Genomic DNA, 51,925 nt, shown 5'->3' with positions numbered 1-51,925 from the left:
CTCCAGGAACGCCGCCTCTGGTGGGCTGAAGGCAACCGCTGGGTGAAGCTGCGGGTCGCCACCCGCACCCTGCGCACCATCCAGAAAAAGGGCCTCGATGCCTACGCTCGCGAACTGGGCGTCAACCTGGCCAAACTCTGAAAATCCCTCAGAGCTCCGTCGTTGTGAATCGCCGCCAACTCCTCGAGGGAGCGCTCGTTCACGTCGCCGCCGCTCTGGTGGTTCCCGCAGTTATAGCTCCCCTCCTGGGCCGGCCCGGAAAGGCTGACGCCCTCGGAGGAACCCTGCCTGCGCTCGACCAGCCCGCGCCGGATTTTCTGTTGCCTGGATTCGGCCCCGGCCTGGATGACTCCGGCACTCTGGGGCTTCACGACTTCGAGGGCCGTTGGCTGGCGCTTTACTTCTATCCCAAGGACTTCACCAGCGGCTGCACCCTGGAGGCCAGTGGATTTCAGCGGAACCTCCAGCAGTTTCATCAACTCGGTGCCGAGGTGGTGGGCATCAGCGCTGATGATGTCGCCGAGCACGCCTCCTTCTGCGACAGCGAAGGACTGGTCTTTCCCCTGCTCTCCGATCCCGGCGGGACCGTGAGTCAGCGCTATGGATCCTGGCTGGCACCGTTCTCCCAGCGGCACACCTTTCTGATCGACCCTGACGGGGTGCTGCGGGCCCGCTGGGTGGCGGTGCGCCCCCTGGGTCACAGCCACGAGGTGCTCGAGGAGCTCAACCGTCTGCAGGCCTGAGCCGCGGCAGGTTTGTGCTTGCCGACAGCGTTGTTGACGTCGGTCCGATCAGCGCCGATGGTGAGCAGGCCTGTTTCTGAGTTCCGTGCCGGTCATCGCTGATCTGATCGCCTCCACGATCGTTCCCTTCCTGTTCAAGTTGGTGGGGGCCGTCGCCCTCTGGATCGTCGGTGGCTGGTTGATCCAGTTCGCCCTAAAGCTGATCAGGGGTGGCCTGCGCCGCAGCACCCTTGACGCCACGGTGATCTCCTACCTGCTGAACATCCTCGCCGCTGTGCTGAGGGTGATCCTGGTGGTGGCCATTCTCGGGTTCTTCGGCATCGAGACGGCGAGTTTCGCCGCCCTTTTGGCCGGCGCCGGCGTGGCGATCGGGGCAGCCTGGAGCGGCATGCTCGGCAACTTCGCCGCCGGGGTGTTCCTTCAGGTGTTCCGGCCGTTCAGCGTGGGTGATTTCATCACAGCCGCAGGTGTCACCGGAACCGTGGAGGAGATCGGCATGTTCGTGACCTCCCTGCTGGCCCCCGACAACGTGCGCAACATCGTGCCCAACGGCAAGCTGTTCGGCGACACCATCCAGAACTATTCCGTGCACGAGTACCGCCGGGTGGAACTGGTGGCCCAGCTCGACAACAGCGCCGATGTGGGCAAGGCGATCACCCTGCTCAAGGCAGGTCTGGCCAAGGTTCCCAATCAGTTCGAGGGCATGGCCGGCGATGTGGAGGTGCTGGAATTCACCGAGCGCGGACCGAAGCTGGCCGTGCGGCCCTACACCCACACCGCCCATTACTGGCAGGTCTATTTCGACACCAACCGCATGATTGTGGACGTGCTCGGGGCGAACGGCTTCCCCGTGCCTCGCATTCCCGTGGCCATGGCAGCCCCAGGAACCACTGCCGCGACGACGGCGGGTGTGAACTGAGCCTCGCTCAGCGACCGAGCCAGCGCCTCAGCAGCTCACGATGCACGCGGCTGTCCTCTCGCAGCACCTCCACCACCTGCGGCTGGGGGGGCTTCTCCAACTGCTCAAGCCACTCCTGCTGCAGGGCGCGGGCGTCCTGGAGATGCTCCAGATCAAGGCAGGGGCAGTCCAGCGCCTGGGCGGCGGCTCGCACCTTCGGGTCGTAGCTGAGGGCCACCAGGGGGGCACCCGCCAGGGCCGCCACGATCAGTCCGTGCAACCGCATCGAGAGCACCAGGCTGGCGCCGCTGAAGATCTCCATCGCCGCCTCGGGAGTGGCCACCAGCTGCTCGCGGCTGCGCAGGGCCAGCCGCCGGGGGACCAGCCCCTGGCGATCCAGTTCCAGGAGCAATCCTCGGTCCTGGTCCCGGTGAAACGGCAGCCAGATCACCTCCCGATCCGCAGCGGCCGCCACGGCATCGAGGGCCTCCAGCAGGGGCCTCCAGCGCTCGCCCTCCAGCAGCGGGGTGGGACGCCAGCAGAGCACCAGTGGACCTCCATGCCCATGCCAGAGCCGTGTGGCCAATGACCAGACCGGGTCACTGCCGAGCTGGCCAGGTCGTCCCCAGGCAGCGGCCAGCGCTGCCGAGCCCGGATCACGCCAGCTGCTGTCCTGCACCAGGGTCAGGAGCCGGCGCACCAGCAGGCGGCTGCGGCGCCGGCGCAGGGGCCCCAGTCCCTGGCCCCAGAGCAGCACGGGCTTGCCCTGCAGCCGTGCCGAGATGATCAGCGCGGCGTAATAGAGAAGACTGCGGAAGCTGGTGGCGTCCTGGAGCAGACTGCCGCCCCCGAGCACAAGCGCATCACAGCGATCGAGAGCCCGGCGAACCGCCGCGAAATCCCGCCGTGCACAGGTGCACACTCCCAGGCGTTGCTGCACCTCCCCCTGGTCGAAGGCGGTGACGAGGGGATCGCAGCCCTCGGGCAGCTGGGCCAGAAGGGCGGCGAGCAGGGCGTCGTCGCCAAGGTTGTGCTCGCCGTAGTAGCCGCAGAGCAGCGGTCGAACCCCCTTCCGCGCTGGCGCCACCGCACACCCGATTCGATCTGCACGGAGGCTACGGGAGCAGGGACGATGCACCAGGGGCCATGGGAACCCGGGACCGCCTCCAGGACCATGACAAGACGGGTTACCTCCTGTTACAATTCTCGCAACACTGCTTCACATGCAATGTCCAGCTCCGATTCCCGCTTCGGCTTCGTCTCCTTCGCTGAAACCTGGAATGGCCGTCTGGCCATGCTCGGCTTCGTGATCGGCCTGGCCACCGAACTGCTCACCGGCCAGGGCATCCTCGGCCAGATCGGCCTCGGCTGACCTGCGACGATCAGCATCCCCGCAACCCCGTCCGCCAGTCCGGACGGGGTTTTTTCATGGCTGACCAGGTCCAGCACCCCTGAGGAACAAGGCCTCTCCCACTCTCCACCTGAGCCCTGGGTTCCGTACATTGCTGGTTCACGTGGGTGCCGGGCGCCATGCATGCCCTTTCACTGCCCACCTGGTGGATCCATGTGGCCTCGGTCCTGGAGTGGATCCTGGCCATGGCAGCCGTGATCCACTGGGGTGAGCGCCGTGGCGAAACCGAATGGCGCTGGATCGCCCTGGCCATGCTTCCGGCCCTGGTCAGCGCCATGGCGGCCTGCACCTGGCACCTGTTCGACAATCCAGAGGAGCTTCAGGGTCTGGTGGTGTTCCAGGCCGGCACCACCCTGCTCGGAAATGTGGCCCTGGCGGCAGCCGCGTGGACGCTGCTGCCCGAAAGGAGCCGCTCGTGATTGCCCTCCTGGGGCCCATCGCCGCCGCCTCACCGTCCGGAGGCTGGCTGGCTTCCCTCGCGGCTGTTGATCCCGGACCCCTGTTCGTGCTCTCGCTGCTGCCCTATCTGGCCTTCCTGCGCTGGGCCTCGGCCAGCAGGCGTTTCCCGCCCCTGGCCCTGCGCGGCTTCCAGTTCACCCTGGTGTTCGTGGCGGTCACCATCGCCGCCTCAGTGGTGGCGGAGCAGCGTTATGGCCGGAAGCTGGCCGATGTGGACGCCCTGCATGGGGGGGCGGAGTCCTTCCTGACGCTGGCCAACCTGCTGGTGCTCTGGGGCTTCAGCCGTGGCGGCCGTGAGCCATCGGCTCCGGAGGCTGACAGCGATGCCATGACCCTGGACGACGGACCGGAGCAGTGAACAAGTCTTAAGCGCCGGCGAACAGCCCGCGGTTCCCCCGCAGGATGGGGCGTCAGTTTTTGATCCACCATGATCGCTCCTCTTCTCGCCATGGCGCCCGCCTCGCTGACCTGGTCGCCGAAGGTGGCGTTGGTGATGATCGTGTGCAACGTGATCGCCATTGGCATCGGCAAGGCCACCATCAAGTACCCCTCCGAAGGTGCCCAGCTTCCCAACGCCCAGTTCTTCGGTGGCCTCAGCCATGCCTCCCTGCTGGCCACCACCAGCCTGGGTCACATCTTCGGCATCGGCGCCATCCAGGGTCTGGCCTCCCGCGGCGTCCTCTGAATCCAGGGCCGAGGCTCGGGCCTGAACGTCAAAGGCCCGAGCCCACCAGCACCCGCGACCCGATCAACAACCATCAGACCAACGACAACAGGCGGGCCGCACACCCGCCTGTTGTGCTGAGCTTCCGATTCCGAGCCCCAGACTCGGACCTCTGCCAAGCTCAGACGGCCACCGGCTGCCGCTGGATTCCCAGCAGGGCAAAGCGCTGCAGGATGCGATCGGCCATCTGGGGTGGTGTCAGCCCGAGAGCCTTCTTGCTCTGCTCGGGGCTGGCGTGGTCCACCAGCTGATCGGGGATGCCGATACGGAACACGGGCACCATCACCTCGTGGTCGTTGAGGCTTTCCACCACGGCGGCCCCGAAGCCACCGGGCAGAGCGCCCTCCTCCATCGTCACCACGCGGCCGATGCGGCGGGCCAGGGGCAGGATCAGGCTTTCATCGAGGGGACGCAGGAAGCGGGCATTCACGACCGCCGCCCTGATGCCCTGCTCCTGAAGCAGGCCGGCCGTGGCCATGGCCGGCGCCACCATGGCGCCGTAAGCCACGATCAGCAGATCATCTCCATCGGCCAGCTGCTCGCCTTGGCCGATCTCCAGAGGCTCCCAGCCCTCCTCCATCAGGGGCACACCCTCGCCTTCGCCGCGGGGGAAACGGATGGCGCAGGGACCGTCGTGGCCGATCGAGGTGACCAGCATCCGCTGGAGCTCCGCCTCATCCTTGGGCGCCATCACCGTGAAATTCGGCACAGCGCGCAGGTAGCTGATGTCGTACTGGCCCTGGTGGGTGGGTCCATCGGCTCCCACGATCCCGGCCCTGTCGAGCACGAAGGTCACCGGCAGCTTCTGGATGCCCACGTCGTGAATGAGCTGGTCGAAGGCACGCTGCAGGAAGGTGCTGTAGATCGCCACCACCGGCTTGAGGCCCGCCGTGGCCATGCCCGCCGCCATCGTGACGGCATGCTGCTCGGCGATGCCCACATCGAAGTACTGGTTGGGCAGTGCCTTTTCCAGCAGATCGAGGCCGGTGCCGGTGGCCATGGCCGCCGTGATGCCCACCACGGTGGGGTCCTGCTCGCAGATGCGCACCAGGGTCTGTCCGAAGACCTTGCTGTAGCTGGGAGGCTTCGGTTTGCTGGAGGGAAAGGCCTTGCCGGTCTTGAGGTCGAAGGCCGACTGGGCGTGGTAGGCCACCTGATCGGCCTCGGCATAGGGGTAACCCTTGCCCTTGGTGGTGGCCACATGCACCAGCACGGGGCCCTCGCAGCGATGGGCGGCCGTGAACGTCCGCACCATCTCGGCGATGTCGTGGCCGTCGATGGGCCCCATGTAGGTGAAGCCCAGCTCTTCGAACACGGCGCCCACCTTGGGCACCGCCAGGCGGCGCATGCTCTCCTTGAGCCGCTCCAGCTCGGGCGGCAGTTCCCCGTGCATGAAGGGCAGATGCTTGAAGGCCTCCTCGGCGCTGCCGGAGAGGAACTGCAGCGGCGGACTCAGCCGCATGCGGTTGAGGTAGGTGGAGAGGGCTCCAACCGGCGGCGAGATCGACATGTCGTTGTCGTTCAGCACCACCAGCAGCGGGGTCTTGGGAAGGTGCCCGGCGTGGTTGATGGCTTCGAGCGCCATGCCTCCGGTGAGGGCGCCATCACCGATCACGGCCACGCACTTGTAGTCCTCGCCGCGGCGGTCGCGGGCCAGGGCCATGCCCAGGGCCGCCGAAATGCTGGTGGAGGCATGACCTGCGCCGAAGTGATCGAAGCGGCACTCACTCCTCTTGAGATATCCGGCCACCCCGCCCTGCTGGCGCAGGGTGTGGAACTGGTGGTAGCGGCCCGTGACCAGTTTGTGGGGATAGGCCTGGTGGCCCACGTCCCAGACCACCCGGTCCGTTTCCAGGTCGAGAGTCTGGTAGAGGGCCAGGGTGAGTTCAACCACGCCCAATCCAGGGCCGAGATGACCTCCGCTGGTGGACACCACCTCCAGATGCTTCTCACGGATCTGACGAGCTATGGCTTCAAGCTCGCCGATGCTGAGGCCATGCAACTGGTTGGGATGGCTCAGCTCGCTGAGATGCATACCCTGATCAGATCTGAGAATTCAATCTAGGACCTGCCTTCGGAGGAATGGGGGCAACGGTCACCTTTCGGAAGCCGCCCGCTCTCCTGCCCGGCACACTGGAGGCATGGACGACACACTGCAGCGCATCCTGCGCGCGCGGGTCTACGACGTGGCGATCGAGTCGCCACTGGATGAGGCTCCCAACCTGTCGCGGCGGCTCGGCAACACGGTGCTGCTCAAGCGCGAGGACCTCCAGCCCGTGTTTTCCTTCAAGCTGCGCGGGGCCTACAACCGCATGGCCCAGCTGACGCCGGCGGAACTGGAGCGTGGGGTGATCGCCGCCAGCGCCGGCAACCACGCCCAGGGCGTGGCCCTGGCGGCCGAGAGGCTGGGCTGCCACGCGGTGATCGTCATGCCGCTCACCACACCCGCGATGAAGGTGGGGGCCGTGGCCGCCCGCGGTGCCGAAGTGATCCTGCACGGTGACACCTACGACGAGGCATGCCAGCAGGCCAGGGTGCTGGAGGAGGAGCGGGGCCTCACCTTCATCCATCCCTTCGACGATCCGGAAGTGATCGCCGGCCAGGGGACCGTGGGCCTCGAAATCCTCCGCCAGTGCTCGGCTCCCCCCGATGCCATCTATGTGGCGGTGGGCGGCGGTGGGCTGATCGCCGGCATCGCCGCCTTCATCAAGAACGTCTGGCCCCAGGTGGAGGTGATCGGTGTCGAACCGGTGGATGCCGATGCCATGACACGCTCCCTGGCGGCGGGCCGGCGGGTGAGCCTCGAGCAGGTGGGTCTGTTCGCCGATGGGGTGGCCGTGCGCCAGGTGGGGGTGCACACCTTTGCCCTGGCCCAGCGCTATGTGGATGCCATGGTCACGGTGGACACCGATGAGATCTGCGCGGCGATCAAGGACGTCTTCGAGGACACCCGTTCGATCCTCGAGCCGGCCGGTGCTCTGGCGGTGGCCGGCATGAAGGCCGACGTGCAGCGACGAGGTCTGAAACAGCGAACCCTGGTGGCCGTGGCCTGCGGCGCCAACATGAATTTCGATCGCCTGCGCTTCGTGGCCGAGCGGGCCGAGCTGGGGGAGGAGCGTGAAGCGATGCTGGCGGTGGAGATCCCCGAACGTCCGGGCAGCCTGCGCCAGCTCTGCGAGCTGCTGGGCTCCCGCAGCCTGACCGAATTCAGCTACCGGATGGCGGATCACCGCCTGGCGCACATTTTCCTGGGAGTGCAGATCGACGGGCATCGCGACACGGAGGCCCTGATCAGCCAGCTGGGCGCCGGCGGCTTCCCGTGCCTCGACCTCAGCAGCAATGAACTGGCCAAGCTGCACCTGCGCCACATGGTGGGTGGGCGCCTGCCCGAAGCGGCCTGCCACGCCGGAGCCGAGCCGCCGCGGGAGCTGCTCTACCGCTTCGAGTTTCCCGAGCGGCCGGGCGCGCTGATGGCCTTTGTCAACGCCCTGCACCCCAACTGGTCGATCAGCATCTTCCACTACCGCAACCAGGGGGCCGACGTGGGTCGCATCGTGGTGGGGGTGCAGGTGGAGGAGCAGGATTCCGGCGCCTGGGAGCTCTTTCTCTCAGGCCTGGGTTACCGCCACTGGGACGAGACCCAGAACCCGGCGTACCGGCTGTTCCTCGGCCCGGCCAGCCAGCCTGTGCCGGCGCTGGCCTGAGCCTGCCCTGATCAGCTGCGGTACTCTGCGCCCGACGATGGGCCGGCTGAGAGCATGTCCAGCGCTTCCCTATCCCTGCCGGCCAGGCTCGAGGCGATTCTGTACCTCAAGGGCCGGCCCCTCAGCCTCGCCGAGCTGGCCGAGATCGCCTCCGTCGGCCTGAGTGAGCCGATCGAGCGCGACGCGGTCGAGCTGGCGCTGATCACCCTGATGGCCGACTACGCCCACCGGGACACGGCCCTGGAAATCCGCCAGGACGGCCAGCGCTTCAGTCTGCAGCTGCGTGAAAGCCACGCCGATCTGGTGCAGACGCTGCTGCCGGTGGACCTCTCCACCGCCACCCTGCGAACCCTGGCCACCGTGGCCCTCAAGCGCCGGATCCTGCAGTCGGACCTGGTGGAGCTGCGTGGATCGGGCGCCTACGACCACATCAAGGAACTGCTGGCCCAGGACTTCATCGAGCGGCGGCGCCAGAGCGATGGCCGTTCGTACTGGATCAGCCTCAGCGACAAGTTCCACCGGACCTTCGCCGTCACCCAGGTGCCCGAAGCGTCCCCCTCGCCGGCCGGGCAAGCGAAGGGCAACACAGCTGCATAGAGTCGGATCGAGTTGCTTCAGGCTTTGCCCATGATGATCCTGAGCCAGATCCTGGCTGTGCTGGCACAGACCCTCAGCATCTACAGCCTGGTGCTGCTGGTGAGGGTGCTGCTGAGCTGGTTCCCCAACCTCGACTGGAGCAACCCGGTGCTGAGCACGGTGAGCTCCATCACCGATCCCTACCTCAACGCCTTTCGCGGCCTCATCCCCCCCCTGGGTGGCCTGGACCTTTCGGCGATCATTGCCTTCATCTCCCTGAGCCTGGTTCAGGGGCTGCTGGGCAACCTCAGCGGATCCCTGATGGGGGGGTTCGGCTACTGAGGGGCTGAGCTGAAGCCGGTCAGAGGGGGTCGAGCAGGGCCTGCTCCAGCGGCAGGAGCTCGTCGTCGGCCCCGGCCCGCACCCGCACCGGGGCGTTGAAGCCTCTGGCCTTGGCATGGCTGACCTGCAGCGGCCCTGGGGTACCGGCCGGCACCGCTAGCCGCAGGGCGAAGCTCGACTCCCCCGGGGGCACGTCCCCGATCGAGCCCACCCGGGTGCGGTTATGCAGCACCGGTTCACCGCTGCGATCACTGATCACGGCGAACAGATCGGTGTCGATCACCGGCTGGGAGCGGGGATTGGTCACCGTTCCGCGCAGGGCATAGCAACTGGCCCCGCTCGGGCGCTTCAGCTCCGGCTGGGAGCCGGGATCATCCACCGGACAGGGCTCCAGGCTGATGTCCGTCACGGCCAGATCCAGAGCCCAGGCGGGCGCAGCGGGAGCCACCAGCAGCAGCAAGGCCAGCAGCAGGGCCAGCACCCTGGGAAGACACCTCCAGGACGGTCCGGACTGGGGTATGGCTGACCTGGGGCTCAAGGACATCGGGGGTGGCTCTGACTAGCTCCGGCACTGGCTTGCTCGGGGTGACCCTGGCGGGGCTTTCAGCGGTGATCGCCGCTGCCGCCGAGCGTCCGGCGCCGGGCCCGTCCCTCCAGTTTGGCCAGATTGGCCTGGGCGACGTCGTCGAGCCCAAGCCCCAGCTCGCTGGCCAGCTGCGAGACGTACCAGAGAACGTCGCCGAGTTCGAGGGCCAGATCCTCCACCACCTGGGGCTCGAACACCCCGCCACGGTCGCGCAGCACTTTCTTGACCTTGTCGGCCACCTCACCGGCCTCACCGCAGAGTCCGAGGGTGGGATAGATGGGATTGGCACCCACGTCCGGGTAGCGGGCCGTGGTGCGGGCCTGGAGCTGGTAGTCGTTCAGATCCATGGGTTCAGCACCATCGGCGGCAGGGGAAGGGCGGGACCGGATGGTAGTTTCCGCCTGAACCTTCGGCCTTCCCGATGGCCCAGCCCGATCTGTCGCGTCGCACCAAGATCGTGGCAACGATCGGTCCAGCCACGGAGTCCCCCCAGCGACTGCGGGACCTGATCCAGGCTGGGGCCACCACGTTCCGTCTCAATTTCTCCCACGGGGACCACTCCGAACATGCCGCCCGGATCGCCACGATCCGTCAGGTGGCCCATGAGCTGGGGATCCATGTGGGCATCCTTCAGGATCTCCAGGGTCCCAAGATCCGTCTCGGCCGCTTCGAGGGCGGTCCCATCACCCTGGCCAACGGCGACCCCTTCGCCCTCACCTCCCGGCCGGTGAGCTGCAACCAGTCGATCGCCACGATCACCTACGACCGCCTGGCCGATGAGGTGACCGCCGGCAGCCGCATTCTCCTCGACGACGGCCGCGTCGAGATGGTGGTCAAATCGGTGGACATCCCCGAGCGGACTCTGCACTGCACCGTTGTGGTGGGTGGGGTGCTCTCCAACAACAAGGGGGTGAACTTCCCCGATGTGCAGCTGTCGATCCGTGCGCTCACCACCAAGGACAGGGAGGACCTCAGCTTCGGCCTCCAGCAGGAAGTCGACTGGGTGGCGCTGAGCTTCGTGCGCAACCCCTCCGACATGCAGGAGATCCGTGAGCTGATCAGCGCTCAGGGGTACAGCACCCCCGTGATCGCCAAGATCGAGAAGTTCGAGGCGATCGATCAGATCGACGCGATCCTGCCCCTCTGTGACGGGGTGATGGTGGCCAGGGGGGACCTGGGGGTGGAGATGCCGGCCGAAGAGGTGCCGCTGCTGCAGAAGGAACTGATCCGCAAGGCCAACACCCTGGGCATCCCGATCATCACGGCCACCCAGATGCTCGACAGCATGGCCAGCTGCCCGCGTCCCACCAGGGCCGAGGTCAGCGACGTGGCCAACGCCATTCTCGATGGCACCGACGCGGTGATGCTCTCCAACGAGACCGCCGTGGGCGATTACCCGGTGGAGGCGGTGGAAACGATGGCTCGCATCGCCCGCCGGATCGAGCGCGACTACCCCCGCAGGGTCGTGGACAGCCACATGGCCTCCACCATCCCCAACGCCATCAGCCAGGCGGTGAGCACCATCGCCCGGCAGCTTCAGGCTGCCGCCATCCTGCCGCTCACCAAGAGCGGGGCCACGGCACGCAATGTCAGCAAGTTCCGCCCCTCCACCACGATCCTGGCGATCACCAGCGAGGTGAGGGTGGCCCGCCAGTTGCAGCTGGTCTGGGGGGTGAACCCCCTGCTGATCGGCCATCAGGAGTCGACCACCAGCACCTTCACCCTGGCCATGGGTGTCGCCCAGGAACGGGGACTGCTCAAGGAGGGTGATCTGGTGGTCCAGACCGCCGGCACCCTCTCGGGAGTGAGCGGCTCCACCGATCTGGTCAAGGTGGGCATTGTCTCCGCCGTCCTGGGACGGGGCCTTGGCATCGGCAATGGTTCGGTCAGCGGACGGGTGCGCGTGGCCATCACCGCCGAGGAGGCGGCACGGCTGGAGAGCGGCGAGATCCTGGTGGTGCGCGAAACCAGCGCCGCCTACCTCGATGCCATCCGCAAGGCCAAGGGCGTGATCGCCGAAGAGGCCGGCTGCGACAGCCATGCCGCGGTGATTGCCCAGCGGCTGGGGGTGCCGGTGATCGTGGGGGTGGCCAACGCCACCGCCGACCTGCGCCTGGGGGAATTCGTGACCCTGGAAGTGCGTGAGGGCGTGGTGCACCGCGGCGCCCGCAACCACACTCAGGCCGACCGCAGCGAAACCATCCTCTGAGGCCCGCGCCAGGGGCAGCCGCCGCTGGCCATGATGCGGCTCTGAACGCTGCAGGCGGCCATGGCCTCGAAACTGCCCCTGGCGGAAACCGTCGGGATGGCTCTCAACACCCTCAGGGCCAACCGGCTGCGCAGCCTGCTGACCATGCTGGGGATCGTGATCGGCAATGCCTCGGTGATCACCCTGGTGGGAGTGGGCAAAGGGGCCCAGAACCTGGCGGAGGGCCAGCTCAACACCCTCGGGGCCAATGTGCTCTTCGTCGTGCCGGGCAACAACGACACACGCCGCCAGGGAATCGAAAATCCGCGCACCCTGGTGCTGGAGGACGCCGAGGCGATCGCCGAGCAGGTGCCGAGTGTGCGCCGGGTCGCCCCCCAGATCACGATCAACGCGGTGGTGCAGTCAGGCGGGAACAGCTCCAACGCCTCGGTGTCCGGCATCACGCCCGACTTCCTTCCGGTGCGGCGTTTCGAGATCGCCCAGGGGCGATTCTTCAGCGACGACGACATCAAAGGGGCCCGCAACGTGGCCGTGATCGGCCCGGATCTCAAGCAGAAGCTGCTCCCTGCGGGCTCCGCCATCGGCCAGACGCTGCGCATCCGTGATCAGACCTTCGAGGTGATCGGCGTGATGGCCGCCAAGGGCGCCGCCTTTGGCACCAATCAGGACGAAGCCGCCTACATCCCCCTCTCGACGATGGTCAGCAAGCTGAGCGGGCGTGACCCCACCTACGGGGTGGTGCTCACCTTCATCAGCGCGGAAGCCCGCGACGAGGCCAGCACCAGCGCCGCCAAATTTCAGATCACCAACCTCCTGCGCCAGCGCCACCGCATCCTCAGAGAGGATGATTTCGCCGTGCGCTCCCAGCAGGACGCGCTTTCGATCGTCGGCACGATCACCGGAGGTCTGACCTTGATGCTGGGTGCGATCGGGGGCGTCTCGCTGCTGGTGGGCGGCATCGGCATCATGAACATCATGCTGGTGTCGGTGAGCGAGCGCACCCAGGAGATCGGCCTGCGCAAGGCCGTGGGGGCCCGCAGCGGCGACGTGCTGCTGCAGTTCCTGGTGGAATCCCTGGTGCTGGCCAGCCTCGGCGGCCTGATCGGCAGCGCGGTGGGGCTTGGCACGGTGGCGGCGGTGAGCCGCTTCACCCCCTTGCCTGCCGCGATCGACAGCGGCAGTGTGCTTTTCACCGTGGCCCTGTCAGGATCGATCGGCCTGTTCTTCGGCGTGGTGCCGGCCCGTCGGGCCTCACGGCTGGATCCGATCGTGGCCCTGCGCAGCCTCTGAGGCCAGGGTCCAGGCGTGCTGGGGCCGGCGGGCGGACACCCTCCTTAATATCAAAAAAACCTTAAGAAAGCTGATTGGTGCTGACCGTGACCAAAGCCCACGGTCGATGGTGGCTTGATGGTGGAACCCCGACGAGACTCCTCCCTTGGCCATGCTCTCCTGCGGCTATCGCAACTCCAGCGACCGCATGGTGATCCTGCGCTCCTCCGGGCCCGGTGAGTTCTACCTGGAGCGGGTCATTTTCCCCTTCGAGCTCCTCAGTTTCCAGGCTCCCAAGGGCGCGGAACTGGAAATCTGGACCCACGGCCTTGGGGGACCGGAACTTCTCGAAACCCTGCCCAGTGCCGAGCTCCTGATCGAACCCCCCGATCTCGACAGCGTCGAGGGCAGAGACGACCCGGCCTGGCTGACGATCCGCTGAAGCTCTGTCACCGGAGAGCACCACTCGGGGCAGCCATGACAAGCTGAAAACGCTGGCGCTGCGGCCGGAGGCCCCCGGCTGCGGGTCGTGCGCTTTACACTTGTTAAAAATTCCCCTCAGCCATGAATCAGCGCTGGCGTCTTTTCGCTCTCTGGCTGCTCCCGCTCGGAGTGGCCCTTTTCCTCGGCTGGCAGGTGCTGGGGAACGGAGGCGCCAGCCGCTTCACTCCCGAGGGACGCACCGACACGGTGGCCCCCCGCAACGCGGCGGTGGCGAGGATGAGCTATGGCCGTTTCCTCGACTACATCGACGCCGGACGGGTCACGGCCGTGGACATCTTCGACGGGGGCCGCAGCGCGGTGATTGAAGCGGTGGATCCCGATCTCGACAACCGCGTGCAGCGCCTTCGGGTCGATCTGCCCGGCCTCGCACCTGAACTGATCAACAACCTGAAGTCTCAGGGCATCAGCTTCGACATTCACCCACCCCGCACCACACCACCCGCACTGGGCATTCTCGGCAACCTGCTGTTCCCCCTGCTGCTGATCGGCTCGCTGATCTTCCTGGCCCGCCGCTCCTCATCCATGCCCGGTGGCCCTGGTCAGGCGATGCAGTTCGGCAAGACCAAGGCCCGCTTCGCCATGGAAGCGGAAACCGGCGTGATGTTCGATGACGTGGCCGGCGTCGAGGAAGCCAAGGAAGATCTCGAGGAAGTGGTCACCTTCCTGAAGCAGCCGGAACGCTTCACTTCCGTGGGCGCCAAGATTCCCAAGGGTGTGCTGCTGGTCGGACCTCCCGGAACCGGCAAGACCCTGCTGGCCAAAGCCATCGCCGGCGAGGCCGGGGTGCCCTTCTTCTCCCTCTCCGGTTCGGAATTCGTGGAGATGTTCGTGGGCGTCGGAGCCAGCCGCGTGCGCGATCTGTTCAAGCGAGCCAAGGAAAACAGTCCCTGTCTGATCTTCATCGACGAGATCGATGCGGTGGGCCGCCAGCGCGGAGCAGGGATCGGTGGCGGCAACGATGAGCGGGAGCAGACCCTCAACCAGCTGCTCACCGAGATGGACGGTTTCGAGGGCAACAGCGGCATCATCATCATCGCCGCCACCAACCGCCCCGATGTGCTCGATTCGGCTCTGATGCGGCCGGGCCGTTTCGATCGCCAGGTGAGCGTCGATGCTCCGGACATCAAGGGACGGCTTTCGATCCTCAAGGTTCACTCCCGCAACAAGAAGCTCGCCCAGGACGTCTCCCTCGAGGCCATCGCCCGCCGCACTCCCGGATTCACCGGAGCCGACCTGGCCAACCTGCTCAACGAAGCGGCCATTCTCACCGCCCGGCGCCGCAAGGAGGCCACAACGCTCGCCGAGATCGATGATGCCGTCGACCGGGTGATCGCCGGCATGGAAGGCAAGCCCCTGACCGATGGCCGGAGCAAGCGCCTCATCGCTTACCACGAAGTGGGCCATGCTCTGGTGGGTACCCTTGTGAAGGATCACGATCCTGTTCAGAAGGTCACCCTGGTCCCCCGCGGCCAGGCCCAGGGACTCACCTGGTTCGCACCGGACGAAGAGCAGATGCTCGTCAGCCGTGCCCAGCTCAAGGCCCGCATCATGGGAGCCCTGGGGGGACGCGTGGCGGAGGACGTGGTCTTTGGCCACGCCGAGGTCACCACCGGAGCCGGCGGTGACATTCAGCAGGTGGCGAGCATGGCCCGCCAGATGGTGACCCGCTTCGGAATGAGCGATCTCGGACCGGTCTCGCTGGAGGCCGGAAATCAGGAGGTGTTTCTCGGTCGTGACCTCATGACCCGCAGTGATGTCTCCGATTCCATCTCCCGCCGTATCGACGAGCAGATCCGCAGCATCGTCGATCTCTGCTATCGCGACACTCAGGCTCTGGTGGCCAGCCACCGGGATTGCATGGACCGCCTGGTGGAGATGCTGATCGAGAAGGAAACCCTCGATGGAGATGAGTTCCGGGCCGTGGTGGCCGAGTTCACGACGATTCCTGAGAAGGACCGCTTCTCACCCCTTCTGCCGGCGGCCTGACCCTGAATTGGGTTCCCGTCGTAGGGTCTATGGGCGGGTGAGGGTCCTTAACCGAACCTTCTCCCGCCAGCCACGGTTGAGTGTTTAGCCTGCATCAAAATGCGTTCAGGTCTTGAGCAGCACCCGCTCTCCGATGGAGTCCTTCAGCGCCTACCACGGCGATGACTGGAGTCCACAGCGGCTGGCCTTTCATCAGAATCTCGAACGCTTCGCCGACCGCGTCGGCCTGATCGTCGGTCTTCAGAGCAACGGCAAGCTCAACCAGGAACAGGCGTACGACGAGATCCGCATGCTCTGGAAGGAACTCAAGGGCAGCAAGAATGGTCTGGAGATCACCGGCCAGGACTGAAGATCACCAGCCCTGACCATCAATCCCGGTCGATTCACTGTTCGGCCTGTTTTGCGAGCAGGTCCAGCCATGACGGCTGGGCCCTCCACCTCGCCCCTGAATTCAGCTAGACCGGCCGGACAGGACGCTTTTCGATCACTTTGTCGATCAGCCCGTAGCTCACCGCCTCGGCCGGTGACATGAAGAAGTCCCGGTCAGTGTCGAGCTGGATGCGATCGAGAGGTTGGCCGGTGCGATCGGAGAGCTCCCGGTTCAGTTTGTCCTTGAGGTAGAGAATTTCGTCCGCCTGAATGCGGATGTCGCTGGCTTGCCCGCGGGCCCCGCCCAGGGGCTGGTGAATCATGATGCGTGAGTGGTGGAGGCTGCTGCGCTTGCCCTTGGCTCCAGCCGTGAGCAGGAAGGCACCCATGCTCGCGGCCAGGCCCACACAGACCGTCTGGACGTCGGGCTTGATGTGCTGCATCGTGTCGAAGATGCCGAGTCCGTCGTAGACGGATCCGCCGGGGGAGTTGATGTAGAGAAAGATATCTTTCTCAGGATCTTCCGCCTCCAGAAACAGAAGCTGCGCCACCACCCGATTGGCGGATTCTGCCGTCACTGGCTCGCCCAGAAAGATGATCCTCTCGCGCAGGAGCCTGGAGTAGATATCAAAGGCGCGCTCACCCCGGCCCGAATCCTCAATCACGATCGGGATCATCGGCAACGGCAAAGCAACTCGGTCGATCCTACCGACGACAGTGAGCCCAGCGCCCGATCGCCACGGGGGGGTGCAGCGCTAAGGTCCAGGCATTCGAGCGGATGAGTGTGAGCGCCTGCCTCACCGTTGCTGACAGCAAGCGTGTCTTCCACGCAGCCTTTCCCTATGTGATCGGACCCCTGTACCGGCGCATGGTCGATGAACTGCTCGTCGAGTTGCATCTGCTCAGCCGGCAGAGCGGGTTCCGCAGCGACAGCCTGTTCGCGGTGGGCCTCACCCAGGTCTTTGACGGGTTTTCCAAGGGCTACCGGCCGCCGGAGCAGAGAGAACCCCTGTTCGCCGCCCTCTGCGCCTCCTCGGGCTTCGATGCCCAGGAGATTCGGGCGAAGCGCGACGCCGCCGTGCAGGCCGTCGGGGAGCACAGCCTGGAGGAGGTGAAGCAGTGGCTGGCCCAGCGGGGCAAGGGTGCGCCTGAGCCGATCGCCGGGGTGCTTGCCGGAATCGACAGGCCCGACTTTCACTACTCGCGCCTGTTCGCTGTTGGGCTGCTAAGCCTGCTGCAGCAGGCCCGCGGTGCCGATGCCGTGGATCCCCAGGCCCTCCGGGAAGCCGCCCATGAGATCAGCGACTCCATGGGTCTGCTGAAAGAGCGTGTCGACAAGGATCTGACCCTTTATGCCAGCACCCTCGAGAAGATGGCCCAGGCCGTCGAGCTGATGGAGGAGACCCTGGCCGCTGAACGTCGCCGGCGCGAACGTCAGACCCAGCAGACCAAGGTCTCCGCTGCCGCCAGCGACTCAGTCCAGACCGAACCCTCCGTGGTTCCCGAAGCCAACCCTCCGGCCGCCTCCCAGGGGGGCTGACCGGCTCAGGATCCAGCTCAGCGCCCGGCCCCAGCAGTTCTGCCGGATCCAGGCTCCTCAGTCTGGGGAGTCTTCAGCGTCAGTGAACCCCACAACCACGACAACCCCGCATCGCCTCCAGAGGTGGCCCGTGTCCTGGGGGTGGCCACAGGAACCGAGCGAAGTTCCAGCTGGGTGGAGCGCCGTGCCACGGCCGGCAGATCAGGAGGCAGAAGCCCAAGGGCCGCGAGAGCTTCCGGCCTGGCGCGCAGACTGAGTCCACCCCCCGCCGGGGGCCTGGCCGTCGGAAATCGTTCAGCGCTGGGCAGAGCGGCGCCGAGTACGAACAACAGCTCAGGGGCTCCACCGGCGGCCGGCACCACCCAGCGCCAGCCCCCCAGGGGGGTGCCGTCCTCGCGCAGCCAGAGGCTGCTGGGCAACCTGGCCTGCACGGCATTGGCCGCCGCTGCCGGTCCGGGACTGGTGGGGGAGCGCTGGTCGCTCAGACCCTGGCTCTCCAGGGCCTGGCTCAGGGCCGACAACCAGCGGGTCCAGCCGGAGCGGTCCTGACCCACCGCCAGCTGCAACTCCAGCGACGCCAGGAATGGACCCTTGGGCTGGGGTCTGAGGCGCAGAAGGAACGGAGTCCCCTGCAGACGCTCCAGGGCGGCCTGGTCGAGGCCATAGCGGTCCATCAGCGGCTGACGGATGACAGCATTGCTGAGCAGGGCGTCGAGGAGCTGATCCAGACGGGCCCCGGCCACCTCCAGGAGCAGATCAGCGGGAAGGGGATCCCGGCTGGGGGCCGGCTGCGGCGGCAGCGGTTGTGCTGGAGCCGCTGGATCGGGCTTGGCGCTGGCCTCCCCCTGCCAGCTGAGACCGTCCGCCTCGGCGTTCACCGTGAGGCAGCCCTGCTGGAAGCGCTGCAGCAACGGAGCGAGATCACCGGAGATCTGCGCCAGAGCGAGCTTGGTCCAGACCACCGCCTGGCGGCTGCGCAACAGGTTGACGCAGCGTTGCTCCAGCCCCCGGGGCGGCCGGGTGGTGCGACGCAGTTGCTGCTGGAGTGTCTGCTGAGAGAGGGGATCGGGAGCGATCACCACCAGGTCGTCCACCCGCACGGCCCGGCCGGGCAGGACGGCACCGGCCTGGGGGCCGAACAATCTGGCCGGCACCACCAGGTGCGCCGACCCTTCCCGACCCCAGAACTGCCACCAGCTGCCGCGCTGACGGGCCCAGAGCCGGGCAGCCGGCTCGGCGCCCAGACGCTCCTGCCAGAGCAGCGGCACCGGCCGGGCCTCATCCGACTGGAAGCTCTGGACCAGGGTGGCCACGCCCACCACCCGCTCCAGCCCTTCGGCGTTGGAGCGGGGAAAGCGGCGGAGCTGGCTGGCGGGAGCCAGCACGAGCAGGGCGATCAGCGCTGTCGTGATCGGCAGGGGCCCCAGACGGGGTGCAGGCGGCAGACCCTTCCAGTGCGGCAGGGAGAGGGTCATGGTGGGGGGCAGGTCATGGCGTACAGCGTGGTGCGTCGCCGCACCGGGCGGTCCAGGCAGCGGGCGGCAGCCTCCAGTCGTTCCGGCGACTGGGCCGTGCCTCCGCGGGCTCCGGCCATGCTGGTGATGTGCTCTTCCATGAGCGTGCCACCCAGGTCGTTGCATCCCCAGCGCAGAGCTTCACAGGCGCCATCCAGGCCCAGTTTCACCCAGCTGGGCTGGTGATTCCTGAACCAGGAGCCCAGCAACAGCCTGGACTGAGCGGTGAGCACCAGCATCTCGGTGCGATCGGGCTGGTCGCGTCCAACCCGATGGCGCAGGGGGGCCGGAGCCGCCTCACCGACGTAGGGCAGGAGCACGAATTCGCTGAACCCGGGCTGGTGCCGATCCCAGGCCCGTCGCTGCAGCTCCACCAGGGTGAGCAGATGGGCGACCCGATCGGCGCTGGTCTCGAGATGACCGGCCATCAGGGTGGCGGTGGTGGCCAGCCCGCGGCGATGGGCCTGGAGCACAACGGCGCACCAGGCCCGGGCGGAGAGCTTCTCGGGGCACAGCTGCCGGCGCACCGTCTCACTCAGCACCTCGGCGGCGGTGCCGGGAATCGAACCCAGTCCGGCGGCCTCCAGCTCCTCCAGCACGGTGTCCAGCGGCAGCTGGTCCTGCTCGGCGATGAACAGCAGCTCCTGGGGTGAGAAGGCATGCAGGTGAAGTCCCGGGGCGGCCTGCCCGAGGGCCTCCAGCAGCCTGGTGTGATAGCGCAGAGAGCTCCCCTCAAGCCGGGCCTCCGGATTGAGCCCGCCCTGCAGGCAGAGTTCACTGGCCCCCAGTGCCTGGGCCTCTGCCGCCCGCTCCTGCAGGGTGTCGAGATCGAGCCAGTACGCCCCTGCGCTGCCGGCGTCGCGGCGAAAGGCACAGAAGCCGCAGTGCTTGACGCAGTGGTTGCTGACATTGAGATTGCGGTTGACCACGTAGGTGACCGTGTCGCCGGCCAGCTGCCGGCGCCTCTCGTCAGCGGCCAGGCGCAACGGCTCGAGGGAGGCGGCCATGGCGTCCTCCGCCCAGGGCTCTGGTCTGGGACCGGGTGATGCTGGGGCGTGTGCTGGGGCTGGATCTCCGGTCAGATCCGTGGCCAGACAGAACGCCAGGGCCAGACCCGGCTCCAGGCGACCATCGGCTGAAGAAAAACACCCCGAACAAGCTGCCGGCGGGCTGGAGGATGCCAACGCCTGCAGCAGATCTGCGAGTGAGGTCTCTCGCCAAGGTTGGTGAGCAGCCACGTCCGGTGGAGGGATCAGGACGTCGGCAGACTCGCTCCAGGACCACGGGGCCAGGGGTTCTGGCCGTACTGAAGTCACCGTCGCCCGGAAGACAGACGACCCGAAGGCGAGCGGGCAGGTCTCCTGGCCCGGCGACGGTCACGCCACTCGACCGCAGAGAGGTAGATCACCCCTCCCGTGACGAAGACCAGCAACACCGAGGCGGTCAGTGCCAGGGCATTGGTGCTGGAGAGGGGAAAGTCAGGCATCCGGGTGTGGAGTGGGCCCTGGGGCGATCAGAAATTGATCGTGCCGTCGCCGTTGCGGCCCCAGACCACCATGGCGATCGAAAAGCTGAACAACGCAGCCAGGGAAGCCCAGCCAAGGGTGATGAGCATGGGATCGCCCAAGCAACAGTGATTCAGACTTTACCTAGGATGGGGCTGTCCCAGACGCAGTCCAACGATGGCAGCACCGGGAGTTCAGACGATCCCGGCGGGGATCCGGCAACGCCAGCACTATCCCCATCTCCGGGTCGTCGTGCTCGACGATGATGTCAACACCTTCCAGCACGTGGTGAACTGCCTGGTGCGTTACCTGCCGGGCATGGGACCCGACCGGGCCTGGGAGCTGGCCCATCAGATCGACTCCGAGGGTTCCGCCGTGGTCTGGAGCGGGCCCCAGGAGCAGGCTGAGCTGTACCACCAGCAACTCAGCCAGGAAGGGCTGACGATGGCACCTCTCGAGCGGGAGTGATCCCCGCAGGGGCGGCCGGGACACCGACGCGGATCGACTCCGGGACTCAGGCCAGTCCCATCAGGGCATCGTCCTGAGGGCAGACGCTGAACACAAGCAGGTTGCGCACCTGCAGCGTGAGGGCGCCCCGGTCGAGCACGTAGCTGAACACCCGTCCGGAGCAGACCTCCAGGCCGCGCACCTGGCGCCGCAAGGGCTCAACCAGGGTGAGCACTTCAACGGCTTCGCCGAGGTGGCGGCTGAGCTCGAGACTGAGCGACGCGCGTGTCAAAACCACCGCGGATCGGCGAAGGGCTTCATCGTCCTAGCGGTCCTGCCTAGGTTTGGTCACCTGAGAGAAATACCCATGGGCCGGGTGGTGATCACCCACAGCACCTACGTGGAAGGTCTGATTCCCGTGCTCAAAGCCCTGGCCCGGGACGAAGGCATCGAGACGATCACCCCGGCCGTGATCAGCCGTGTCAAGGGACACAGCCCACGCCTGCGTCTGCGGGTGTCGGTTCCGATCAACGGGGGATACAAGCTGCTGGCCCGGCGGGGCAGCACGGCCCAGGAGGTGTTCGTGCTGACCACCTGGCCCCGGGAGCAGCTCCAGAAACGCCTGGAGCTGCTCTGTCTCAAGGATTGAAAAGGGTGAACCGCCGTGCCGTCTTGCCCCAGTGTTCGACCTGGTAGTACCAGAGGAGCGGTCAAAGTGGGGCTCGGTTTCCGGCAACGAGGCCGGTGTACGTCACCGTCACGACAGACCACCCACGTCGAAGAGGGAGTCAGATCAGAAACTGTGAAAGGCAGTCACCAACACAGCAGTCCGCAGAAACTCTAAGGGGTACGAGCGGGTGGCAGCGGCCAGATCGCCCGGACTTCAGCCAGACGCAGGGCTGCCTCCCTGGCCCGCTCGGCCGCAGCTGAGGCCTTGAGCTCCAGGGTGATGTGACCCAGCTTGCGTCCGGGCAGGGCCAGACGTTTGCCGTACCAGTGCAGGTGAGCGCCGGCCAGGGACTCCAGGGCCTGGCGCTGCCTGGCGTAGGCCGCCGTGGAGGTCTCGAAACCCAGCAGGTTCACCATCAACGCGCCGCTGAGCTGCATGGAGGTGTCTCCGAGGGGCTCTCCGGCGACGATGCGCACCTGCTGGGCGAACTGGCTGGTGCGACACGCTTCGATCGTGTAATGGCCGGAGTTGTGAGTGCGCGGGGCGAGCTCATTGACCAGGAGGCCCGAGCGTCCGTAGAAGAATTCAATCGAGAGCACGCCCACGTAATCCAGCGCAGCCAGCAGCGAAGCCGCCACGTTGCGGGCGCGGGCCTCCACCGCCTGGCTGGCGGCAGCGGGCGCGAGCACCCACTCGCAGACCTGATCATGCTGGTGCGTCTCCACCAGGGGGTAGCACTGAACCGCCCCGAGGTGATCGCGACAGGCCACCAGCGCCAGCTCCTGCTCGAAGGCCACGAACTCCTCCAGCAGCCACAGGCCTGGATCCTCAGTCTCGATCAGGGCCTCCAGTTCCGCCTGGCTGCGGATCACCCGGGTGCCGCGTCCGTCGTAGCCCCCCCGCACAGCCTTGGCCATCAACGGAAAGTCGAACCCCGGCGGGAGCTGGGGTGGCTGAGGCGTCTCTGGCTCAGCCGCTTCAGCGGCGCGGTCCTCGGCTCCGTCCACCGGCGGATCCTCCGGCTCAAGCACAGGCGGGGGAGTCAGCAGTTGCTCCAGCGGGAACCAGCGCGGCGAGGGCAGGTGCAACCGCTCCAGCAACTGGCGCTGTCGGCGCTTGCAGACCAGATCCGCCAGGGACTGCAGCCGGGGAATGAAGACCACCCCCTCCTGCTCCAGCGGGGCGAGGGCCTCAAGGTCGAGCCATTCGTTCTCGAAACTGATCGCCGAAGCCCTCTCGGCCAGACGGCGGGAGGCCGCCAGATCGCCCAGCGGCGCCCGCACCACGCTGGTGGCCAGCCGTGCGGCGGGATCGGTGAGCTCCGGGGTCTGCACGTGCAGTTCAATGCCCTGCTCCCGGGCCGCCGCCGCCAGCATCCAGGCCAGTTGGCCGCCCCCCACCACGCCGATGCTGCTGCCCATCCCTGACCTCACGGACCACGCGACACCAGGGCGCGCGCCAATTCAGAAGCTTGCCATTCCCTTGACCATCAGGCTGGCCTCCTCAGCCTGGGCTCCCTCAGCTGAAGCCCTTCTCTCCCACCGCCAGGAAACGCAGCAGGCTGAAGATCAGCACGATCAGGAAGAGGGCCAGACCCACCGTGCAGGCGTAGCTGATGTCCAGCTCGGAGAACGCCTGGTCGTAGACGTAATAGACGAGGGTGCGGGTGGAATCGGCCGGTCCCCCCTGGGTCATCAGATACACCTCCTCGAACACCTTGGTGGCGGCGATCGCGGAGATCACCCCCACCAGGGTGATGTAGGGACGAAGCAACGGCAGGGTGATGTCGAGATGGCGCCGCCAGCCCTCGCTGCCATCGAGGGCGGCGGCTTCGTAGAGCTCCGGCGAGATGCCCTGGAGACCCGAGAGAAAGATGACCATGTAGTAGCCCAGGCCCTTCCAGAGGGTCACGAGCATCACGGCCGGCAGCGCCAGCCAGGGGGTGGTGAGAAAGCCGATCGGCGTGAACGCCTCCCCCAGCCAGGCGGTCAGCCAACCGTTGATCAGACCGTTTTCGGCATACAGCCAACGGAAGGCGATGGCCGCCACCACGATCGAGACCAGCACCGGGGTGTAGAAGGCGGCACGGAAGAGGTGAATGCCGGGCAGCTGGCGGTTCACCAGGACGGCCAGGGTGAGGGATCCCAGGACGATCGGCGGCACCACTCCGATCAGATAGAGGACGGTGGTGCCCAGCACCTGCAGGAACACCGGATCGGCCAGGAGCCGCCGGATGTTGGCCAGGCCGACAAAGCGCAAGGGTTCGCTCACGTCGAGCCCGGTGGCGGTGAAGCTGATCACCAGGGCCATCGCGGCCGGGATCAGCACCGAAACACTCAACAGCAGCAGCGCCGGAGCCAGAAAGCCCCAGGCCGTGGCGCTGCGGCCCACCCTGGCGCCACGGCGGGAGGACGACGGCGAGGCAGCGGGGGAACCATCCATGGGGCCATTGTGGGACGCACCATGACGAAGTCCACGGTCATGCCGAGCCGCTTCGAGGGCAGCGATCCGCTGCTGGTGCTGCGGGAGGTGTTCGGCTACGACGACTTCCGTGGTCCGCAGGAGGCGATCGTGCGGCATGTGATCGCCGGCGGCTCCGGTCTGGTGCTGATGCCCACCGGTGGCGGCAAATCGCTCTGCTATCAGGTGCCCGCTCTCTGCCGTGAGGGCCTGACGGTGGTGGTCTCGCCCCTGATCGCTCTGATGGACGATCAGGTGCTGGCCCTGCGCCAGGCCGGGGTGAGGGCGGCGGCGCTGCACTCGGGTCTCACGAGCGAAGCCACCGGCACCCTCTGGCGCACCCTCCAGAGGGGTGAACTGGATCTGCTCTACGTCTCACCGGAGCGGCTGCTGGGCGGAGATCTGCTCGAGCGACTGCAGGACAGACCCCTGGCCCTGTTCGCCATTGATGAGGCCCACTGCGTCTCCCAGTGGGGCCACGACTTCCGCCCCGATTACCTGCAGCTGGAGGCCCTCGCCCAGCGCGTCCCGCAGGTGCCAAGGCTGGCCCTCACGGCCACAGCCGATCCACGCACCCGTGGCGAGATCATCGAGCGCCTGGCCCTCGAGCAGGGGCGGGTGTTCCTGGCCAGCTTCGATCGTCCCAACATCCGCTACCTGCTGCGGCCCAAGCAGGAGGCCAGGGAGCAGCTGCTGGCCTTCCTGGAGGGGTTCCGGGGTGAAGCCGGCATCGTCTACGCCCGCTCACGCAGCCGCGTGGACAGCTTCACCGCCCTGCTGCAGTCCGCCGGCCACGAGGCTGTGGGCTATCACGCCGGGATGGACGCCGGAGAGCGCTCCCGTGCCCTCAGTCGCTTCCGCAACGACGCCGGCGTGGTGGTGGTGGCCACGATCGCCTTCGGAATGGGCATCGACAAACCGGATGTGCGCTTCGTCGCCCATCTGGATCTGCCCAAGAGCCTGGAGGCCTACTACCAGGAAACCGGCCGAGCGGGACGCGACGGACTTCCGGCCACCGCCTGGATGGTGCATGGGCCGGGGGATGTGCCCCAGCTGCGGCGCTTCATCGAGGACTCCGAGGCCGAGGCCGCCCAGAAGCGGATCGAGCACGGCAAGCTCGACGCGCTGGTGGGCTTCACCGAGGCACCGGGCTGCCGTCGCCAGGTGCTGCTCGCCCATCTGGGCGAAACATTGGCTGAGCCTTGCGGGAACTGCGACCGCTGTCTCGAGCCCCAGGTCCTGGAAGACCGGACCGTGGCGGCCCAGAAGGCCCTCTCGGCCGTGTTCCGCACGGGCCAGCGCTTCGGGGCTGCCCACCTCACCGACGTGCTGCTGGGTGCCGACACCGCCCGGGTGCGGTCCCTGGGCCACCAGAGCCTGAGTGTCTACGGCATCGGCAAGGAGCTGGACCGCGACCAGTGGCGGACCCTGCTGCGGCAGCTCACCGGCCAGGGATGGCTGGAGCCGGTGCCCGATGGCCGCGGCGGTCTGCGCTGGGGGCAGGAGGCCCGGGTCCGGGCCCTGCTGCGGGGGGAGATGACCCTGGAGCTGCCCGCCACCCCGACACGCCAGGACCGCAGGCGGGCCGCGGAACGGAGCCGCAGCGGCCGGCCGGCGGCGGAGCTGACGGTGGCGACCGGGGCTGATGCGGAGGCCGACACGGGCCTGGTCAGCGCTCTCAGGGACTGGCGCCGGGGACAGGCCCGTGACCAGGGGGTGCCCCCCTATGTGGTCTTCCACGACCGCACCCTGCTGGAGCTGGCGGCCAGGCGACCGGCCCGTCTGGTGGAGCTGGGACAGGTGAGCGGCATCGGTGCGGCCAAGCTGGAGCGTTATGGCGCGGCGGTGCTGGCGGTGATCCAGGGCTGGGAAGCCCAGGCCTAGCCTGGCCCATGTGTTCGTCACGCCGGTCCCAGCGATGATCCCCGCGCTTTCGGTCGAGCCCACCGGGACCGCCGGCCCCTCCGGCGTGGACCTTCCCGTCCATACGATCGAGGTGGCCCTCAGCAGTCAGCCTTACCCCGTGCTGATCGGTGAGGGCAGCCTCGCCCGGCTCGGTCCGCTGATCCGCTCCAGGGGAGTGGCGGCCGCCACCAAGGTGCTGGTGGTGACCAACCCGGTGGTGGACGGCTTCTACGGCCAGAGGGCCCTCGAGAGCCTCAGCGCTGCGGAGCTGGAACCCAGCCTGCTGGTGCTGGACGCCGGGGAAGATCAGAAAACGCCAGCCAGCGTGGCCCTGATCCATGACGCGGCCCAGGCCCGGCATCTGGAGCGGAGTTCACTGATCGTGGCCCTCGGCGGCGGAGTGGTGGGGGACATGGCCGGGTTCGCCGCCGCCACCTGGTTGCGCGGGATCTCGGTGGTGCAGGTGCCCACCACCCTGCTGGCGATGGTGGATGCCTCCATCGGCGGCAAAACCGGGGTGAACCATCCCGGCGGAAAGAATCTGATCGGGGCTTTCCACCAGCCCAGGCTGGTGCTGATCGATCCGAGCACCCTGGCCACACTGCCGCCGCGGGAATTCCGCGCGGGGATGGCCGAGGTGATCAAGTACGGGGTGATCGGTGATCCCCAGCTGTTCAACGACCTGGAGGCCGCCGGCGACCTCTCCAGTCTGGAGGCAGTGGGCGACAGCCTGCTGCAACGGCTGCTGGAGCGCTCCGCGGCGGCCAAGGCCCGCGTGGTGGCGGCCGATGAACGGGAAGGAGGCCTGCGCGCCATCCTCAACTACGGCCACACCCTCGGCCACGTCGTGGAGACCCTCTGCGGCTACGGCACGTACCTCCATGGAGAGGCGGTGGCGCTGGGGATGGTGGCAGCCGGTGACCTGGCCGTGGCCATGGGTCTCTGGAGTCCGGCCGAGCAGCAGCGGCAGTGCGCCCTGATCGCCAAGGCCGGCCTGCCATTGCATCTGCCACCCCTTGATCCTGAGACGGTGCTGCTCACCCTCCTGAGCGACAAAAAAGTGAGGAGCGGCACCGTGCGCTTCGTGCTGCCCACCGCCATCGGCGAGGTGCAGATCCGCAACGACGTGGGAGAAGACCAGATCCGGGCGCTGCTCGGGAACAAGAGCTCCCAGACGGGCTGAACGGGAGGACCGCGACGTCAGCCCTCACCCCCTTCCCCACCTTCATGGGGCTTCATGCCGTCATGGCTGCCCGGCTTTTCCTTGCTGGAGGACTCGGCGCCGGGGCTGCTCATCGCCGGCTTCTCCATCAGCGGGGCGCTGGTTCTGGGGGTCTGGCCATGACTGCAACCGGCCACACCCGCGGCCAGGCCAGCCGTGGCCAGGAACAGAGCGATGCTGGAGCGGTCCATGGGCCGTGTCGAAGCCATCCGGCCATTGTTCACCATCCACCATGCGCTTCGTCCTCGAACCCCTGCTCCAGGCCCACCAGGTGGAGGACTGGAGCAGGGCCCTGAGCCGTGAGGACACCAGCTGGCTGCCGGGAGCTGACACGGCGGGCTGGCATGCCCGCTCCGTCAAGCGCAACCACCAGCTGGACCGGCGCAGCCCGCTGCACGCCCAGCTGGCCAGCCAGGTGCAGGCCACTCTGCTGGCCCATCCCCTGATGCAGGCCGCCGCGCTGCCTGTGGCCATTCACGGCGTGCTGTTCAGCCGCAGCAGCGTGGGCGAAGGCTACGGAAGCCATGTCGACAATGCCTTCATGACCGGCGGCCGCTCCGACCTCTCCTTCACCCTGTTTCTGAGTGATCCGGAGACCTACAGCGGCGGCGAGCTGGTGCTGGAGAGCCCGACGGGGGAGGAAGCCCTGCGCTGCCCGGCAGGTCATGCCCTGGTGTACCCCAGCACCCAGTTGCACCGGGTGGAGCCGGTGCGTGATGGGGTGCGCCTGGCGGCGGTGGGCTGGATCCAGAGCCGGGTGCGCCGGGCGGACCAGCGGGAGCTGCTGTTCGAGCTGGACACGGCCCGTCGGGCGATCTTCCAGCGTGACGGCAAGGACGAGATCTTCGATCTGATCAGCCGCAGCTACACGAACCTGCTGCGTCAGTGGGGAGAGTGAGTCCGGTCCCCTGGGGGCGCCATGCTGGAACACCATCGCGCTCGGCCCGCCGTCATGTCCCAGGAGCAACTCAGGGCCTTCCTCGCCAGGGTCCAGGACGACGAGGAGCTCAGGCGGCAGGTGCTGGGTTCCTCCACTGCTGATGACGTGGCCAGACTCGCCACCTCCCTGGGCTTCGATGTCTCCGGAGACGAACTGCTGCGGGCCTCGGGCAAGCGCATCGGCAGGGTGACCATCACCAAGCAGGACATGCCCGGCGAATACAGCTGAACGTCTGCTGAACGTCTGATCCGGTTGCTGACATCCAGTCAGGTCCTGAATCCGGATTGATCCTGATTTCACATGGATGAGTCACTTCAGTCGGTCACTCCAGATGGATGAGTCAGTCCAGAGTTCGCTGTTCGCCTCCTGTGAGAAGATGTTTATGGATCGGCATGTCACGATGACGATGCCTTAGGGCAGGAGCCTGGGGTGGTGGTTCACTCTGGGCTCTTCCATCCCACAAATCCTCCGCTGAGCCGATCAGGCAACTCAGAGGCGCAGCACCAGGCCGTCACGCCTGTGAAAGTCGGCTTCCTTGCCCGGGTGGATCACGGCCCAGTAACTGAGCTGTCCCTGCTGTTGCTCGATCACCGCACAGACCCCAGCCACCAGGGCAGAAGGGGAGGAGCGAAGGTCATCCGGCAGCGGCCAGGCCAGCTCCAGCTCCACGACCCCGGGGCCTGACCTGATCGCGAAGGGCAACGCCCGCAGGGAGGGCTCGGTCTCCATCCCATGGCGGTAACCGCAGAAGCGGTAGACGTTCCAGTGGCCGGCCGGTGACAGGTTCACTTCCCGGTACTCCGGCTGCCCCTCCGCTGCCAGAAACAGCTCGAAACAGGTGCTGCGCCAGAGGTCATCGCGGCGCTCGGGCCGGGTTGAGGACTCAGGCAGCGCCACCGACTTCAGATCGCCGCCAATGCGCAGACACAACTCCAGGGCCCCACCCCGGCAGCGGATCCGCCCGCTCAGCTCCAGGCCGGTGCCCGGGGAAGCGGAACCGGCTGGCCTTGGGCCTGGCGGCAGATCTCCGGATTGGAACGGTTGCAGGACGAACGACTGCCAGGCGATCTCAGGGTCCTCAGGTCCGGAGGCCATCATCGGATCGCCGCCACAACGGCCTCAATGGCCGCCTCCTGCTCCTCGATGCTCTCGGTGAGCCGGAACTGAACCCGTGCCCGCAGCAGATTGTGACCTCTGTAGCGGGTCTTGAAGTAGAGATCCCCGGCGAGATGATCCGTGAGGAAGCGCAACCCCAGCTCGAAGCTGATCAGGCGAATCGCCACAGCGATGTGGTCGTAGTCGGCGGGAGTGAGGAAGGAGCTGGCCACGCTGCCGTATCCCCCGAGCAACGCTTCACAGAGACTCACATCGAAGTGCACCGCTCTCCAGTCGGCAATGTCCTCTCCCAGGGGATTGCAGGCCGATCTCAGGCAGTCGCCGATGTCGTAGTGCACCAGGCCGGGTTTGACGGTGTCGAGATCAACGAGGGCGACGGCCTGGTCTCCCTCCAGATCAAGCATGACGTTGTTGATCTTCGGATCGCCGTGGATCGGGCGCTCACGCAGGATCCCTGCCGCCTTGGCCTGCTCGAGCACCGGCACCAGAGAGCGACGCTGCTCCACGAAGGTCAGACAGTCGCTGAGCTCTGGGTCGGGGGAGGTTCCGAGCTGGGCGATCACCTGGTCGAATTGACGCAGATAGCTGGGGGTGATGTGGAATCCCTCCAGGGTGTCGGCCAGGTGGTCCGCGGGCAGATCACTGATCAGCCGGTGAAACATGCCCAGTCCGAAGCCGACTTCACGGGCATGGCCGCTGTGACCGATCCGCTCCAGGGATTGAGCCCGCTCCACGTAGCCCAGAGCACGCCAGAAGCTGGAGCCTTCCCACACCCAGGGCCGGCCATCGGCGCGGGCCTGGAACACCCGTGGCACCACCCAGCGGCGCCCCTCCAGTTCCCTGGGAGGTTCGAGCAGCCGTCTGGCCACATGATCGCTGAAGGCCACCAGGTTGGCCATCACCAGTTCTGGGCTTGAGAACACCCCGGTGTTCACCCGTTGCAGCACGGCGGCGGGCCGGGCCGGCTCCCCCAGCCGCACCAGGTAGGTGTCGTTGACGTTGCCCTGGCCCAGGGGTTCGATGCCCCTGACCGGGCCACCGAGGTCGAAGCGCTCGGCAATCGCCGTAAGTGCCCCGCTGGCGTCGACGATGGGAGGCACCGGATCACTCATCGGCGGGGATGAGCACGGTGGTCTGCAGGCTGTCGGTGCCGAGGTGGTCGGTGATCACCCAGATGCACAGCCCCTGGCCCAGGTTGTAGACACTGCGCAGGCGGCCGCACTGGTGGTAAGCAGCCAGGGTGTTGGCCCTGGCATCACGGGCATCGACCTCACCCCAGTCGCCGCGGCGGTGGCGGGACACCAGGCGCTGCAGCGTCTCGAGATCCAGCCATTCGCGCACCTGCGGGCAGACGTGCACGGGACCGAGCAGCAAACGAGCCTTCATCAGACCGGCCCCTCACCGAGGTGGCCGATCCAACCGGAGCGACTGGTCAAGGCCGGCCGGCCTCGTCCGCGGAGGCTCCCGTGAGGCTCGGCATCACCGCACTGATCTGACCCACCCCGAGGGCCAGCACCAGGAAGCAGACAACCAGCGCCATGAGGCTGCTGAACGACACCGCCACGGACTCGGCCTCGCCCGGCACCAGGGACTTCACCGTCATGGCCATAGGGCTTCCCGTGCTCCTGGAACCCAGCCTGATCCAGAAGCCGCGTTGGGGAACCAGGTCGACAAGCTCCTTCACCCGATCGCGCCATGGCCGCCTCAGCCATCACGGTTGGCAGCCGGCGGTGCGCTGGCGGGGAACCGCTGGAGGTAGACGGCCACCGGTATGGGTCTGTTCTGGGCATAACCCACGGGCAGCCAGAGGTCACCGGCAGTGGAGGCGAAGTGGATTTCCCAGTGGTAGAGACCCGTGTAAGCGGCGGGATCCTCGCGCAGCAGGGCGGCGTAGTGGAGCACGGCCTTGCCGTAGTAGTCGCTGTTGTTGTACCCCCAGAGCCCCTTGCGAATGTCCTTCAACCCGCCGCGGCGCACCAGATAGCGGGCGGCGGCGTGGATGGCGTCGTGGGGATCGCGGATATCCCCCTTGCCGACACCAGGCTGGGCCCAGGTGGTGGGCAGGAACTGCATCGGCCCGCGGGCGTCGGCCACCGAAACCCCATCGATGCGGCCCATGCCCGTTTCCACCAGGTTGACGGCGGCCAGCACTTCCCAGTCGATGCCGGTGGCCGCCTCAGCGCTGCGGTAGTACCGCAGCAGGTTCTCCGCCGGCTCAGGCGCCACGATCCTCCAGGCCGGCAGGGTGGCACTGCCGGCCTGGAGGATCGTGGCGGCGCATGGAGAGGAAGGCACGGCGTGCCGCCAGGTGATGGTCCAGCACCCCTTGCCAACGGGGGGGAAGCCGGCGGCGCACCTCCTGGGCCTGGCTCTCACGAACCGCCAGCACCCGCAGGATCACCTGGTGCTGGTGGCCCAGAGCCGGCAACGACTCCCCCGAGGTGGCGGGCGAACGCAGTGCCTCCTCGAGTGACACCAGCAGCTCGGCTACGGCCTGGGGATCGCTGGGCACGACCGGATAGTGGCGACCATCGGCCGCCAGGGGCAGACCCGGCTCCGAAGGGAGCAGAACCGTGACCGGAGGCGGGGGAGGCTCAGGCTCTGATGCGGGCGGAGACGGTGCCTCCACCACCGCCAGGAGAGGGCCCCGCTGCCGCGGTCCGAAGGCCGCTGCAGAGCCGATCACCAGCAGAGTCAGACCCACCAGAGCGAGCAGAGACCAGCGACGGTGGGAAGCGGGCATGGAAGGATCCGGAGGCTGGTCGCAGGCAGGACGATATCGGTGTCCGCACCGATCTGAGCCGCTCAGGGGGAGACCCCCAGCAGGAAGCCGATCAGGGCCGTGGCTCCCATCGCCAGAGCCCCCCAGATGGTGACCCGAAGGATGGCGGTGCTCAGTCTGGCGCCACCGGCCCTGGCAGAGACCCCGCCCAGCAGCCCCAGGAACAGCAGCGAGGTGAGCGAGACCACCACCCCGATTCTGGAGGCGGGCAGGAAAGCGGCCGTGCCCAGGGGCAGCGCCGCCCCGATCGAGAACATCGCTGCCGAAGTCAGAGCGGCCTGGACGGGCCGGGCGGCGAGGGAGTCGGTGATGCCCAGTTCATCGCGGGCATGGGCTCCGAGGGCATCGTGACGGGTGAGCTGCAGCGCCACCTCATGGGCCAGGGCGGGCTCCAGGCCCCGATGCACGTAGATGCCGGTGAGCTCGGCCAGCTCCGCAGCCGCGTCATCGGCGAGCTCCTGACGCTCCCTGGCCAGGTCGGCCTGCTCGGTGTCGGCCTGGGAACTCACCGACACGTATTCACCGGCCGCCATCGACATCGCTCCGGCCACCAGTCCGGCCGCTCCGGCCAGCATGATCGCGGCATGGTCGGCCTCGGCCGCCGCCACCCCCACCAGCAGGCTGGCGGTGGAGACAATGCCGTCATTGGCCCCGAGCACCGCAGCCCGCAGCCAGCCCACCCGGGACGTGCGGTGCTGCTCCTGATGGCGCATCCAGTGACCGTGGGACCAACCGTCTCGCTGCTGTGCCACGTGTGTCGAGGTGCCGAGGCGGGGGGAGGCCGAACCACGGCCGGAGACTCATTCTGATCCCCGCGTCATCGCCTTCTCGGTCAACTGGACGCCGAGGTGTAGTAGCGCAGGGCATGGCGCCACAGGCCACGGCTGAGGCCAAGGGCCACTACAGCCATCCCCAGGCTGGCCAGCACCCAGGGAAGGGTGGCTCGGCCCAGGATCGCTTCCGCCGGCACGGTGGTGAGGAAGGCCACCGGCAGCACCAGGGTGAACAGCGTGCGCAGAGCAGGGGGATAGGCACTGACGGGAAAGCGGCCTGCCACCAACGTGCTGCGCAGCACCTCCGTGGCATTCCACACCTTCACGAACCAGATGCTGGTGGCCGCCAGCGCGAACCAGAGGCTGTAGAGGATCAGGGCGCTGCACAGGAGCAGCAGAGCGGTGCCCAGCAGAGTGAGCAGCGATGGGGTGGCCCCCGCCCGTCCCGCTGCCAGCACGATCAGCCCCAGCCCCGCCAGCAGACCTGGCAGGCCCCAGGGGGAGAAGCTTCGGGCCGAGAGCCAGAACTGACTGTCGATCGGCTTCAGCAGCACGAAATCGAGGCTGCCGGTGCGCACATGATTCACGATCGCCCCCAGGTTGGGCTGGAGCAGGGTGCTGCTGAAGCCATCGAGCAGGGTGTAGACCCCCAGCACCACCAGGGCCTCATCCCAGCTCCAGCCCCCGAGGCCATGGCCACGGCCATAGAACAGCGCCAGCACCACCACGCTGCCGGCCAGGTTGCCGAGCACCGAGAGCAGCTCGATCAACGCGTTGGCCGGATACTCCAGTTCCATCGCCAGCGCCGAGACCCAGAACTCCCTCAGGGTGCGTGCATAGCGCCCCATCAGGCCCCCATCGCCGCGTAGCGGCGCAGTCCGGCGCGCCAGAGCAGCAGATAGAGGGGCAAGAGCAGGGCCATCCAGGCGGCCATCGTCACCAGCCCCCCGGCCAGGTTCACCTCGCCGCCGGAGAGGAGCCTGGCCGGGAAGTCGACCATCGATGGGAAGGGGGTGACCTGCGCCAGGCGGCGCAGGCCGGGGGGAAAGGCCTCCAGCGGCGCCACCAGTCCCGAGAGGAACAGGTAAGGGATCAGCAGCAGGCGATCCAGGGCCGCCGCCCGCTCGCTCCAGAAGCAGGCCATGGTGATGACCGACTGCAGCAGGAACCGCAGCAGAAAGGCCAGGTGGGTCACCAGCAGGCCCAGCAGCCACGTGGAGGGCGGTGGCCAGCCGCTGGCCCCAGCCCCCAGCAGCCAGACCGCCAGCACGATCGCCAGGACGAAGGACACCCGCGTGGCCTGCTCGGCGATGTGGGCGGCCAGGTAGCGCCAGAACGGGTGCAGAGGTTGCAGCAGGTAGGGGGAGAGACGCCCCTGCAGGGAGTCCTCCTCGAACACATGGATCACCCAGACCACCGTGAACTGACGCACGACGAAGGCCGCCAGGAAGTAGCGGTTCAGCGCCGCCGGACTGAGGCTGAGATCTGCGGCCGCCCCGGCGCCGCTCCAGAGGGCCAGCATGATCAGGGGCAGGAGGCCGGAGAGGGCCCAGAGCGCGATCTCGGCGCGGTACTCGAGCATGTAGGCGTACTGGACCGAGAGCAGCACCCGTGCCAGCCGGAGCGTCCGTTTCATCCCACCACCCCCTCACGGAAGAGGCGGCCGATGATCTCCTCCACCGGCGGATCGTTCACCTCCAGATCGAGCACGGGAAAGGTGGACAGCAGCCGCGAGATGGTGGCCGTGAGCCGATCCCGTGACACCAGCAGCCGCAGCCGGTGACCTGCGAGGGATTCGATTTCGCCGAAACCAGCGAACGCCTCCGGCGGGTAGACCGCCCCCAGATCACAGCAGACCTCCCGGTATGGGGCGAGCTGCTGGGTCAGCTCCTGCAGGCTGCCGTCATAGAAGAGATGGCCCTGGTCGATCAGCAGCACCCGCCGGCAGAGGGCGGTGATGTCGCCCATGTAATGGCTGGTGAGCAGGACGGTGGCGCCGGTGCGGAGGTTGTAATCGGCGAGGAACTCACGCACCCGCGCCTGGGCATTCACATCCAGCCCGAGTGTGGGTTCGTCGAGAAAGAGGACGGAGGGACGATGCAGCAGCGCCGCCAGCAGCTCGGCCTTCATGCGCTGGCCGAGCGAGAGCTTGCGCACAGGCCGGCGCAACTCCTCCCCCAGCTCCAGCATCTCGGCCAGTTCATCGATGCGACGGCGGGCTTCGGCGTCGCTGATGCCGTAGACCGCCGCATTGACCCGCAGGGAATCGAGCGGGGGGAGGTCCCAGATCAACTGCTGCTTCTGCCCCATCACCAGGGTGATCGTCCGCAGGAAGGCCGTCTGGCGGCGGAAGGGCCTGAAGCCAGCCACCCGCACCTCACCGGCACTGGGCTCGATCAGGCCGGTGAGCATCTTGAGTGTGGTGGTCTTGCCGGCTCCATTGCCCCCCAGGAAGCCCACCACCTCGCCGGGCTCGATGCTGAAGCTGACATCCCGCACCGCAGGAATGTCCTTGAAGCGGCGAGCGAAGAAGTGGCGCAGGGTTCCAGCCAGGCCGGGTGACTTGTCGGCCACCCGGAAGCACTTGCCGAGCCCGCGGGCCTCGATGATCGGCATCTCAGACTGTCCCCTGACCCGAAGCGACAGGGGGTGCTCCGCAGCCGCTCAAACGTCGTCCTCGTCCTCGAGAAGCAAGGAGTGGAAGGCGGTGTAGAGATCGGGGTGCTCCACCGCCAGGCGGGGATCGGCCCGGGGAGCGGTGCTGCGCCCAGGACCCCGGCGGCGGCTGGTCTGGGTTGCTGGCGTAGCGGATGGACCAGCCGGAGCGCGCCGCTCGCCGGCCTGCTGGGCCGAGCGGCTGGCCTCCAGGCCGCGCAGACGCTCCATCAGATGAGGCGGAACGCTGCCGTCGGGGCTCACCTGCATCAATTCGCGAAAGAGCTGCTCAGGGTCGGACTCCAGCTCGACCTGGTGGCGTTGCTCGCTGGCCCTGGGCTTGGCGCTGGCGGGCGGCACCGGCAGGGGCTGGGGCAGCTGACGGCCGAGCTGGCGAAGGCGCTCGAGGCTGTGGGCGTCGAAGCTCATGGCAGCGGGGGAATTGGGGTCAGGGACAGCCGAGGGTGTCGCGGGTGACACGTCCCGTGACGGGATTGGTGCCGCTGGCCATGGCGCACAGGGAGGTGAGCACATCCCCGCGCAGGGGCACATTGGTGAAATCAGCCCCCTCGATCGCCACGTTCACGAACTTGGTGTTGAACGCGAAGGCATCTTCCAGCACGGCGTCGCGCAGATCGGTGCCCTCCAGCACCGCCGAATCCAGGGTGGCCTCGCGCAGATCGACGCCGTGCATGTCGGCGTCCTGGAGCTTGGCGCCGAACAGGCTGGCGTTGCGCATGTCGGCGCCGGAGAGATTGGCGTCGCGCAGATTGGTGAGATTGAACGTGACTCCGCGCAGATCAGCGTCATGGAAATCAGCGCCGATCAGCACCTGTTTGGCGTAGTCCATCGCGGCAGGGGCCGGAGCGGCAGGCAGCAACAGCAGCAGCGCCAGCAGGCCACAGCCCAGCCAGGCCACCAGGCCCTGGACCAGTGAACGCAGCGGGGCAGCCATGGCAGGAAAGGGACACCACGGGAACCCTAGGAAAAGCCCGAGACCAGCCCGTTGACCCAGAGCAGAACGCAACGCGCCCGAAGCCGCAGCGCACTGCCCGGGGCCTGGGCCGAGCAGCGCGCCTGGCGCCTGTTGCGCCAGCGGGGCTGGCGGCGCCTCTCCAGCCGCTGGAGTTGCCGCTGGGGTGAGCTGGACCTGGTGGTGACCAAGCCAGGCCGGCTGCTGGTGGTGGAGGTGAAGGGGCGCCGACGCTGCGGCGTCGATGGCTGGGGCGTGGCCGCCCTCGGAACGAGCAAACGCCGGCGGCTGGCCAGGGCGGTGAGCTGCTGGCTGGCGGAGCATCCCGAGCAGGCTCAGCACACCCTGGAGGTGGTCTGTGCCCTGGTGCCCCTGCCACCGACGGCCGGTGCCGTGCGCTGGCTGCCGCTGGAGACACTTGCGGCGGCTCAGGGGGAGGGCTGAGCCTCCGCTGGCCCCTGCAGTGGTGACATCGGCTGCGGTTGTGGAGCTGTCTGCTGATCCGCCTGCTGCCCGGCCGGCGGCTGGCTGAACTCCACGCTGCAGCGGTAGCGGTAGTTGCCCATGCCCACCGTCAGCTCCTGGCAGCGGTGCCGGCCGGGGATCGCCCCCCGCGGCACCAGTTGCCTGGCGCGCTGGAGCGCATCGTCCCTGCTCCAGACGGAGTCGGCGCTGACGCTGCCGCAGTGGGCCGGAGCCACCCAGATCAGGCAGGGCAGAGCAGCGGCCGCACAGAGGGCCCTCCACGGCGCCCAGTGCACCGGAGAAGGCCCTGGGGAGCGGAATGATCCGATCGACGCGACGGGGGTCGATGGACGGAGGCGAATGGGGCCCATGGCGGCCTGAGAGGTGGGTGAGCCAGGGATAGCCAGGGATCGGCCGCCCGGCCGGGCAATCTGGAAGGCCCGCCCAGTCACACCCATGTCCTTCGGGGGCCACCACACCCGCAAGCGCTTCGGCCAGCACTGGCTCACCGATGCCGGCGTGCTGGAGCGGATCGTGGCGGCGGCGGAGCTGCAGCCGGGGGAGCGGGTGCTGGAAGTGGGCCCGGGCCGTGGAGCGCTCACGGAACGGCTCCTGGCCACAGGGCTGGCGGAACTGCATGCCATCGAACTGGACCGCGACCTGGTGGCCGGCCTGCGCCGGCAGTTCGCCGGCGATGAACGCTTCCAGCTGCTGGAGGGTGACGTGTTGCGCCTGGATCTGCCTCCGGCTGACAAGGTGGTCGCGAACATCCCGTACAACATCACCGGCCCACTGCTGGAGCGGCTGGTCGGCCGGCTCGACCGTCCCCTGGCCAGCCCCTACCAGCGCCTGGTGCTGCTCGTGCAGCAGGAGGTGGGCGAGCGCATCCGGGCGGTGGCCGGAAGCAGCGCCTTCAGCGCCCTGAGCGTGCGCCTGCAACTGCTGGCGCACTGCCGCTCGGTCTGCGCCGTTCCTCCCCGCTGCTTCCAGCCGCCACCGAAGGTGATGTCGGAGGTGATCGTGCTCGATCCCCTGCCGCCATCGGAGAGGCTGGAGCCGCAGCTGGCCGGGCGGCTCGAGGGCCTGCTCAAGCGGTGCTTCGCGTCCCGCCGCAAGATGCTGCGCAACTCGCTGGCCGGGCTCTGGCCCGAGGAGGAGCTGAGCGAACGGGCTCAGCGGGCAGGGGTGTCCCTCAGGCAGCGGCCCCAGGATCTCTCACCCCAGCGCTGGGTGGAGCTGACCCGACAGTTGTGCCCCACACCTCAGAGCCCGCGTGTGTCGAGCCCACCCATCCCCGAGCAAACCGCCCATGGCTGACCCCGTCCCAGCGCTCACCCGCTCGGCCCCCCTGCTGGTGGAGGCCCCGGCCAAGATCAACCTCCATCTGGAGGTGCTCGGACTGCGGGGCGATGGCTTCCATGAGCTGGCGATGGTGATGCAGAGCCTCGATCTGGCCGATCGCCTGGCGATCGAGCCCCGGGATGATGGGGCGATCGTGCTGCATTGCCCAGGCAGCACCCTGCCCACCGACGGCGGCAACCTGGTGGTGCGTGCCGCCGAGCGCCTCAGGCAGCACGCCGGCAGGCCGGAGCTGGGAGCCACGATCCAGCTGGACAAACGCATCCCCGTCGGCGCCGGCCTGGCCGGCGGCTCCAGCGACGGGGCGGCCGCCCTGCTGGGCCTCAACCGGCTCTGGGGTCTCCAGCTCGACGAAGGCAGCCTGCAGCAGCTGGCGGCGGAGCTGGGGTCGGATGTGCCCTTCACCCTCTCCGGCGGCACCCAGCTCTGCTTCGGCCGCGGGGAGATCCTCGAGCCGGTGCCGCTGCCTGAAGAGGCTCCGCTCGTCCTGGGCCCCCGGGGCCCCGAGGAGCTGGCGGTGCTGCTGATCAAGGACCCGACCGCCAGTGTCTCCACCCCATGGGCCTATCGCCGCTGCCGTGAGCTGCGTGGCGACTTCTATCTCGAACGCGAGAGCGACTTCGAGCAACGGCGTCAGAGCCTGCGCCACGGGGCGTTGCTGACGGCGCTGCATGGGGATCGGCCCCTGCCGCCCCTGCGCAACGACCTGCAGGTGGTGGTGGAGCCGGAGCAGGAGAGTGTGCGAGCGGGGCTGAGGCTGCTGCGCCAGGCGAACGAACCGCTGGCGGTGGCGATGAGCGGGTCGGGGCCCAGCCTGTTCGCCCTCTTCGCCGGCCTGCAGCAGGCCGAGTCGGCCCGGGAGCAGCTGCGGGAGGCCCTGGCCGAGGGCGGTTTCGAGGCCTGGTGCTGCCGCTGCAGCAGCCGGGGGGCCAGGATCATCGAATCAGCCCAGGCCCCATGAGCACACCGGAGCCCACCGAATCCCAACCGAGCCCCCCGCGCAAGGGTCCGCTCAGTTTTCTCTCCGGCTCCCTCACGAGTGGACTGCTGGCCTGGGTCTGTCTGGGACTCAGCCAGCGGGTGGTGGGTTGGTACAGCCTGCATCCGCCCCACTACAGCAAGGCCTTTGCCCAGAGCATCGGCACGGCCATGAAGACACTGGTGGTGGGCATGAGCTTCCTGGCCACCTTCACCTTTGCCTTCGTGGCACTGGGGCTGTTCCTTGTCTTCATTCGCAGCCTGCTGCCGGTCAGTGAGAGCGAGGCTTCCTAGGCTGAGTCGGCGCGTGTTTCAGCCATGACTCCCCACGATCTCGGCCTCCTGGCCCTGCTGCTCTCCCCGGGCATGCTGCTCTCGGTGCTGCTGCTGGCCACCTTCGCCGCTGGGGGCTGAGATAAGTTGGCCGCTCCACCGGCAGTCGCCGGGTTCGCAGACCGTCCGTGGCCGAGACACTTCTCTTCAACGCCCTGCGCGACGCCATCGACGAGGAGATGGCCCGTGACCCCCACGTGTGTGTGTTCGGGGAAGATGTCGGCCAGTACGGCGGCTCCTACAAAGTCACCAAGGATCTCTACGAGAAGTACGGCGAACTTCGGGTGCTGGACACCCCGATCGCCGAGAACAGTTTCACGGGGATGGCCGTCGGTGCCGCGATGACGGGACTGCGCCCGATCGTGGAGGGGATGAACATGGGCTTCCTGCTGCTGGCCTTCAACCAGATCTCCAACAACATGGGGATGCTGCGCTACACCAGCGGCGGCAATTACACCATTCCAACGGTGGTGCGTGGTCCCGGTGGTGTCGGGCGACAGCTGGGAGCTGAGCACAGCCAGCGCCTCGAGGCTTATTTCCACGCCGTGCCCGGCATCAAGATCGTGGCCGTGAGCACTCCCACCAATGCCAAGGGCCTGATGAAGGCCGCCATCCGAGACAACAACCCCGTGCTGTTCTTCGAGCACGTATTGCTGTACAACCTCAGCGAAGAGATTCCCGAGGGAGATTACATCTGTTCCCTGGATCAGGCTGAAGTGGTGCGCGAGGGCAAGGACATCACCATCCTCACCTACTCCCGCATGCGCTACCACTGCCTCAAGGCAGTGGAGCAGCTCGAAGCCGATGGAGTGAGTGTGGAGCTGATTGACCTGATCAGCCTCAAGCCCTTTGACCTGGAGACCATCACCCGTTCGATCCGCAAGACCCACAAGGTGATGGTGGTCGAGGAATGCATGAAGACCGGTGGCATCGGCGCCGAACTGCTGGCCCTGATCACCGAACACTGCTTCGATGATCTCGACGCCAGGCCCTTGCGCCTCTCCAGCCAGGACATCCCCACCCCCTACAACGGCGCCCTCGAGAATCTGACGATCATCCAGCCCCGGCAGATCGTCGAGGCCGCCAGGCAGCTCAAGGCAGGCACGATCTGAGATGGCACGCCAGCAGGGGTTGTTCGCCCTGATCCTGGCTCTGGCGATCGCCGCCGGAGCCGTTCTGTTCAGCTTCCCCCTTCAGCTCGGGCTCGATCTGCGTGGAGGAAGTCAGCTCACCCTGCAGGTGCTTCCGGCCGGTGCGATCAAGACCGTGCAGCGGGAGCAGCTCGAGGCTGTCAAGGAGGTGCTCGACCGCCGCGTCAACGGACTGGGCGTGGCCGAATCCACCCTGCAGACCATCGGTGACGACCAGCTGGTGCTGCAGCTTCCGGGCGAACAGGACCCCACCAGGGCCGCCAAGGTGTTCGGCACCACGGCCCTGCTGGAATTCCGCGCCCAGAAGCCCGGTACCGAGCGGGAGATGCAGGGGCTTCTGCGGCTCAAACGCCAGGCCCAGTCGGTTCTTGACCTCAGCCGGCGCCGTACCTCTGCGGAACCAGCACAGCCTGCGGCGCCAGGCCAACCCCCTGCACAGACCCCGAGCTTCCCAGCCGAGGATCTGGCCAAGGCCCTGCGCGAGCTCGGGGTGTCGGTGCCGCCGGGGGCTGGGGAAACCGAGCAGATCGAAGCCCTGCTGGATGAAGTGAACAAACGTGTGGTGGCGCTCTACGAACCGGCCGCCCTCACCGGCAAGGACCTGGTCACGGCGGGCCGCCAGCAGCAACAGACCGGCACCGGCTGGGATGTGACCCTCAACTTCAACCGCCAGGGAGGTGAGGCCTTCGCCAAGCTCACCCAGTCGATCGCGGGCAGCAACCGGCTGCTGGGCATCGTGCTCGATGGCCGCTCGATCAGCGAAGCCTCCGTGAGCCAGGAGTTCGCCGCGGCCGGAATCACCGGAGGCGCCGCCAGCATCACGGGCAATTTCACGGCCGAAGAGGCCCGCGATCTGGAGGTGCAACTCCGGGGCGGCTCTCTGCCCCTGCCCGTGAAGATCATTGAGGTGCGCACCGTCGGCCCGCTGCTCGGGGCTGAGAACATCCGCACCAGTCTGGTGGCTGCCCTCGCGGGTCTGGCCCTGGTCGCGGTCTTCATGGTGGTGGTCTACCGGCTGCCCGGGGCCGTGGCCGTCGTGGCCCTCAGCCTCTACGCCCTCTTCAACCTGGCCACCTACGCCCTGATCCCCGTGACCCTCACCCTGCCGGGCATTGCCGGCTTCATCCTCTCGATCGGCATGGCGGTGGACGCCAATGTGCTGATTTTCGAGCGGGTGAAGGAGGAGCTGCGCTCGGGCAACACCCTGATCCGCTCGATCGACGGTGGCTTCTCGCTGGCCTTCAGCTCGATCCTCGATGGTCACGTCACCGGGCTGATCAGCTGCATCGCCCTTTTTGCCCTGGGAACAGGCCTGGTCAAAGGCTTTGCCGTCACCCTCGGCATCGGTCTGCTGCTCAGCCTGTTCACCGCCCTCTCCTGCACGCGCGTGCTCCTGCGACTGATGATGAGCTACCCGACCCTGCGCCGGACCACTTACTTCCTGCCCAGCCGCCAGCTGACCTCGCCAGCCGCCTGAGCAACCCATGACCACTTCCCCATCGGGACCGGCAGCATTGCCGAAGATCCAGTACTTCCGCATCACCCGCCACCGGCGCATCGCCTGGTGGGGCTCGGCTGTGGCCTGTCTGATCAGCCTGATCGGCATCGGCCTGTGCTGGCTCAACCCCGCCATCGGCGCCCCGCTCAAACCCGGCCTCGACTTCACCGGTGGCACCCGCATCCAGCTGGAGAGGGCCTGCGCGCCCAACTGCCCAGCGATCACCGTTCCCCAGGTGGAGGAGCGACTCGGCGACCTGAAGCTGCCCGAAGAGGGTGGTGCGGCCGCCCCGGACCTGCGCGGCGCACCGGTGCAGGTGCTGGATCAGGGGCGCTCGATCGAGCTGCGACTTCCCAGCCTCAGCGCCGAGCAGGGCAACGCTGTGATCAGCCAGCTGGCTGGCAGCCTGGGGCCGTTCAAGGATGGCGGCACCTCCGTGGACACCATCGGCCCCACCCTCGGCGATCAGCTGCTGCGCAGCAGCCTCCTCTCCCTGCTGGTGAGCTTCGCGGCCATCGCCCTCTACATCACCCTCCGCTACGACAGGGTTTTCGCCTTCCTGGCGATCCTCTGCCTGGCCCACGACGTGCTGATCACCACAGGGCTGTTCGCCTGGCTCGGACTGCTGCTGGGTGTGGAAGTGGATTCCCTCTTCGCCGTGGCTCTGATCACCGTGGCTGGGTACTCCGTCAATGACACCGTGGTGGTCTTCGACCGGATCCGTGAGCAGAAAACAAGCCTGGGTGCCTTCCCCTTCAGCGATCAGGTGGATGTGGCGGTCGATGCCACCCTGACCCGCTCTCTCTACACCTCGCTCACCACCCTGCTGCCCCTGCTGGCGATTCTGTTCTTCGGTGGCAGCAGCCTGTTCTGGTTCTCCGTGGCGCTCACCGCGGGGATCAGCGTCGGCAGCTGGTCCAGCATCGGCGTGGCCCCCACCCTGCTGCCCCTGCTCAGCGGCAAGGGGTTCGTGGGATCAGCTCCAGAAGACGGATCGGCCCCTGCCGGCGCGGCTTGATGCGGCGCCTCCCGCCGCTCATCCCCGTGCTGCTGGCTCTCCTGGCCTTCGGCGACCTCAGTTCGGAACTGCGGCTGCTGGTCGACCATTTCACCTGGTCGTCCCTGTTCACGGCGATCCAGCAGCATCCCCTGGCCGTGGCCGTGCTGCTGCTCACCCCCAGCCTGACCAGGCACTACCGCTGATCAGGTCCAGCGGTCCATCACCTGCTCCACCAGCACCCGCTGGAAGACCACCTGCAGCACCACCACCAGCGGCAGAGCCAGCAGCACTCCCGGCAGCCCCAGCAGGGCACCGAGGCTCAGCTGGGCCATCAGGGCCACCGTGGGCAGCAGGTTGACCGTGCGGCTGAGCAGCAGCGGAGTGAGCACGAACGCTTCCGCGTTCTGCAGCATCAGGCGCAGCACCAGCACCTGGACCACCTTGGCCGGGGAGATCAGCAGGGCCACCGCCAGAGGCAGAGCCGTGGCCACCGTCGGGCCGATCGTGGGCACGAAGGTGAGCAGACCGCAGACCAGCCCGCTCAGCAGGGCCAGGGGCACCCTCAGCAGCGCCAGGCCGGCCCAGGTGAGCAGAAACACCGTCACCGCCGAGATGGTCATCCCCGCCAGCCAGCCGCCGAGGGCCTCGCGCGCCTCCCGCAGCAGCGATTGCATCGACGGACGCCAGAACAGCGGGGTGGCCGCCAGCACCAGCCGCTGGTGAGGCCGTGGATCCAGGGCCAGAAGAATCGCCAGCAGCACCATCAGCAGGATCTGGATGGTGGAATTGGCGGCGCCCCCCGCAACCCCCAGGAGCTGGGTGCCCAGGGGCTGAAGCTTGTCCCAGGTGGCCAGCTCCAGCAACCGTTCCTCGAAGCTGCGAAAGGCCATGGAGCCACCGGCCAGATCACCCAGACGCTGCAGGAGCACAGGCAGAAGCTGCGTGAACTGATCGGCCTGCTGCAGCAGCTCGGGCAGCAACAGCTCCGAGACCTTCCAGCCCACCAGGCCCAGGGCCACGATCACCAGGATCACGGCACTGGGGCGGTTCAGGGGCAGCCGGCGACGCAGCAGGCTCACGGGCACATCCAGCGCCACGGCCAGCACCACAGCCCCGAAGAGCACCAGCAGCACCCAGCGCAGTTCCCACACCAGCAGGGCCAGCAGCACAAGGGCGAGGGTCCCCAGGAGGGCTCGGCCGTTCATGGGGACAACCGCTGGCGTTTCCAGGGATCGAGGATGTCGTGGATGAGCACCTCACGCACGATCACCTGCACACACACCGCCATCGGCAGGGCCAGGAGCAGGCCCAGCGGACCGAAGATCACGGTGAACAGGAACTGGGCGGTGAGGGTGAGACCCGGCAGCAGTCGAAGTTTGGCGTGCATCACCGACGGGGTGATCACGTAGCTCTCCAGGTGCTGCACCACCACGTAGAGCCCGAGAACGGCCGGGACTTTCCAGGGGTCGTCGAGCAGGGCCACCGCCATGGGGAAGATCGTGCTCAGCGTGGGGCCCACGTTGGGGATCACGTTGAGCAGACCTGCCAGCAGGGCGTTGGCCACCACCAGCTTCACCCCCAGCAGCGACAGGCCGAGACCCGCCAGCAGGGCCACGCAGACCGAGCTGATGGCGACTCCCACCATCCAGTTGCTCAGAGCCGCACCGCAGAGGTCGAGCACCTGGCGCAGACGCCGTCGGTAGAAGGAGGGAGCCAGCAGCACCAGCACATCGCGGTAGGCGGTGGGCTGAACGGCGAGCATCAGACTCACCGCCACGACGAAAACCAGTTGCAGAGTGCCGCTGCCCAGGTTGCTCGCCAGACCCAGCAGCCGCAGGGCGCCGCTGCCCAGCCCGCCGGCCAGCACATCGGGGCTGGGCCCCCTGGCCGGCCAGAGCTGCTGAAGCCACTCCAGCGAGCCGTCATGGCGGCCGTACAGCACCCGGCTGACATGGGCCAGCATCCGGCGGGCCAGACCGATCAGCACATCCGCCGCATCGGGCAGCTTGACCAGCAGCTCGGTGAACTGCTCCACGAAGGGAGGGATCAGCACCGCACCGCCCACCACCACCACCAGGGCCACGGCCCCCAGGCTGATGGTCAGAGCAAGGGGCCTGGAGCAATCCAACCGCGACCGCACGGCACCCACCAATGTGCAGATCGCCATGGCCAGCACCACGGCAGCGAAGAGCTGCAGCAGCAAACCGCGCAGGCTCCAGAGAAGGCCAGCGGCGGTGATGATGGCCGCCAGGCCCAGCCAGTGCCCGAATTTCAAGCGTCCTCGGGCTCGCCCTCAGCGGCCGGTCCGGGGGTGGCCCCGTCCTCCTCGGTGTCACCGTCCTTTTCGGCGAAACCGAGTCCATGGCCGGCGGCGTAGCGCTCGGCGAAACGCATGAACCGGTCGAAATCCTCTTCCGTCTTCCAGGTGTAGGTGGCCTCGAGGGCACTGGGTTTGCCGTTCACGAACCGGGCCTTCACCTCCCGGGTGACCAGTTCACCTTCCTCATCAAGCAGGAACATCCCGGTGATGTCGCCCATGGTTTCAGGAGCCAGCGCCTGGGGTTGCTCGAACACGAACATGGCCTGGCCGGTTCGTCCATCACGGGAGCGGGTCAGGCGGATATCGGGAATCACGGGCTCGTCCACCCCGCGGAAGAACTGAATGGCCGTCATCGGGGTGGGGCAAAGTCCGATCCTAAGCAGACCCTCCGATCACGCCTTCACAGTTCACACGGACTTGATCCTTCTTGGTTCAGGAGCATGGTGGCGGAGCGCTCCTCGTCCCAGTCATGGAGGTCGAGGGAGCGATGGGCGGAGCAGGGATCCGTTCGCTTGCGCTGGCGCTCCAGCTCATGGTCGTAACAGCGGTCGTAGTAGTCGAGCATCCAGCGGCAGGCCTCGGTCCAGTCGCGTCGCTCGATCGCCGCCAGGGCCTCCTGGGTGCGGACAGGCCCCAGCCGCCGGGCGATCCTCCTGGTCGCCTCCGCCAGGTCATCGGCCTCCTGAACCCCATAGACCGCCACCAGCCGTCTCAGCCGTTCCCCCAGGGGACGGCTGATCTCCAGCACCGGAGCACTTTGCATCTGCCGCCAGAGACCCACCGGGATGCGGCAGCGACCCACCTGGGCACTTTCAGCCTCCAGCCAGATCTCATCGGCATCCGCGCAGGTGGCGAGCGCCGCTGCCAGGCGGTTCTCGAAGTGCTCACTGCTGGGCTGGGGGGGCAGGCCCAGCCCGCCGAAGCTGCTGCCGCGGTGATGGGCCAGTCCTTCGAGATCGACCACCGCCACCCCGCGGCGGGCCAGTTCCAGCAACAGGTCGGTCTTGCCCGTACCGGTGCGCCCGCCCAGCAGCCTCAGGGGCCAGGGGCGCTCGAAGCTCGTCAGCACCCAGTGGCGGTACGCCTTGTATCCCCCCTCCAGCAACTGCACCGACAGACCCAGGGTTTCGGCCAGCCAGCCGACGCTGGCCGAGCGCATGCCGCCACGCCAGCAGTGGATGCGCAAGGGCCCACCTCCGGCGGCCTGATGGTGCGCGAGCAGTCCATCGCCCAGGGCCGCCAGCTTCGGGCCCACCAGCGCCAGCCCCGCTTGAACCGCCGGCTGGGAACCCCGCTGCTTGTAGGTCAGTCCCACCTCGGCCCGCTCGAGGTCGCTGAACAGCGGCAGATTGATGGCCCCGGGAATGTGAGCCTTGGCGAACTCCGCCGGGCTGCGCACGTCCAGCAGCGCTCCTCCACCTGCCAGGAAGGCGTCGATCGCCAGCCACGACGCCATCGCGCCCCACCTTGAAGGACCTTGCCTGACATAGTGGGCCCACGCCGGCCCGGCTCAGGCCCGCCGAACTTCATGCTTTCCGGTCCACCCGCTTCCGCCACAGCCAGCGCCGAACAGCTGCTCGAGCGTTTCAGCTCCAGCTCCCCGCGCCAGCGGCGGAGCCTGCTCCCCCAGATCGAGGCCCGAGCCCAGGAGCTGCGCCCCCTGCTGCTCGAGGCCCTCAGCCACCATGATCCCGACGCTGACGACTGGATCGCCGGTCTCTGGGTCCAGATGCTTCTGGCCGTGGACGACAGCCACAGGCAGACCTTGCTCGAGCGCCATCCAGGAGGATGGCTGACCGTCGCCAGTGCTGGCGGCATCGACTACGGGCCCCTGCAGGAAGCCCTGTCCCTGCGTTCCTTCGAGCTGGCGGATCGCATCACCAGCGAGGTGCTTCGGCAACTGGCCGGAGCGGAGGCGGTCCGGCGCGGCTACGTCTATTACAGCGAGGTGGCCCCCATGCCCGGCCTCGATCTCACCAGCCTCGATCGGCTCTGGGTCTGCTACTCAAGGGGCCGCTACGGCTTTTCCGTCCAGGGGCGGCTGCTGAGAGCCTGCAACGGCCGCTGGGACCAGCTCTGGCCGAGGTTGGGCTGGAAGAACGAGGGCACGTGGACCCGTTACCCCAGTGCGTTCCAGTGGAACCTGGAGGCGCCGGAGGGACACATGCCGCTGATCAACCAGTTGCGCGGTGTGCGTCTGATGGATGCGCTGCTCAATCACCCGGCTGTGCAACAACGAATCAGCACCGGCTGAGCCTGGGGTGGCCCGGAGCGTTAGAGTCAAATCGAGCCATGGTTGGTGTGGATGCTTCGGCGCCTGATCAGTCCGCTGCGGTGGACCGACTTCATCACTCCCTCCACCCTTCAGCTGGCTCCCCTGCTGGAACTGCTGCTGGAGCCGATGGCCACGGCGGCCAACCTGGCTGAGCTGCAGCTGGGCCTGCAGGAGGCACTGGTGAATGCTGTGCGCCACGGCAACGGTGGCGATCCACGCAAATGTCTCCGCATCCGCCGCATCCTCACGCCCAACTGGGTGATCTGGCAGATCCAGGATGAGGGGTGCGGAGTCCCGGCCTGTGCCCGCACAAGTGTCCTGCCCGAGCGCAGCGATGCCTGCTGCGGCCGGGGGTTCTTCCTGATTCACCACTGCTTCGATGACGTGCGCTGGAGTGAGCGCGGCAACCGGCTTCAGCTCGCCGCCCAGCGGCAGCGGCACCGGGCCTGACCTGCAGTCCTTCCTGAAACCCCTAATCCTGAATCAGTGGCCGTGGCTGGGACAGCCGGGATCGCGCAGATCCCCCTTCAGCCAGGCCAGACCATGCTCGAGCAGTTCGATCGCCCGATGCTGGGCGTCACCCTCGAGGCGATGGGGGGAGCTGTCCTCAGCGAGAAGGTGCACCAGGGCAGCCGCCACCTGCTCGGCAGCCCGCCTGGGCTTGTGCCCTTTCTGGGCATGCCAGTCGCGGCCATCGATGGCGAGGAGCCTCTGCAGCTCCACCGCCAGCTCACGGCTGGTGGCCGGCCAGGTCTGGGGAGATCCGCTCCGTGTGGTGGCAGCGGGCGCTGAGGGAAGCGGCACTGGACGGGAGACAGCGTGGGGATCCATCCTGACGCGATGGCCAACCCTTCGCGGCGTCGATCCTCCCGTTCGCTCCACCGGCAGGACCGCCGGAGCTCCGGCTGGCTGCATGGGCTCTCAAGCCTGCTCACCATCGCGAGCCAGGGGGAGAGGCTGGCCGCCCAGGAGCGCTCCAGTCAGATGGACCTCTCCTGCTCCGGCAGGCGGCTGAGCCAGCGGCTCGAACTGGCTCAGCGATTGCTGGATCCCCTGCCGGTCCCCCTGCGGATCGGTCGCTGGCAGGATCAGGTGCTCTGGCGGGCCCTGCGCTGGGGCGGGGTCGGGCTGATCCTGGCCTGGTGGTTGCTGCGCTAGGCGGCCAGCGCCAGCACGGGGGCCTCCTCGACCACTTCCACCAGATAGGGACTGCCCGCGCCGAACAGAGCACCGCTGGAGAACAGGACGTCCTTGGTGGGAGCCGGCAGTGTGGGCTGGAGCTGGCCACTGCGCCAGGAGTGGTACAGCGAACGGCGGTGGCGGTCTTCCTGGAGAACGAGCCTGTCGGCACCCAGGCTTGGGCTCTCACCCGGCAGCAGAGGCGTGCGCAGGCGGATGCCGAAGCCGTGGGCTTCGATCTGGACATGTCCTTCCATCAGAACCGTCTGGAAGGACCAGCCCTGCAACCAGCGCAGATGAAAGGGATTGGACATCGGAGCACGGCACACAGATGAGCTGAAAGCTATTCACATTCCTCAGCACCTGCCAGGGAGGAACGATCGATGTGCTGCAGCGCTGACGCCGCTCAGGCCAGAGGTTTGGTGGCGGACCAGACCCGGGTCATGAAATGGGACCGGGCGCTGATCCCGCTGAAGCCCGCCTGAGCCAGGCGTGCATCGATGTCATCGGAGATGTAATCGCGGTAGTAAGGCTCATGGAAGGAGCGGCGGAAATTCTCCAGCGCCGCTGAGAATTCCGGGGAATCAGCCAGCTGGATCGAATCGGCCAGCACCAGCACTCCGCCCGGCTCGATCACCCGGAAGCACTCCTGCAGCACATTCTGACGGGCTTCGGCGGGGAGCTCATGGAACAGGAACACACAGCTCACCGCCTGGAACGTGGCATCGGCGAAGGGAAGCGACTCGGCATTGCCCTGCACGAGCTGGGGCAACTCTCCCGGCAACTGGCTCAGGCAACGGTTGGCTTCGCGCAGGTACGACGCCGAGAGGTCGAGGCCCACCAGCTGGATCTCCCCCAGACCACCGCGAAGCTGACGCAGGGTGCGGCCGGTGCCGGTGGCCACATCCAGAAGACGCAGCTGCCTGGGTGAGCGCTGGGCGAAGGCACGCAGCCCCCGCTGGAGGGGGGCGATCAGGCGGCGACGCATGGCATCGGCGCAGCCGTTGAAGAGGATTTCGACCTGCAGGTCGTAGAGGGCCGCGGAATGGTCGCTCAGATAGCCATCGGTCTGGTGGTGGAAGTTCTGCAGGTAATAGGCGGGGTAATCCTCAGGACGCACATCCCGGGGCAGATCCCGCACCTTGCGCTGGGTGCGGCGGTTCCACTGAAGCGGGGTGTCCAGCCAGACCAGGGGGTAGCGCGCCGCCCAGTCGAGCCAGGGGGCATCGAAGAGCAGGGAAGGGGGGTAGAGGCCACTCTCGGCGTCCTGCCAGTCGGTCTCAAGCAACCGGTCCATGGAGGCCTTGAGCGCCAGGCCCATCTGTGCGGGCACCGGCACCGTCTGGGGAGCCCCCTGGGGATCGACCAGGCGCATGAGCCGACCGCCCAGCTCCTTGTGGGCCAGACCCATGATCGTCTTGCCCTGCTGCAGGGCCTGATAGGCGAACTTGCTGACGGTGTCGGGCATGGGGTGCCGGGGAAGAGGCGGCGTTCAAGGCTCTTCATTTCAGCCGATCCGCCTGGCCGCTGCGAGGCTCAGCCGTCGTAGTAGAGGCTGAACTCGTAGGGATGGGGCCGTTGCCGCAGCTGCTGCACCTCCTCGGATTTGAGGGCGATCCAGTTGCTGATGAAGTCTTCGCTGAACACCTCCCCGGCCAGCAGGTACTCGTGGTCGGCCTCGAGGGCGGCCAGCACCCCCTCGAGAGAGGCGGGCACCTTGGCGATCTGCTCCAGGTCTGCCGGGGACAGCTCGAACAGATCGCGATCCACGGCGTCGCCAGGATCGATCTGCTGGCGGATGCCATCCAGTCCAGCCATCAGCATCGCGGAGAACGCCAGGTAGGGATTCGCCATGGCATCGCCGCTGCGGAACTCCAGTCGCTTGGCCCGGGGGTTGTCTCCGCTGAGGGGAATGCGCACCGCCGCAGAGCGGTTGCCCTGGGAATAGACGAGGTTCACGGGTGCCTCGAAGCCCGGCACCAGGCGTTTGTAGCTGTTGGTGGTGGGGTTGGTGAAGGCGAGGAAGCTCGGAGCATGCTTCAGCAGTCCTCCGATGTACCAGCGGGCCGTCTGGGAGAGATCCGCATAGGTGCCCAGTCCGAAGAACAGCGGCTGGCCGTCCCTCCAGAGGCTCTGGTGGACATGCATGCCGCTGCCGTTGTCGGCGAACACCGGCTTGGGCATGAAGGTGACGGAGCGGCCGTACCTGCGGGCCACATTGCGCACCACATACTTGTAGGTCATCACGTTGTCGGCCGCACTGATCAGCTCGGCGAACCTCATACCCAGCTCCTGCTGACCAGCGGCCGCCACCTCGTGGTGATGCTTCTCGATCGGCACACCCAGCTGACCCATGGTCAGCAACATCTCACTGCGGATGTCCTGAACGGTGTCACTCGGGGGAACGGGGGAATACCCCTCCTTGGCATTCATCTTGTAGGCCAGATTGCCGCCCTCCTCAAGCCGGCCGCTGTTCCAGGGAGCTTCGATCGAATCGATGCTGTAGAAACAGCCTCCCTCGCTGGAACCGTAGCGGACGTCATCGAACAGGAAGAACTCCAGCTCAGGTCCGAAATAGGCTGTGTCGGCCAGGCCCGTGCCGGCCAGATGGACCAGGGCCCGCTGGGCCAGCGACCGCGGGCAACGCCCATAGGCCCCGCCACTGCGTGGCTCCTGAATCGAGCAGATCAGGCTGAGGGTCTTGTGGCGGAGAAAGGGATCGATCCAGGCCGTGGCCGGATCGGGCACCATCGCCATGTCCGATTCATGGATCGCCTTCCAGCCCCGGATCGAGGAGCCATCGAAGGCCAGGCCCGTCAGGAACGACTCCTCGCTGAGCAGGTCGGCGCAGACGGTGAGGTGCTGCCATTTGCCATGGAGATCGGCGAACTTGAGATCGATCAGCTCGATGCCCTCGTCCCTGATCCGACGAAGCAGGTCCTGGGCTGGGTTGGCCATGGGGGCAGAGACAGGCGGAAGGGAGGACGGAGATCGAAGCTTGGACCCGTCACGCGGGCCTTTGGTGTCCGTTGTAACTCTCGCCCCGGCCTGGATCAGGGGCGTGCCGCCGGCCCGCGCTGCGTAA

Annotated in this window: 65 protein-coding genes, 1 other RNA gene and 1 pseudogene (1 of these 67 only partly in view); 33 read left to right on the top strand and 34 right to left on the bottom strand. The window is 67.4% G+C overall.

What is annotated here, in order from left to right:
• The 3 genes from rpmB to I1E95_RS13885 all read left to right on the top strand — a co-directional run.
• Window positions 1–141, top strand: the 3' portion of a protein-coding gene (rpmB, locus tag I1E95_RS13895; protein WP_006171515.1) for a 50S ribosomal protein L28. 96 nt of this gene lie to the left of the window's left edge; the window shows 141 of its 237 coding nt (coding positions 97–237); the start codon falls outside the window, past its left edge; the stop codon is at window positions 139–141.
• A 23-nt stretch (window positions 142–164) separates the two neighbouring features.
• Window positions 165–743: a peroxiredoxin gene (locus I1E95_RS13890; RefSeq protein ID WP_197163176.1), complete on the top strand. Its 579-nt coding sequence runs from the start codon at window positions 165–167 to the stop codon at window positions 741–743.
• A gap of 85 nt (window positions 744–828) precedes the next feature.
• Entirely contained in the window at window positions 829–1,662 is an 834-nt protein-coding gene (locus I1E95_RS13885) for a mechanosensitive ion channel family protein (RefSeq protein WP_231594650.1), read from the top strand.
• 7 nt (window positions 1,663–1,669) lie between these two features.
• On the opposite strand, the gene csaB is transcribed toward I1E95_RS13885, so the two are convergent.
• Entirely contained in the window at window positions 1,670–2,728 is a 1,059-nt protein-coding gene (csaB, locus tag I1E95_RS13880) for a polysaccharide pyruvyl transferase CsaB (RefSeq protein WP_197163174.1), read from the bottom strand.
• A gap of 141 nt (window positions 2,729–2,869) precedes the next feature.
• Between csaB and I1E95_RS13875 the strand changes: the two genes are divergently transcribed.
• The 4 genes from I1E95_RS13875 (at window position 2,870) to psaK (ending at window position 4,196) form a co-directional block, all read left to right on the top strand.
• Window positions 2,870–3,013, top strand: a complete 144-nt coding sequence (locus I1E95_RS13875) for a chlorophyll a/b-binding protein (protein WP_006171518.1) — start codon at window positions 2,870–2,872, stop codon at window positions 3,011–3,013.
• A 158-nt stretch (window positions 3,014–3,171) separates the two neighbouring features.
• Window positions 3,172–3,471 carry a DUF2499 domain-containing protein gene (locus I1E95_RS13870; RefSeq protein WP_197163172.1) on the top strand — a complete coding sequence of 100 codons (300 nt, stop codon included), beginning with the start codon at window positions 3,172–3,174 and terminating at the stop codon, window positions 3,469–3,471.
• Window positions 3,468–3,869: a DUF3593 domain-containing protein gene (locus I1E95_RS13865; RefSeq protein ID WP_322781699.1), complete on the top strand. Its 402-nt coding sequence runs from the start codon at window positions 3,468–3,470 to the stop codon at window positions 3,867–3,869. Before I1E95_RS13870 ends, I1E95_RS13865 begins: the two co-directional genes overlap by 4 nt.
• 69 nt (window positions 3,870–3,938) lie before the next feature.
• A complete protein-coding gene (psaK, locus tag I1E95_RS13860; protein ID WP_185464612.1) occupies window positions 3,939–4,196 on the top strand; it encodes a photosystem I reaction center subunit PsaK in 258 nt (85 codons plus the stop codon).
• Between the two features lie 160 nt (window positions 4,197–4,356).
• On the opposite strand, the gene dxs is transcribed toward psaK, so the two are convergent.
• Window positions 4,357–6,270: a 1-deoxy-D-xylulose-5-phosphate synthase gene (dxs, locus tag I1E95_RS13855; RefSeq protein WP_197163170.1), complete on the bottom strand. Its 1,914-nt coding sequence runs from the start codon at window positions 6,268–6,270 to the stop codon at window positions 4,357–4,359.
• A 106-nt stretch (window positions 6,271–6,376) separates the two neighbouring features.
• Between dxs and ilvA the strand changes: the two genes are divergently transcribed.
• The 3 genes from ilvA to I1E95_RS13840 are packed head-to-tail and all read left to right on the top strand — an operon-like array spanning window position 6,377 to window position 8,857.
• On the top strand, window positions 6,377–7,939 hold the full coding sequence (gene ilvA, locus I1E95_RS13850) for a threonine ammonia-lyase, biosynthetic (protein ID WP_197163168.1): 1,563 nt from the start codon (window positions 6,377–6,379) through the stop codon (window positions 7,937–7,939).
• Window positions 7,940–7,993: 54 nt separating this feature from the next.
• A complete protein-coding gene (gene scpB, locus I1E95_RS13845; protein ID WP_197163166.1) occupies window positions 7,994–8,536 on the top strand; it encodes an SMC-Scp complex subunit ScpB in 543 nt (180 codons plus the stop codon).
• Between the two features lie 30 nt (window positions 8,537–8,566).
• Window positions 8,567–8,857 carry a YggT family protein gene (locus tag I1E95_RS13840; RefSeq protein WP_197163158.1) on the top strand — a complete coding sequence of 97 codons (291 nt, stop codon included), beginning with the start codon at window positions 8,567–8,569 and terminating at the stop codon, window positions 8,855–8,857.
• A 19-nt stretch (window positions 8,858–8,876) separates the two neighbouring features.
• Here the strand turns inward: I1E95_RS13840 and I1E95_RS13835 are convergent, their stop codons facing one another.
• Both I1E95_RS13835 and I1E95_RS13830 read right to left on the bottom strand, forming a co-directional pair.
• A complete protein-coding gene (locus tag I1E95_RS13835; RefSeq protein WP_370594594.1) occupies window positions 8,877–9,329 on the bottom strand; it encodes a hypothetical protein in 453 nt (150 codons plus the stop codon).
• Between the two features lie 131 nt (window positions 9,330–9,460).
• Window positions 9,461–9,790 (bottom strand): nucleoside triphosphate pyrophosphohydrolase family protein, encoded by a 330-nt coding sequence (locus I1E95_RS13830; RefSeq protein ID WP_197163154.1) that lies wholly within the window; start codon window positions 9,788–9,790, stop codon window positions 9,461–9,463.
• Between the two features lie 74 nt (window positions 9,791–9,864).
• Here I1E95_RS13830 and pyk point away from each other — a divergent pair, with 74 nt between their 5' ends.
• The 5 genes from pyk (at window position 9,865) to I1E95_RS13805 (ending at window position 15,760) form a co-directional block, all read left to right on the top strand.
• Window positions 9,865–11,652 carry a pyruvate kinase gene (gene pyk, locus I1E95_RS13825; RefSeq protein ID WP_197163152.1) on the top strand — a complete coding sequence of 596 codons (1,788 nt, stop codon included), beginning with the start codon at window positions 9,865–9,867 and terminating at the stop codon, window positions 11,650–11,652.
• Between the two features lie 60 nt (window positions 11,653–11,712).
• Complete coding sequence (locus I1E95_RS13820) at window positions 11,713–12,942, top strand: ABC transporter permease (protein WP_197163150.1); 1,230 nt, start codon at window positions 11,713–11,715, stop codon at window positions 12,940–12,942.
• 151 nt (window positions 12,943–13,093) lie between these two features.
• Window positions 13,094–13,363, top strand: a complete 270-nt coding sequence (locus I1E95_RS13815; RefSeq protein ID WP_231594994.1) for a DUF1830 domain-containing protein — start codon at window positions 13,094–13,096, stop codon at window positions 13,361–13,363.
• A 122-nt stretch (window positions 13,364–13,485) separates the two neighbouring features.
• On the top strand, window positions 13,486–15,411 hold the full coding sequence (gene ftsH / locus I1E95_RS13810) for an ATP-dependent zinc metalloprotease FtsH (RefSeq protein WP_197163146.1): 1,926 nt from the start codon (window positions 13,486–13,488) through the stop codon (window positions 15,409–15,411).
• Between the two features lie 112 nt (window positions 15,412–15,523).
• Entirely contained in the window at window positions 15,524–15,760 is a 237-nt protein-coding gene (locus tag I1E95_RS13805; RefSeq protein WP_231594649.1) for a hypothetical protein, read from the top strand.
• A 106-nt stretch (window positions 15,761–15,866) separates the two neighbouring features.
• On the opposite strand, the gene clpP is transcribed toward I1E95_RS13805, so the two are convergent.
• On the bottom strand, window positions 15,867–16,457 hold the full coding sequence (clpP, locus tag I1E95_RS13800) for an ATP-dependent Clp endopeptidase proteolytic subunit ClpP (RefSeq protein ID WP_197163137.1): 591 nt from the start codon (window positions 16,455–16,457) through the stop codon (window positions 15,867–15,869).
• Between the two features lie 107 nt (window positions 16,458–16,564).
• Here clpP and psb29 point away from each other — a divergent pair, with 107 nt between their 5' ends.
• A complete protein-coding gene (psb29, locus tag I1E95_RS13795; protein ID WP_255518532.1) occupies window positions 16,565–17,320 on the top strand; it encodes a photosystem II biogenesis protein Psp29 in 756 nt (251 codons plus the stop codon).
• A 17-nt stretch (window positions 17,321–17,337) separates the two neighbouring features.
• On the opposite strand, the gene I1E95_RS13790 is transcribed toward psb29, so the two are convergent.
• From I1E95_RS13790 to petN, 4 genes are all read right to left on the bottom strand, one after another.
• The gene (locus tag I1E95_RS13790) at window positions 17,338–18,795 is read right to left on the bottom strand and encodes a hypothetical protein (protein ID WP_197163133.1); all 1,458 of its coding nucleotides are present in this window, start codon (window positions 18,793–18,795) and stop codon (window positions 17,338–17,340) included.
• Window positions 18,792–19,841 (bottom strand): CofH family radical SAM protein, encoded by a 1,050-nt coding sequence (locus tag I1E95_RS13785; RefSeq protein ID WP_197163131.1) that lies wholly within the window; start codon window positions 19,839–19,841, stop codon window positions 18,792–18,794. The genes I1E95_RS13790 and I1E95_RS13785 overlap by 4 nt, the downstream gene beginning before the upstream one ends.
• A 305-nt stretch (window positions 19,842–20,146) precedes the next feature.
• Window positions 20,147–20,320 carry a hypothetical protein gene (locus I1E95_RS13780; RefSeq protein ID WP_197163129.1) on the bottom strand — a complete coding sequence of 58 codons (174 nt, stop codon included), beginning with the start codon at window positions 20,318–20,320 and terminating at the stop codon, window positions 20,147–20,149.
• A 27-nt stretch (window positions 20,321–20,347) separates the two neighbouring features.
• Entirely contained in the window at window positions 20,348–20,449 is a 102-nt protein-coding gene (petN, locus tag I1E95_RS13775) for a cytochrome b6-f complex subunit PetN (protein WP_197163127.1), read from the bottom strand.
• Window positions 20,450–20,516: 67 nt separating this feature from the next.
• Here petN and clpS point away from each other — a divergent pair, with 67 nt between their 5' ends.
• On the top strand, window positions 20,517–20,807 hold the full coding sequence (clpS, locus tag I1E95_RS13770; RefSeq protein WP_197163125.1) for an ATP-dependent Clp protease adapter ClpS: 291 nt from the start codon (window positions 20,517–20,519) through the stop codon (window positions 20,805–20,807).
• A 46-nt stretch (window positions 20,808–20,853) separates the two neighbouring features.
• Here the strand turns inward: clpS and I1E95_RS13765 are convergent, their stop codons facing one another.
• Window positions 20,854–21,084, bottom strand: a complete 231-nt coding sequence (locus I1E95_RS13765) for a hypothetical protein (RefSeq protein WP_197163123.1) — start codon at window positions 21,082–21,084, stop codon at window positions 20,854–20,856.
• Between the two features lie 69 nt (window positions 21,085–21,153).
• Here I1E95_RS13765 and I1E95_RS13760 point away from each other — a divergent pair, with 69 nt between their 5' ends.
• Window positions 21,154–21,435 carry a DUF2103 domain-containing protein gene (locus I1E95_RS13760; RefSeq protein ID WP_197163122.1) on the top strand — a complete coding sequence of 94 codons (282 nt, stop codon included), beginning with the start codon at window positions 21,154–21,156 and terminating at the stop codon, window positions 21,433–21,435.
• A gap of 3 nt (window positions 21,436–21,438) precedes the next feature.
• On the opposite strand, the gene ssrS is transcribed toward I1E95_RS13760, so the two are convergent.
• The 3 genes from ssrS to I1E95_RS13745 all read right to left on the bottom strand — a co-directional run bounded on the left by ssrS (window position 21,439) and on the right by I1E95_RS13745 (window position 23,898).
• A non-coding RNA gene (gene ssrS, locus I1E95_RS13755) (6S RNA) lies at window positions 21,439–21,620 on the bottom strand.
• 6 nt (window positions 21,621–21,626) lie between these two features.
• On the bottom strand, window positions 21,627–22,877 hold the full coding sequence (locus I1E95_RS13750; protein ID WP_197163120.1) for a 5-(carboxyamino)imidazole ribonucleotide synthase: 1,251 nt from the start codon (window positions 22,875–22,877) through the stop codon (window positions 21,627–21,629).
• A 97-nt stretch (window positions 22,878–22,974) separates the two neighbouring features.
• A complete protein-coding gene (locus tag I1E95_RS13745; RefSeq protein WP_197163118.1) occupies window positions 22,975–23,898 on the bottom strand; it encodes a carbohydrate ABC transporter permease in 924 nt (307 codons plus the stop codon).
• A 21-nt stretch (window positions 23,899–23,919) separates the two neighbouring features.
• Here I1E95_RS13745 and recQ point away from each other — a divergent pair, with 21 nt between their 5' ends.
• Both recQ and aroB read left to right on the top strand, forming a co-directional pair.
• Complete coding sequence (recQ, locus tag I1E95_RS13740; protein ID WP_231594648.1) at window positions 23,920–25,800, top strand: DNA helicase RecQ; 1,881 nt, start codon at window positions 23,920–23,922, stop codon at window positions 25,798–25,800.
• Window positions 25,801–25,834: 34 nt separating this feature from the next.
• A complete protein-coding gene (gene aroB, locus I1E95_RS13735; protein WP_231594647.1) occupies window positions 25,835–27,004 on the top strand; it encodes a 3-dehydroquinate synthase in 1,170 nt (389 codons plus the stop codon).
• Between the two features lie 17 nt (window positions 27,005–27,021).
• On the opposite strand, the gene I1E95_RS13730 is transcribed toward aroB, so the two are convergent.
• Window positions 27,022–27,252, bottom strand: coding sequence for a hypothetical protein (locus I1E95_RS13730; RefSeq protein WP_197163116.1), 231 nt, complete (start codon window positions 27,250–27,252; stop codon window positions 27,022–27,024).
• 23 nt (window positions 27,253–27,275) lie between these two features.
• Between I1E95_RS13730 and I1E95_RS13725 the strand changes: the two genes are divergently transcribed.
• Both I1E95_RS13725 and I1E95_RS13720 read left to right on the top strand, forming a co-directional pair.
• Entirely contained in the window at window positions 27,276–27,941 is a 666-nt protein-coding gene (locus I1E95_RS13725; RefSeq protein ID WP_197163114.1) for a Fe2+-dependent dioxygenase, read from the top strand.
• Between the two features lie 54 nt (window positions 27,942–27,995).
• Window positions 27,996–28,211, top strand: coding sequence for a Nif11-like leader peptide family natural product precursor (locus I1E95_RS13720; protein ID WP_197167531.1), 216 nt, complete (start codon window positions 27,996–27,998; stop codon window positions 28,209–28,211).
• A 261-nt stretch (window positions 28,212–28,472) separates the two neighbouring features.
• Here I1E95_RS13720 and I1E95_RS13715 read toward each other — a convergent pair whose 3' ends face one another.
• From I1E95_RS13715 to I1E95_RS13665, 11 genes and pseudogenes are all read right to left on the bottom strand, one after another.
• Window positions 28,473–29,081, bottom strand: coding sequence for a DOMON-like domain-containing protein (locus tag I1E95_RS13715; protein WP_231594646.1), 609 nt, complete (start codon window positions 29,079–29,081; stop codon window positions 28,473–28,475).
• On the bottom strand, window positions 29,078–30,211 hold the full coding sequence (locus I1E95_RS13710; protein ID WP_197163110.1) for a phosphotransferase enzyme family protein: 1,134 nt from the start codon (window positions 30,209–30,211) through the stop codon (window positions 29,078–29,080). The genes I1E95_RS13715 and I1E95_RS13710 overlap by 4 nt, the downstream gene beginning before the upstream one ends.
• Window positions 30,204–30,485, bottom strand: coding sequence for a hypothetical protein (locus tag I1E95_RS13705; protein WP_197163109.1), 282 nt, complete (start codon window positions 30,483–30,485; stop codon window positions 30,204–30,206). The genes I1E95_RS13710 and I1E95_RS13705 overlap by 8 nt, the downstream gene beginning before the upstream one ends.
• A 46-nt stretch (window positions 30,486–30,531) precedes the next feature.
• Window positions 30,532–30,702 carry a hypothetical protein gene (locus tag I1E95_RS13700; protein WP_197163107.1) on the bottom strand — a complete coding sequence of 57 codons (171 nt, stop codon included), beginning with the start codon at window positions 30,700–30,702 and terminating at the stop codon, window positions 30,532–30,534.
• Window positions 30,703–30,803: 101 nt separating this feature from the next.
• A pseudogene (locus I1E95_RS13695) lies at window positions 30,804–31,842 on the bottom strand (transglycosylase SLT domain-containing protein).
• Window positions 31,843–31,904: 62 nt separating this feature from the next.
• Complete coding sequence (locus I1E95_RS13690) at window positions 31,905–32,594, bottom strand: VIT family protein (protein ID WP_197167530.1); 690 nt, start codon at window positions 32,592–32,594, stop codon at window positions 31,905–31,907.
• A gap of 119 nt (window positions 32,595–32,713) precedes the next feature.
• Window positions 32,714–33,502, bottom strand: a complete 789-nt coding sequence (locus I1E95_RS13685) for an ABC transporter permease (protein ID WP_197163105.1) — start codon at window positions 33,500–33,502, stop codon at window positions 32,714–32,716.
• Window positions 33,502–34,290 carry an ABC-2 family transporter protein gene (locus tag I1E95_RS13680; protein WP_197163098.1) on the bottom strand — a complete coding sequence of 263 codons (789 nt, stop codon included), beginning with the start codon at window positions 34,288–34,290 and terminating at the stop codon, window positions 33,502–33,504. Before I1E95_RS13680 ends, I1E95_RS13685 begins: the two co-directional genes overlap by 1 nt.
• Window positions 34,287–35,264 (bottom strand): ATP-binding cassette domain-containing protein, encoded by a 978-nt coding sequence (locus I1E95_RS13675; RefSeq protein ID WP_197167529.1) that lies wholly within the window; start codon window positions 35,262–35,264, stop codon window positions 34,287–34,289. The genes I1E95_RS13680 and I1E95_RS13675 overlap by 4 nt, the downstream gene beginning before the upstream one ends.
• A 54-nt stretch (window positions 35,265–35,318) precedes the next feature.
• On the bottom strand, window positions 35,319–35,738 hold the full coding sequence (locus I1E95_RS13670; protein WP_197163096.1) for a hypothetical protein: 420 nt from the start codon (window positions 35,736–35,738) through the stop codon (window positions 35,319–35,321).
• Window positions 35,739–35,757: 19 nt separating this feature from the next.
• Complete coding sequence (locus I1E95_RS13665) at window positions 35,758–36,264, bottom strand: pentapeptide repeat-containing protein (RefSeq protein WP_197163094.1); 507 nt, start codon at window positions 36,262–36,264, stop codon at window positions 35,758–35,760.
• A gap of 51 nt (window positions 36,265–36,315) precedes the next feature.
• Between I1E95_RS13665 and I1E95_RS13660 the strand changes: the two genes are divergently transcribed.
• Window positions 36,316–36,726, top strand: a complete 411-nt coding sequence (locus I1E95_RS13660) for a YraN family protein (protein WP_197163092.1) — start codon at window positions 36,316–36,318, stop codon at window positions 36,724–36,726.
• Here the strand turns inward: I1E95_RS13660 and I1E95_RS13655 are convergent.
• Window positions 36,711–36,983 (bottom strand): hypothetical protein, encoded by a 273-nt coding sequence (locus I1E95_RS13655; protein ID WP_231594644.1) that lies wholly within the window; start codon window positions 36,981–36,983, stop codon window positions 36,711–36,713. The genes I1E95_RS13660 and I1E95_RS13655 overlap by 16 nt on opposite strands.
• Window positions 36,984–37,203: 220 nt before the next feature.
• Between I1E95_RS13655 and rsmA the strand changes: the two genes are divergently transcribed.
• The 7 genes from rsmA to I1E95_RS13620 all read left to right on the top strand — a co-directional run bounded on the left by rsmA (window position 37,204) and on the right by I1E95_RS13620 (window position 43,269).
• On the top strand, window positions 37,204–38,064 hold the full coding sequence (gene rsmA / locus I1E95_RS13650; protein ID WP_197163089.1) for a 16S rRNA (adenine(1518)-N(6)/adenine(1519)-N(6))-dimethyltransferase RsmA: 861 nt from the start codon (window positions 37,204–37,206) through the stop codon (window positions 38,062–38,064).
• Entirely contained in the window at window positions 38,057–39,067 is a 1,011-nt protein-coding gene (gene ispE / locus I1E95_RS13645) for a 4-(cytidine 5'-diphospho)-2-C-methyl-D-erythritol kinase (protein WP_197163087.1), read from the top strand. Before rsmA ends, ispE begins: the two co-directional genes overlap by 8 nt.
• On the top strand, window positions 39,064–39,378 hold the full coding sequence (locus tag I1E95_RS13640) for a DUF3082 domain-containing protein (protein ID WP_197163085.1): 315 nt from the start codon (window positions 39,064–39,066) through the stop codon (window positions 39,376–39,378). The genes ispE and I1E95_RS13640 overlap by 4 nt, the downstream gene beginning before the upstream one ends.
• 167 nt (window positions 39,379–39,545) lie before the next feature.
• Entirely contained in the window at window positions 39,546–40,529 is a 984-nt protein-coding gene (locus I1E95_RS13635) for a pyruvate dehydrogenase complex E1 component subunit beta (protein ID WP_197163083.1), read from the top strand.
• Window position 40,530: 1 nt separating this feature from the next.
• Window positions 40,531–42,045 (top strand): protein translocase subunit SecD, encoded by a 1,515-nt coding sequence (gene secD, locus I1E95_RS13630; RefSeq protein ID WP_197163082.1) that lies wholly within the window; start codon window positions 40,531–40,533, stop codon window positions 42,043–42,045.
• A gap of 7 nt (window positions 42,046–42,052) precedes the next feature.
• The gene (gene secF, locus I1E95_RS13625) at window positions 42,053–43,084 is read left to right on the top strand and encodes a protein translocase subunit SecF (protein ID WP_197163080.1); all 1,032 of its coding nucleotides are present in this window, start codon (window positions 42,053–42,055) and stop codon (window positions 43,082–43,084) included.
• A complete protein-coding gene (locus tag I1E95_RS13620) occupies window positions 43,084–43,269 on the top strand; it encodes a hypothetical protein (protein ID WP_197163078.1) in 186 nt (61 codons plus the stop codon). Before secF ends, I1E95_RS13620 begins: the two co-directional genes overlap by 1 nt.
• Here the strand turns inward: I1E95_RS13620 and I1E95_RS13615 are convergent, their stop codons facing one another.
• The 4 genes from I1E95_RS13615 to mnmH are packed head-to-tail and all read right to left on the bottom strand — an operon-like array spanning window position 43,270 to window position 46,842.
• The gene (locus tag I1E95_RS13615) at window positions 43,270–44,271 is read right to left on the bottom strand and encodes an AI-2E family transporter (RefSeq protein WP_197163076.1); all 1,002 of its coding nucleotides are present in this window, start codon (window positions 44,269–44,271) and stop codon (window positions 43,270–43,272) included.
• Window positions 44,268–45,341 carry an AI-2E family transporter gene (locus I1E95_RS13610; protein ID WP_197163074.1) on the bottom strand — a complete coding sequence of 358 codons (1,074 nt, stop codon included), beginning with the start codon at window positions 45,339–45,341 and terminating at the stop codon, window positions 44,268–44,270. The genes I1E95_RS13615 and I1E95_RS13610 overlap by 4 nt, the downstream gene beginning before the upstream one ends.
• On the bottom strand, window positions 45,338–45,739 hold the full coding sequence (gene psb28 / locus I1E95_RS13605; RefSeq protein WP_197163072.1) for a photosystem II reaction center protein Psb28: 402 nt from the start codon (window positions 45,737–45,739) through the stop codon (window positions 45,338–45,340). The genes I1E95_RS13610 and psb28 overlap by 4 nt, the downstream gene beginning before the upstream one ends.
• A gap of 47 nt (window positions 45,740–45,786) precedes the next feature.
• The gene (gene mnmH / locus I1E95_RS13600) at window positions 45,787–46,842 is read right to left on the bottom strand and encodes a tRNA 2-selenouridine(34) synthase MnmH (protein WP_197163070.1); all 1,056 of its coding nucleotides are present in this window, start codon (window positions 46,840–46,842) and stop codon (window positions 45,787–45,789) included.
• 72 nt (window positions 46,843–46,914) lie between these two features.
• Between mnmH and I1E95_RS13595 the strand changes: the two genes are divergently transcribed.
• Both I1E95_RS13595 and I1E95_RS13590 read left to right on the top strand, forming a co-directional pair.
• On the top strand, window positions 46,915–47,640 hold the full coding sequence (locus I1E95_RS13595; protein WP_197163068.1) for a GUN4 domain-containing protein: 726 nt from the start codon (window positions 46,915–46,917) through the stop codon (window positions 47,638–47,640).
• Between the two features lie 51 nt (window positions 47,641–47,691).
• Entirely contained in the window at window positions 47,692–48,111 is a 420-nt protein-coding gene (locus I1E95_RS13590; protein ID WP_197163066.1) for an ATP-binding protein, read from the top strand.
• A 33-nt stretch (window positions 48,112–48,144) separates the two neighbouring features.
• On the opposite strand, the gene I1E95_RS13585 is transcribed toward I1E95_RS13590, so the two are convergent.
• Window positions 48,145–48,492 carry a DUF6439 family protein gene (locus tag I1E95_RS13585; RefSeq protein WP_197163064.1) on the bottom strand — a complete coding sequence of 116 codons (348 nt, stop codon included), beginning with the start codon at window positions 48,490–48,492 and terminating at the stop codon, window positions 48,145–48,147.
• Between the two features lie 9 nt (window positions 48,493–48,501).
• Here I1E95_RS13585 and I1E95_RS13580 point away from each other — a divergent pair, with 9 nt between their 5' ends.
• Complete coding sequence (locus I1E95_RS13580) at window positions 48,502–48,819, top strand: hypothetical protein (protein WP_231594643.1); 318 nt, start codon at window positions 48,502–48,504, stop codon at window positions 48,817–48,819.
• On the opposite strand, the gene I1E95_RS13575 is transcribed toward I1E95_RS13580, so the two are convergent.
• From I1E95_RS13575 to glnA, 3 genes are all read right to left on the bottom strand, one after another.
• A complete protein-coding gene (locus I1E95_RS13575) occupies window positions 48,816–49,154 on the bottom strand; it encodes a copper-binding protein (protein WP_197163063.1) in 339 nt (112 codons plus the stop codon). The two genes, I1E95_RS13580 and I1E95_RS13575, sit on opposite strands and share 4 nt — an antisense overlap.
• A gap of 92 nt (window positions 49,155–49,246) precedes the next feature.
• On the bottom strand, window positions 49,247–50,308 hold the full coding sequence (locus I1E95_RS13570) for a class I SAM-dependent methyltransferase (RefSeq protein ID WP_197163061.1): 1,062 nt from the start codon (window positions 50,306–50,308) through the stop codon (window positions 49,247–49,249).
• 68 nt (window positions 50,309–50,376) lie between these two features.
• The gene (glnA, locus tag I1E95_RS13565; protein ID WP_197163059.1) at window positions 50,377–51,798 is read right to left on the bottom strand and encodes a type I glutamate--ammonia ligase; all 1,422 of its coding nucleotides are present in this window, start codon (window positions 51,796–51,798) and stop codon (window positions 50,377–50,379) included.
• Between the last annotated feature and the right edge of the window lie 127 nt (window positions 51,799–51,925).

Origin of the sequence: Synechococcus sp. CBW1107 (genome assembly GCF_015841355.1) — a bacterium.
Lineage (GTDB): Bacteria > Cyanobacteriota > Cyanobacteriia > PCC-6307 > Cyanobiaceae > Regnicoccus_A.
The sequence above is the reverse complement of the archived record's forward strand: the minus strand, read 5'-3'. Positions and strand labels throughout refer to the sequence as shown.

What these genes read in the sequence shown, in the direction of transcription:
- I1E95_RS13875 (WP_006171518.1), top strand. Translation starts at nt 2,870, where the DNA reads ATGTCCAGCTCCGATTCCCGCTTCGGCTTCGTCTCCTTCGCTGAAACC.
- I1E95_RS13870 (WP_197163172.1), top strand. Translation starts at nt 3,172, where the DNA reads ATGCATGCCCTTTCACTGCCCACCTGGTGGATCCATGTGGCCTCGGTC.
- psaK (WP_185464612.1), top strand. Translation starts at nt 3,939, where the DNA reads ATGATCGCTCCTCTTCTCGCCATGGCGCCCGCCTCGCTGACCTGGTCG.
- dxs (WP_197163170.1), bottom strand. Translation starts at nt 6,270, where the DNA reads ATGCATCTCAGCGAGCTGAGCCATCCCAACCAGTTGCATGGCCTCAGC.
- ilvA (WP_197163168.1), top strand. Translation starts at nt 6,377, where the DNA reads ATGGACGACACACTGCAGCGCATCCTGCGCGCGCGGGTCTACGACGTG.
- scpB (WP_197163166.1), top strand. Translation starts at nt 7,994, where the DNA reads ATGTCCAGCGCTTCCCTATCCCTGCCGGCCAGGCTCGAGGCGATTCTG.
- I1E95_RS13840 (WP_197163158.1), top strand. Translation starts at nt 8,567, where the DNA reads ATGATGATCCTGAGCCAGATCCTGGCTGTGCTGGCACAGACCCTCAGC.
- I1E95_RS13830 (WP_197163154.1), bottom strand. Translation starts at nt 9,790, where the DNA reads ATGGATCTGAACGACTACCAGCTCCAGGCCCGCACCACGGCCCGCTAC.
- pyk (WP_197163152.1), top strand. Translation starts at nt 9,865, where the DNA reads ATGGCCCAGCCCGATCTGTCGCGTCGCACCAAGATCGTGGCAACGATC.
- I1E95_RS13820 (WP_197163150.1), top strand. Translation starts at nt 11,713, where the DNA reads ATGGCCTCGAAACTGCCCCTGGCGGAAACCGTCGGGATGGCTCTCAAC.
- I1E95_RS13815 (WP_231594994.1), top strand. Translation starts at nt 13,094, where the DNA reads ATGCTCTCCTGCGGCTATCGCAACTCCAGCGACCGCATGGTGATCCTG.
- ftsH (WP_197163146.1), top strand. Translation starts at nt 13,486, where the DNA reads ATGAATCAGCGCTGGCGTCTTTTCGCTCTCTGGCTGCTCCCGCTCGGA.
- clpP (WP_197163137.1), bottom strand. Translation starts at nt 16,457, where the DNA reads ATGATCCCGATCGTGATTGAGGATTCGGGCCGGGGTGAGCGCGCCTTT.
- I1E95_RS13790 (WP_197163133.1), bottom strand. Translation starts at nt 18,795, where the DNA reads ATGACCCTCTCCCTGCCGCACTGGAAGGGTCTGCCGCCTGCACCCCGT.
- I1E95_RS13785 (WP_197163131.1), bottom strand. Translation starts at nt 19,841, where the DNA reads ATGGCCGCCTCCCTCGAGCCGTTGCGCCTGGCCGCTGACGAGAGGCGC.
- I1E95_RS13780 (WP_197163129.1), bottom strand. Translation starts at nt 20,320, where the DNA reads ATGCCTGACTTTCCCCTCTCCAGCACCAATGCCCTGGCACTGACCGCC.
- petN (WP_197163127.1), bottom strand. Translation starts at nt 20,449, where the DNA reads ATGCTCATCACCCTTGGCTGGGCTTCCCTGGCTGCGTTGTTCAGCTTT.
- clpS (WP_197163125.1), top strand. Translation starts at nt 20,517, where the DNA reads ATGGCAGCACCGGGAGTTCAGACGATCCCGGCGGGGATCCGGCAACGC.
- I1E95_RS13760 (WP_197163122.1), top strand. Translation starts at nt 21,154, where the DNA reads ATGGGCCGGGTGGTGATCACCCACAGCACCTACGTGGAAGGTCTGATT.
- I1E95_RS13750 (WP_197163120.1), bottom strand. Translation starts at nt 22,877, where the DNA reads ATGGGCAGCAGCATCGGCGTGGTGGGGGGCGGCCAACTGGCCTGGATG.
- I1E95_RS13745 (WP_197163118.1), bottom strand. Translation starts at nt 23,898, where the DNA reads ATGGATGGTTCCCCCGCTGCCTCGCCGTCGTCCTCCCGCCGTGGCGCC.
- recQ (WP_231594648.1), top strand. Translation starts at nt 23,920, where the DNA reads ATGACGAAGTCCACGGTCATGCCGAGCCGCTTCGAGGGCAGCGATCCG.
- aroB (WP_231594647.1), top strand. Translation starts at nt 25,835, where the DNA reads ATGATCCCCGCGCTTTCGGTCGAGCCCACCGGGACCGCCGGCCCCTCC.
- I1E95_RS13730 (WP_197163116.1), bottom strand. Translation starts at nt 27,252, where the DNA reads ATGGCTTCGACACGGCCCATGGACCGCTCCAGCATCGCTCTGTTCCTG.
- I1E95_RS13725 (WP_197163114.1), top strand. Translation starts at nt 27,276, where the DNA reads ATGCGCTTCGTCCTCGAACCCCTGCTCCAGGCCCACCAGGTGGAGGAC.
- I1E95_RS13720 (WP_197167531.1), top strand. Translation starts at nt 27,996, where the DNA reads ATGTCCCAGGAGCAACTCAGGGCCTTCCTCGCCAGGGTCCAGGACGAC.
- I1E95_RS13715 (WP_231594646.1), bottom strand. Translation starts at nt 29,081, where the DNA reads ATGATGGCCTCCGGACCTGAGGACCCTGAGATCGCCTGGCAGTCGTTC.
- I1E95_RS13710 (WP_197163110.1), bottom strand. Translation starts at nt 30,211, where the DNA reads ATGAGTGATCCGGTGCCTCCCATCGTCGACGCCAGCGGGGCACTTACG.
- I1E95_RS13705 (WP_197163109.1), bottom strand. Translation starts at nt 30,485, where the DNA reads ATGAAGGCTCGTTTGCTGCTCGGTCCCGTGCACGTCTGCCCGCAGGTG.
- I1E95_RS13700 (WP_197163107.1), bottom strand. Translation starts at nt 30,702, where the DNA reads ATGACGGTGAAGTCCCTGGTGCCGGGCGAGGCCGAGTCCGTGGCGGTG.
- I1E95_RS13690 (WP_197167530.1), bottom strand. Translation starts at nt 32,594, where the DNA reads ATGCGCCATCAGGAGCAGCACCGCACGTCCCGGGTGGGCTGGCTGCGG.
- I1E95_RS13685 (WP_197163105.1), bottom strand. Translation starts at nt 33,502, where the DNA reads ATGGGGCGCTATGCACGCACCCTGAGGGAGTTCTGGGTCTCGGCGCTG.
- I1E95_RS13680 (WP_197163098.1), bottom strand. Translation starts at nt 34,290, where the DNA reads ATGAAACGGACGCTCCGGCTGGCACGGGTGCTGCTCTCGGTCCAGTAC.
- I1E95_RS13670 (WP_197163096.1), bottom strand. Translation starts at nt 35,738, where the DNA reads ATGAGCTTCGACGCCCACAGCCTCGAGCGCCTTCGCCAGCTCGGCCGT.
- I1E95_RS13665 (WP_197163094.1), bottom strand. Translation starts at nt 36,264, where the DNA reads ATGGCTGCCCCGCTGCGTTCACTGGTCCAGGGCCTGGTGGCCTGGCTG.
- rsmA (WP_197163089.1), top strand. Translation starts at nt 37,204, where the DNA reads ATGTCCTTCGGGGGCCACCACACCCGCAAGCGCTTCGGCCAGCACTGG.
- ispE (WP_197163087.1), top strand. Translation starts at nt 38,057, where the DNA reads ATGGCTGACCCCGTCCCAGCGCTCACCCGCTCGGCCCCCCTGCTGGTG.
- I1E95_RS13640 (WP_197163085.1), top strand. Translation starts at nt 39,064, where the DNA reads ATGAGCACACCGGAGCCCACCGAATCCCAACCGAGCCCCCCGCGCAAG.
- secD (WP_197163082.1), top strand. Translation starts at nt 40,531, where the DNA reads ATGGCACGCCAGCAGGGGTTGTTCGCCCTGATCCTGGCTCTGGCGATC.
- secF (WP_197163080.1), top strand. Translation starts at nt 42,053, where the DNA reads ATGACCACTTCCCCATCGGGACCGGCAGCATTGCCGAAGATCCAGTAC.
- I1E95_RS13620 (WP_197163078.1), top strand. Translation starts at nt 43,084, where the DNA reads ATGCGGCGCCTCCCGCCGCTCATCCCCGTGCTGCTGGCTCTCCTGGCC.
- I1E95_RS13615 (WP_197163076.1), bottom strand. Translation starts at nt 44,271, where the DNA reads ATGAACGGCCGAGCCCTCCTGGGGACCCTCGCCCTTGTGCTGCTGGCC.
- psb28 (WP_197163072.1), bottom strand. Translation starts at nt 45,739, where the DNA reads ATGACGGCCATTCAGTTCTTCCGCGGGGTGGACGAGCCCGTGATTCCC.
- mnmH (WP_197163070.1), bottom strand. Translation starts at nt 46,842, where the DNA reads ATGGCGTCGTGGCTGGCGATCGACGCCTTCCTGGCAGGTGGAGGAGCG.
- I1E95_RS13595 (WP_197163068.1), top strand. Translation starts at nt 46,915, where the DNA reads ATGCTTTCCGGTCCACCCGCTTCCGCCACAGCCAGCGCCGAACAGCTG.
- I1E95_RS13590 (WP_197163066.1), top strand. Translation starts at nt 47,692, where the DNA reads ATGCTTCGGCGCCTGATCAGTCCGCTGCGGTGGACCGACTTCATCACT.
- I1E95_RS13585 (WP_197163064.1), bottom strand. Translation starts at nt 48,492, where the DNA reads ATGGATCCCCACGCTGTCTCCCGTCCAGTGCCGCTTCCCTCAGCGCCC.
- I1E95_RS13580 (WP_231594643.1), top strand. Translation starts at nt 48,502, where the DNA reads ATGGCCAACCCTTCGCGGCGTCGATCCTCCCGTTCGCTCCACCGGCAG.
- I1E95_RS13575 (WP_197163063.1), bottom strand. Translation starts at nt 49,154, where the DNA reads ATGTCCAATCCCTTTCATCTGCGCTGGTTGCAGGGCTGGTCCTTCCAG.
- I1E95_RS13570 (WP_197163061.1), bottom strand. Translation starts at nt 50,308, where the DNA reads ATGCCCGACACCGTCAGCAAGTTCGCCTATCAGGCCCTGCAGCAGGGC.
- glnA (WP_197163059.1), bottom strand. Translation starts at nt 51,798, where the DNA reads ATGGCCAACCCAGCCCAGGACCTGCTTCGTCGGATCAGGGACGAGGGC.